Below are 56,022 nucleotides of genomic sequence, written 5' to 3'. Positions count from 1 at the left end.
GTATGTTCGCCAAGGTTCCAAAGCGTGGCGGCCTTCGCAAGCTGCAGGTTGGTGTCGGTCGGGTACAGCGCGAGCAGGGCCTCGGTCTGCTCCAGGCCACGCGGTTCATCGGCGTCGTAGTAGGCGAGCATGCGCTGCGCGTTGATCGCCAGCCTGTGGCCGCCCGCTCGCCCGCTCAGGGTGTTCGCCTCCGCCAGCGCAGCATCGCGGTCGTGCCGGGCGAGTGCGGCCGCCATGCGGTAATACAGATCCCACAGGTCGACATCGGGCAGTGCGATGCCGTCCAGCAGTGTTGCCTTGGCCGACGGCACCATCACCATGGCGCGCGGCCCGTAGGCGCGCTGAACGTCGATCAGCGAAACCACCTCAAATTCAGCATGGGTGGGCTGGAAGGGGTCGCGGATCAGCAGCGAGTTGCGCAGCAGGTCGTAGCCGATGACCGCCTGCAGATGGCCGCTGCCGGTGAAGGTGGTGGTCAGCGTGAAGGGGATGCCGGCGTCAATCAGCGCACGGGCGCTGTCCCAATCAAGCGTGAACTCCCGCGCAACGAAGTCGTTGTCCTGTGCCCACTGCCGCTCGGCCAGGTGGCTTGTGCCGTCGTAGCAGATCGCCTCGGCCACTTCCAGGTGGTCGGCTTCGCGCCCCCAGTAGCGCGCAAGCGCCGTCAGCGTTGCCGGCGCGCAGGTCATCCAATGCTGGCGCACGAAGCTCACCGGCAGCTTCACGCGTCGTTGCATCGGGTGCCCATCTGCCGCCGCGATACGATCTGCGATCGGGGGATAGAACTCGCCCTCCGCAGCGCGGCACTCACGCGCCGCGACAGCCCAATCGCTGCGCAGCAGCGCGATGTCCGCCCGCCGCGCCGCCAGCCAGCGGCGATTGAACTTGTCCGCGAGTGGCCGCAGCGATTCGATGCGGTCCAGCACCACCGCCGCCTCTTCGTCGCGGCCGTGTTCCTCGAGCAACATGAACAGGTGAGCCCCGAGATCAGCGCAAGTCTTTGCTGCAAACGCATCGCGCAACAGCGCGATCGCCGCGTCGGCGTCGCCCCGCAGCGCAAGCAGCAAGGCCTTGGGTTGCAGCGCGCTGCGATAGCCGGGGCTCAGCGCCAGCGCATGGTCGGCTGCCGCCATCGCCTCGTCGTAGCGATCCGCCATTTGAAGCGTGTAGGCCCGCTCGGCCCACAGCCAGGCATTGTTCGGGGTGATGGCAATGGCGCGTTCGAAGCAGGCATCGGCCGCTTCAAAGTCACGCAGCGTCGCGAACAGGAACGATTCCAGCCCGAGGAATTCCGCGCGTTCCGCTTCCGGCGCGTCATCGGGCAACTGCAGCCGCGATAAGGCCCCGTGCGATACACCTGATGGCGGAACATCGCCACGCGCGCGCCGGGGTGATCGCGATGCGATCGCCAAACCCGGATCGACAGCGCATCGCCCGGGCGGTCCGCACCGAGGTTTCGCATCAGCCGTGCAAGCACGAGCTGCGCCTCGGGATCCTGCCGGAGTTTCAGCGCATCGAAGTGTTGATAAGCCTGCAGGCATTGGCCGGCATCGAGGAAAGCCTCCACATCGGCAAGCAGGTCGGGGGTCTGGGGCGCGGGAGCGTGGCTGTTCATCATGGCGAGGCATGTTATCGGCCTATTCGCCGGCGGCCGGCTTGAGCACGGCTCAAAGCCCGCAAGATTTCACAAATGCTTGCGCACTCCCCGCAATTGCGTGGCAGGCGGGTAAACTGGCGGCCTTCAATCGAACTTCCGGAAGTCGCCCGAATGGCCCAGTACGTCATGTCGATGCTGCGCGTGAACAAAGTCGTTCCGCCCAAGCGTCAGATCATCAAGGACATCTCCCTTTCCTTCTTCCCCGGCGCGAAGATCGGCCTGCTGGGCCTCAACGGCTCGGGCAAGTCGACCGTGCTGCGCATCATGGCCGGCGTCGACAAGGAATACGACGGCGAGGTGCAGTGGCAGCCGAACATGAGCATCGGCTACCTGCCGCAGGAGCCCGAGCTCGACGCCAACAAGACCGTGCGCCAGGAAGTCGAATCCGCGCTGGGCGAAATCATGGAAGCCAAGACCAAGCTCGAAGAGGTCTACGCCGCCTACGCCGAACCCGATGCCGATTTCGACAAGCTCGCCGAGCTGCAGGCCAAGTACGAGAACATCATCGCCACTTCGGGCGCCGACCTCGACACCCAGCTCGAAATCGCTGCGGACGCGCTGCGCCTGCCGCCGTGGGACGCGAAGATCGGCCCGCTGTCCGGCGGTGAGAAGCGCCGCGTCGCGCTCGCCAAGCTGCTGCTCAGCAAGCCCGACATGCTGCTGCTCGACGAGCCGACCAACCACCTCGACGCCGAATCGGTCGAGTGGCTGGAACAGTTCCTCGTGCGCTTCCCCGGCACCGTGGTGGCCGTCACCCACGACCGCTACTTCCTCGACAACGCCGCCGAGTGGATTCTCGAACTCGACCGCGGCGAGGGCATCCCGTGGAAGGGCAACTACTCCAGCTGGCTCGAGCAGAAGGGCGAGCGCCTGGCCCAGGAAGCCAAGCAGGAAGACGCTCACCGCAAGGCGATGAAGCAGGAACTCGAATGGGTGCGCCAGGGTGCCAAGGCACGCCAGAGCAAGAGCAAGGCGCGTCTCGCCCGTTACGAGGAAATGAGCAGCGTCGAATACCAGCGCCGCAACGAAACGCAGGAAATCTTCATTCCGCCGGGCGAGCGTCTGGGCAACCAGGTCATCGACTTCAACGGCGTCAGCAAGGGCTTCGGCGACCGCCTGCTGATCGACAACCTCTCGTTCAGCGTCCCTCCCGGCGCCATCGTGGGCGTCATCGGCCCGAACGGCGCCGGTAAGTCCACGCTGTTCCGCATGATCATGGGCAAGGAAAAGCCGGACGCGGGCGAAGTCGTGATCGGCCAGACGGTGAAGCTTGCCGCGGTCGACCAGACCCGCGAAGGCTTGGATGGCACCAAGACCGTGTTCGAAGCCATCTCCGGCGGCGCCGACGTGCTCACCGTGGGCCGTTTCGAGATGCCCAGCCGGGCCTACATCGGCCGCTTCAACTTCAAGGGCGGCGACCAGCAGAAGATCGTCGGCAACCTCTCCGGTGGTGAGCGCGGCCGTCTGCACCTGGCGAAGACGCTGATCGCCGGCGCCAACGTGCTGCTGCTCGACGAACCCTCAAACGACCTCGACGTCGAAACCCTGCGCGCGCTCGAAGACGCCCTGCTGGAATTCTCCGGCTGCGCGCTCGTTACCTCGCACGACCGCTGGTTCCTCGACCGCATCGCCACCCACATCCTCGCCGCCGAAGGCGAATCGCAATGGACCTTCTTCGCCGGTAACTACACCGAATACGAAGAAGACAAGAAGAAGCGACTCGGTGAAGAAGGCGCGAAGCCGAAGCGGATTCGGTACAAGCCGATCAGCCGCTGACCGGCAATCCCACAAAAAAGCCCGCAGACAGCGGGCTTTTTTATCGTTTCAGCGCTATCCCATCTGAGCTTCCATCCGCGAGCCACAATCACCGCGAATGGGTCGTAAAGACCGGCTTTTAAAGGCGCATCCGTCTTGCGCCCGGTCGGCGTCGCAGGCAAAGTATCGTTTCACAAATCGTTTCACGCATCGTGACTGACGCCACCAACCTGATCGCCGCGCTTTCGTCCGGCCCGCTCTCTGCCTCGGCGCTTTGCGCGCGCCTGGGTGTCAGCCGGCCGACGCTGTCGCGCGCGGTTGCAGCTGCTGGCGCGCGGGTCATCCGCTACGGCAAGGCTCGCGCAACGGCCTACGCATTGCGGCGCGCCGTGGCGGGGCAGACGCGCTTCCCGATCCACCGCGTCGAAGCGGATGCGCGCGTCTCCGCAGTGGGCTGGCTTGAGCCGGTCGCGCCGTCGGGCTATCTGGTCAGCTTTACCGAATACGGCGAGGCGGAGCACTTCGAGGGCCTGCCGTGGTGGCTGCAGGACATGCGACCACAGGGCTTTCTCGGCCGTGCGTTTGCGCGGCGCGAAGCCGCCTCGCTGCACTTGCCGGCGGAACTGCGCGAATGGGGCGATGACGAGGTGCTGGCCGCGCTGGCGACCGTTGGCGACGACTGGATCGGCAACCTGCTGGTTGGCGATGCAGCGCTCTCGCGCTACCTCGGCACGCCGCAATCGGAAGTGGAGGGAGAATTGGTGCGGGGCGACGAACGCGCAAACCGCTACCCCGCGCTCGCGGCCGCTGCGCTGGCGGGCGAACTGCCCGGTTCCTCGGCCGGCGGCGAGCAGCCCAAGTTCGCCGCCATCGTCGAAGAGGCCGGGCGACGGAAGGCGGTTCTGATCAAGTTCAGCAGCGCCGCCGACAACCCGGTCGCACGCCGATGGGCCAGCCTGCTGGTCGCCGAACGCCTGGCCTTGCAGACGCTCGCTGAATTCGGCTTACCAGCCAGCCACAGCCGCCTGCATCAGTTCGGCGGGCAGACCTTCCTCGAAGTCGAACGCTTCGACCGCGTGCCGGCCACGAACGCCCAACACCCGCGCCTCGGTCGCTGCGGTGTCGTTTCGCTCGCCGCGCTCGACGCCGCCTTCGTTGGCCAGGCCAATCGCCCATGGCCGATCATCACAGCGGCGCTCGCCGCGCAGGGCCGCATCACCGCCGCCGCGCAGCACGATGCCAACCGCCTGTGGGCCTTCGGGCGCCTGATCGGCAACACCGACATGCACGCCGGCAACCTCGCATTCCTGCATCCCGGCAGTCCAGTGCTTGAACTCGCGCCCGCCTACGACATGCTGCCCATGGCGCTGGCCCCGCGCGCCTCAGGCGAAGTACCCGCCACGCTCCCGGCGCCGCTCATCGGCACGCCGCCGGCGCTTGATGCATGGCGGGTGGCCTTGCTGGCAGCTAGCGCCTATTGGGAAAGCGTTGCGACCGATCAGCGTATCGACGAACCTCTCCGCAATGCGGCGCACGCTGCCCTGGCGAGCCTTGAAAGCTTGAAACTGCCACTGGCTTGAGCGGCGCGCCGCGACTTTGGTCGATTGCGCATCGGGCGCCTTGAGCGCCGATACTCCGTACGCTCCAAAATCCGATTGGGGTCGCTTCCGGCTATGTGCTCACAACCTCGCACGGCCGCTGCTTCCTCGACTGCATCGCCACCCATATCCTCGTCGCCGAAGGCGACTCGCAATGGACCTTCTTCAACGGTAACTACGAGGAATACGTAGAAGACAAGAAGAAGCGATTCGGTGAAGAAAGCGCGAACCTTGGATTTCTTTCCGGTAGCGTCAAAATGCAGTGGTTCGTGTCCGAGCCGATGACGGTGTCGCCGTCGCAGTAACCCATTTCGCGCCGCTCGTTGATCGCAGCGTCACGCGTGCTGATGTATCGCTTGCCGCTCAAGACCCCACGCGAATCCTTGCTGTGGTATCGCTTGCGCCGCTGCTTGGGCATGGTCCGCGTGTGCTCGTACAGCGAGTCGTCCCCTTGCTTGTCCTCGTGCCTCACGCGACAGAGGTCTTCTTGGCGCAACACGGCACTGATCTGCTCGAGACTCCATTTCTGCTGCAGGTGCGCCTCGACCTGAGCCCAAAGCCGCGCGCTGTACCAAGACTTAGCGCACACGTCGCCTACGCGCTTGGGGATACTGGAGGGCCTTCTGCGCGCGATAGCTACCATCATTTGTCGTGACGTTGCGTCTGAGTTCTCGGCTGATCGCGCTGCAAGCGCCCCAAGCGACGCGCTATCTCCGCTTGCGTGCAGCCAATCCGCAACAACCCGGTGATGCTGTATCGTTCTTGATGGGTGAACTGGTGGCACCTATTCATCGCTGCATCTTTTTAATGGATGCAGGCAGCATCCCAGTTCGCCCTCCTAATTCAGACCGCGTTGCACTTATTTTTCAAATTCGCGGCCCACGGCAACCTTGTAGTCAAAGAGCCTGGCGGGGAATTTATGACAAACGGAAACTATAATGAGCCAATTGGAAACCGCCAAGGAGATCATGGACGCGACAAAGGATTCGCTTCTTGATCGACTGTCGAACCCCCTCATAAGCAGCTTCGCAATCGCTTGGTCATTGTGGAACTACAAGTTCTTCGTTCTCTTGTTCTCGGAAACCAAGGCAACAGTAACATTCGAGTGGATTGATAGAATTTGCTTTCCCGATGCTGAATCCATAATTTTCAAAGGTTTTCTATTTCCGCTGCTGTCTGCTCTGACGTACATCTACGTACTGCCTTTCCCGACAGAGTACGTATTGAAGTTTGTACTCTATCAAAAGAAGAAACAAAACGATCTGCGCAAAGAGGCCGCCGAGGGCGAACTGCTTACGGAAGCTGAAGTTCGCCGGCACAGACGAGAAATGCTCGATCTTGAGGAGAGATTCAAGCGAGACATTGATACTCTAAATCATGAGAAAACTCGCCTCGAAAAGAGAATTCAGGAAAGCCAGAGAGAGGTGACAACCCTCAAACGAAGGCTCGATGAGCTTGAAGGGCCTGAGTCCGCGTTGCAAGAACGAATTCTGGATCTATTCGCTACAGTCGGGCGCCCATTGCGAGTGGAAGATGTCTACACAAGAGCAGGTGCAAATACCAACGCGGAGGCTCGCCAAGAAATCGAGAGGCTCATCGTTAAAAACAAGCTGATGAGACGTCCTTTACTTCCGGAGAACATATTGATTCCGCTCGGAGATCCTCCGTATGAATGGTCGGCTGAAGCTGAAGCACTAAGTTAGTTTTCTCCAGGCTTCACGCAGTAGATAAATTGGCTGCGTCACGCTCGCCGCAAGTTCTGGATTCCGCTGCGCTCCATCCGAGCTGTGCCTGGCCGCTTCGACTCCGGCTCAGCGGAACACCAACGTTCTGTATCGCCAAAACTACGTTGCAGGTGGATTTTTCGGTATCGCTCGAACGGATCGCGCATCTGATCTGCTGGTGCGAGAATTTGATCCATTGCGCACGGCAGTGGCCGATGTGACGCAGACACGGGTGATCAAAGCGGGCTTCGTGCGCGCTGGGGCGGCACGTGTATCTAACAACTCGCCGCTAGGCATACGTGTGGTAGAGGCGCTTCTTAGCACAAACGATTCGCTAAGAAGATCTCACCCGACATTTCGATTACATCCACTACACGTGCGGCAGACTGGCGGCAATCCTCGATTCGCCGCTTCATCGAACATGGCAGCTGACGCCAAGTTGAGGCATCGACAGACCTTTGCCCGCTGACGGCTTCGGCGAGCGCTTGATGTAGCCTGGATGGAGGTGCGAGCCGGAATCCAGGGCTCTCGTTACACGCACCACGGGACCGGATTCCGCAGCGCTGCATCCGGGCTACGGGGCTGCCACGAGTCCCTGGCACCGCCCGATGCGAGGCCCCGCAAGGCGCCGCTAGCTGTTTACCTCGTAGAGCTGCCCCGAGTCGCCCGCAGAGCGCGGGCACCTCACGCAGGAGCTTCACTGCGGGCGGCACCAGCGCGGTGCAGTGGTGCGGGTGGATCTCTTCGATGCGGCCAAGCTTCACGCGAATGCGGGCGCCAGGGCGCCTCAAAGAATGACGACTGTGCTCACCGGGCACAGTACTGCGGGTGACCTGCTGAACCTGCGGCCCCGATTAGAAGCCGTGGCCGGAACGCGGGGCTTGACGCCGCGCACACCGTTGCATTCGGGCTACCGGGGTGCTTCGCTGCGCTCCTGATCTCCCGGCGCATCGGGTGATTCGTCTTCCTTGAGCTTGATGCCGCGCCGCGCGAGCGATTCGCGCAGCAGGTATTCGATCTGGGCGTTCACGCTGCGCATTTCGGCGCCGGCGAGGCGCGCGAGGGCCTCCCACACGGCGGGGTCGATGCGCAGCGGGAAGGATTTTTTGCCGGGTGAGGCCATGCCTTAGGGGTAGAGCGTGCCGCTGTTGACGACGGGCTTGACCTCTTGCTCGCTGCACAGCACGACGAGCAGGTTGCTGACCATGGCGGCCTTGCGTTCGTCGTCCAGTTCCACCACGCGGCGCTCGGAGAGGGCGTTGAGCGCGAGTTCCACCATGCCGACGGCGCTGTCGACGATCTTGCGACGTGCGGCGATCACCGCTTCGGCCTGCTGGCGGCGCAGCATGGCGTTGGCGATTTCGGGCGCGTAGGCCAGATGCGTGAGGCGCGTTTCTTCGACCAGCAGGCCGACCGGGCCGAGGCGTTCGTTGAGCTTGTGGGCGAGGACTTCGGCGATCAGGTCCGAACCGCCGCGCAGGGTGCGCGCAGCCGGCACGCCTTCGGCCTCGATGCTGTCGTAGGGGTGGCTGCTGGCGATTTCGCGCAGCGCGGCTTCGCTCTGGATGCGGACGAAGGCGTCGTAGTCATCCACGTTGAACAGCGCGCGGGCGGTGTCGTCGACGCGCCAGACGATGGCGGCGGCGATCTCGATCGGGTTGCCGCGTTCGTCGTTCACCTTGAGCTTGTCCGACAGAAAGTTGCGCACGCGCAGCGAGATGCGGCGGCGGGTGAAGAGCGGGATCGTCCAGCGCAAGCCGCTCTTCCGGTCGGTGCCGACGTAGGCGCCGAAGAGCTGCAACGCGGCGCCCTCGTTCGGCTGCAGCATGTAGAGACCACCGAAACACAGGGCGATGACCAACACGCAGAGGCCGACGGTGGTGGGCTGCACCTGCGCCTCGGCCCCCGCGAACTGGGTAATCAGCCAGCCGATGGCAGCAAGGCCGATGAGCACTGCGAGGTAACCGTTGGCCGAGAAGGCGGCGCGTTCAACTTGGGCATCGTTGGTGGCTTGCATGACATCCTCATCGCAAGAAAGTGATATCACTTTGGTATCCAGCATTGCGCTTGTCAAGCTGCGGGATGCGCGCCTCGATGTGGGCAGGGGTCTTCCGTGCGCTTGATCAGCGCCCCGCTACTGCACTTACCGCACCCGGCCGGCGGACGGCGGCCTCGCCGGCCCTGTGCCAAACGGAACGCTGTCACGGTGATTATCGAAACTCGCGAGCTCGATAGGTTGTATCAATCGCAATCATCGCCGCAATTCAATGGTCATCCGATGGGCTGGCATCTACGCTTCAAAGCCAGACCCACTCATCGGCTTACACGGAGACAGCGACCATGAGCAGCGAACAGAAATGCCCCTTCGGCCACGGCTCCCGCACCACGCCCGCCCGCCAATCCAACCGCGACTGGTGGCCGAACCAGTTGAACCTTTCGATCCTGCATCAGCACGCGCCGGCCTCGAACCCGATGGACGCGGGCTTCGACTACGCCAAGGCGTTCAAGTCGATCGACTACGCCGCGCTGAAGGCGGACCTCAAGGCGCTGATGACCGACTCGCAGGACTGGTGGCCGGCGGACTGGGGCCACTACGGCGGCCTGTTCATCCGCATGGCCTGGCACAGCGCCGGCACCTACCGCACGGCAGACGGCCGTGGTGGTGCGGGCACCGGCAACCAGCGCTTCGCGCCGATCAACAGCTGGCCGGACAACGGCAACCTGGACAAGGCGCGTCGGCTGCTGTGGCCGATCAAGCAGAAGTACGGCAACAAGCTCTCGTGGGCGGATCTGATGATCCTGGCCGGCAACGTCGCGCTCGAATCGATGGGCTTCAAGACCTTCGGTTTCGGCGGCGGCCGCGCGGACATCTGGCAGCCGGAAGAGGACATCTACTGGGGCGCGGAGAAGGAATGGCTCGCCACGTCGGACAAGCCGAACAGCCGCTACTCCGGCAACCGCGAACTGGCCAACCCGCTCGCCGCGGTGCAGATGGGCCTGATCTATGTGAACCCGGAAGGGCCGGACGGCAAGCCGGACCCGGTGGCGAGCGGCCGCGATGTGCGCGAGACCTTCGCCCGCATGGCGATGAACGACGAAGAGACGGTGGCGCTGGTCGCCGGCGGCCACACGTTTGGCAAGGCGCACGGCGCGGGTGACCCGGCGCTAGTGGGCCCCGCCCCGGAAGCCGCACCGATCGAAGCGCAGGGCTTTGGCTGGATCAACAAGCTCGGCACTGGCAAGGGTGTGCACACCACCACCAGCGGCATCGAAGGTGCCTGGAAGCCCAACCCCACCACCTGGGACAACGGCTACTTCGACATGCTCTTCGGCTACGAGTGGGAACTGACGAAGAGCCCGGCCGGCGCGCACCAGTGGGTGGCGAAGAACGTGAAGCCGGAGCACATGATTCCGGATGCGCACGACCCGGCCAAGAAGCATCCGCCGATGATGACCACGGCCGACCTGTCGCTGCGCTTCGACCCGATCTACGAGAAGATCTCGCGCCGCTTCCACCAAGACCCGGCCGCGTTCGCCGACGCCTTCGCCCGCGCCTGGTTCAAGCTGACCCACCGCGACATGGGGCCGAAGGGCCGTTACCTCGGGCCGGAAGTGCCGAGTGAGGACCTGATCTGGCAAGACCCGATTCCGGCCGTGGATCACCCGCTGGTCGACGCCGCGGACGTGGCAGCGCTGAAGGCGAAGATCCTCGCCTCGGGCCTGACGACGGCCGAGCTGGTCTACACCGCCTGGTCGTCGGCGGCGAGCTTCCGTGGCTCGGACAAGCGCGGCGGCGCCAACGGTGCGCGTATCCGCCTTGCCCCGCAGAAGGACTGGGAAGCGAACCAGCCGGCGCAGCTGGCGAAGGTGCTCGGTGTGCTCGAAGGCATCCAGCGTGACTTCAACGCGGCAGCGAGCGGTGGCAAACGAGTCTCGCTCGCCGACCTGATCGTGCTGGCCGGTTCCGCCGCGGTGGAAGTCGCCGCCAGGGCCGCCGGCCATGCGATTGAAGTGCCCTTCGCACCGGGCCGCATGGATGCCACCGAAGCGCAGACCGACGCCGCATCGTTCGAACCGCTGGAGCCGCAGGCCGATGGCTTCCGCAACTACCAGAAGGCGCAGTACCGCGTTCCGGCCGAGGAACTGCTGGTCGACAAGGCGCAACTGCTGACGCTCTCTGCTCCCGAGATGACGGTGCTCGTCGGCGGCCTGCGGGTGCTCGGCGCGAACTACGGCGGCGCGAAGGACGGCGTGTTCACGCAGCGCCCCGGCCAGCTCAGCAACGACTTCTTCACCCACCTGCTCGATATGGGCACGGTGTGGCATCCGATGGATGAGAACGCCCAGCGCTTCGAAGGCCGCGACCGCCGCACCGGCGCCGTGAAGTGGACCGGCACCCGGGTGGATCTGGTGTTCGGCTCCAACTCGCAGCTGCGCGCGCTGGCCGAGGTGTATGCGCAGAGCGATGCGGGCGAGAAGTTCGTGCGCGACTTCGTCGCCGCGTGGGTGAAGGTGATGAACCTGGATCGGTTTGATCTGAAGTGAGTGCTCTGGCGCGCAGGCTGCGCCACGTCGCCAGAAGAACGCCCACAGAAAGGTGGGCGTTTTGCATTCACGCGCCGCAGGGCGTTTGGTGCGCACGCAGCAAAAACGATCGCGCTGCTGACATGCGCCGCGGCTACTACACTGATCGAACAGGCGTACTCGTCCATCCACCGCAGTTGTCGCATCCGAGGGGGCAGGCAAATGAAGGTCAGGGCAGCCGTTGCATATCAGGCGGGCGCACCGCTGGTGATCGAGGAAGTGGATCTGGAGGGGCCGCGTGCGGGCGAAGTGCTGGTGGAGGTGAAGGCCACCGGGATCTGCCATACGGATGCATACACCCTTTCCGGCGCGGACCCGGAGGGGCTGTTCCCGACGATCCTCGGGCATGAAGGCGCGGGCGTGGTGGTAGATGTGGGGCCGGGCGTGCGACACCTGAAGAAGGGCGATCACGTGATTCCGCTCTACACGCCGGAATGTCGCGAATGTGAGTATTGCCTCAACCCGAAGACCAACCTCTGCCAGGCGATCCGTTCCACCCAGGGCCGCGGACTGATGCCGGACGGCACCAGCCGCTTCTCGATCGGCGGCAAGCCGCTCTACCACTACATGGGTTGTTCGACCTTCGCCAACTACACGGTGCTGCCCGAGATCGCGCTGGCGAAGATCCGCGAGGACGCGCCTTTCGACAAGGTTTGCTACATCGGCTGCGGCGTCACCACGGGCATTGGTGCAGTGATCTTCACGGCCAAGGTGGAGCCGGGCGCCAAGGTTGTGGTGTTCGGGCTGGGCGGTATCGGACTCAACGTGATTCAGGGTGCGCGCATGGCGGGCGCCGGCATGATCGTCGGGGTGGACATCAACCCGGCGCGGCGCGCGCTCGCCGAACAGTTCGGCATGACGCACTTCGTCAATCCGGGTGAGGTCGATGGCGACCTTGTTGCCTATCTCGTCTCGCTTACCGGTGGTGGCGCGGACTACAGCTTCGAGTGCATCGGCAACACCAAGGTGATGCGCCAGGCGCTGGAGTGTTGCCACAAGGGCTGGGGCACCAGCGTGATCATCGGCGTCGCCGGCGCGGGGGAGGAGATCAGCACCCGCCCCTTCCAGCTGGTGACGGGCCGCAACTGGCGCGGCAGCGCCTTCGGTGGCGCGCGCGGGCGCACTGATGTGCCACGCATCGTGGACTGGTACATGGAAGGTCGGGTGCAGATCGATCCGCTGATCACGCACATCCTGCCGCTGGAGCGCATCAACGAAGGCTTCGACCTGATGCACCGCGGCGAATCAATTCGCAGCGTGGTGGTCTATTGATGGCGCCCGAGTTGCTGTCTTCGCACCGCTGTTTTGGTGGCACGCAGGCGTTCTACCGCCACGAATCGCGCGAGACCTCGGGCGCGATGCGCTTCTCGGTGTTCACGCCGCCACAGGCCGCGCACGGCAAGGTGCCGGTGCTCTTCTACCTCGCCGGGCTCACCTGCACGGAAGAGACTTTCGCGATCAAGGCCGGTGCGCAGCGCGTCGCAGCGGAGTTGGGCCTGATGCTCGTCGCGCCGGACACCAGCCCGCGCGACACCGGTATCGCGGGCGCGACCGGCGATTGGGAGTTCGGCGAAGGTGCGGGCTTCTATCTCGATGCGACCGAAGCGCCGTGGCGCGAGCGCTTCCGCATGGAGAGCTATGTGGTGCACGAGTTGCCCGCGCTGATTGGCGAACACTTCCCGGCCGAGCTCTCACGTTGCGGCCTCTTCGGCCATTCGATGGGCGGACACGGCGCGCTGGTACTGGCGCTGCGCAACCCGGGCCGCTATCGCTCGCTCTCGGCCTTCGCGCCGATCGGCGCGCCCAGCCAGTGCCCGTGGGGCGAGAAAGCCTTCAGCCGCTACCTGGGAGACGAGCGCGAGCAATGGCTGGCACACGATGCCAGCGCGCTGCTGGCGCACCGCCGTTTTCCGGGGCGCATCCTGATCGATCAGGGAACCGACGACAAATTCATTCACGAACAGCTTCGCCCCGAAACGCTGGAGCATGCCGCCATCGCTCACGGGCAGGCGTTGGAGCTGCGGCGCCACGCCGGCTACGACCATGGTTACTACTTCATCGCAAGCCTGATGGAAGATCACCTGCGCCATCACGCGGAGAACCTGGTCTGAATGTTTCGGGGCGTCTCGCGACCGAACCCGCGCGGCAAGGGCGGCACGGCCGGTGGCCCCTACGCACGCGCAGCCTGGCGCCCTGCCGCCCTTCGACTCCGACGCCGGATGCCGCTTCACGTTCTGCCGGCTGCGGCGCTTCGCCGTTGACGGTGTACGGGCAGCTCCGCCCGCCAGCCCGCGCATAATGCGCGGGCCTTCCCGATACTGCCGACATCGTGCCCCCACATTTGCCGACTCCGTTCCTGCCCTGGTTGAAATCCGCGCTCGGCGCCCTGTGGCAACGCCTGCGCCACCCAAGCCGCCGCGATGTGCTGATCGCGCTCGCGATTCCGCCCGCGCTGCTGCTCGCGTGGGTGCTGGTGCTGATTCCCTTCACACCGGGCATCTCGGATATCCGCAAGGCGCGCGAGGAAGCACCGACGCAGGTGCTGTCGGCCGATGGCAAGCCGCTCGCCGAGTTCAAGCGCGGCAACCGCGACTGGGTGCCGCTGGATGCGATTTCGCCGCGCGTGATCGACGCGCTGATCGCGACCGAGGACAAGCGCTTCTACGACCACCACGGCATCGACTTCCGCCGCCTGATCGGCGCGACGCTGGCCACGCTGCAAGGCGATACGCAGGGGGGCTCCACGATCACGCAACAGCTTGCGCGCAACCTGTTCCCTGAAGAGATCGGACGCCGTCAGAACATCACGCGCAAGCTCAAGGAAGCGATCACGGCGCTGAAGATCGAGGCGCTGTATTCAAAGCAGCAGATCCTCGAGACCTACCTCAACACGGTGCCCTTCCTCTACAACGCCTACGGCATCGACATGGCGGCGCGCACCTACTTCGGCAAGCCGGCGCGCGAGCTGGATATATCCGAGAGCGCGACGCTGATCGGCATGCTGAAGGGCACCAGCTACTACAACCCGGTGCTGAACCCGGACCGTGCGCGCGAGCGGCGCAACGTAGTGCTGGCCTTGATGGCCAAGCAGGACAAGCTCTCCGCCCAACGTTTCGAAGCACTCGCGAAACGGCCGCTAAAGCTGGACTTCGAACGGCAGTCGGCCGAACCCGGCGACGCCCCCCACTTCACCGTGCAGTTGAAGCGTTGGTTGATCGACTGGGCCGACCAGCACGACTACAACATCTACACCGATGGGTTGGTTGTGCGCACCACCATCGATTCGCGCCTGCAGGGCTTTGCGGCGCGCGCAGTGGAGCAACGCACGCGCGCCCTGCAGGGTATCGCCAACGGCGCATGGGGCGGCCAGTGGCGCGCCGGCAATCGCACCGTTGAAGCGCTGGTGCGCGACAGCACGGCCTTTGCCGAAGCCACCGCGGCCGGCGAATCGGCAGACGAGGCGCTCAAGCGCCTGCTGCGTGACACCGACTTCATGCGGCAGCTACGCGACGAGAAAACGCGCATCGAAGCGGGCTTCCTTGCGATCGATCCGCGCAGCGGCGCGGTCCTCGCGTGGGTCGGTAGTCGCGATTTCGCGGTCGACGCCTACGACCATGTGCGGCAGGCGCGCCGCCAACCCGGCTCCACCTTCAAGCCCTTCGTCTACGGTGCCGCCTTCGAGCATGGCGCAAAGCCGGATGACACCTTCGTCGACGCCCCGGTGCAGATACCGCTGCCGGGCGGCGAGGTGTGGGAACCGGACGACGCCGAACCGCCCACCGGCGAGCCGATGACGCTGGCCACGGCGCTCGCGCTATCGCGCAACCGCATCACCGCCCAGGTGATGCAGCAGGTCGGCCCCGCGCGCGTCGCCAAGCTCGCGCGCGCGATGGGCGTGCGCGAGAGCAAGCTCGACGAGGTGCCCTCGCTGGCGCTCGGTACCAGCCCGGTGACGCTGTACGAAATGGTCAGCGCTTATGCCACCATCGCGAACGCCGGCCATTACCTCGCGCCGGCAATGGTGCTGCGCATCGAGAACCGCAAGGGCGAAGTGCTGGAAGAGTTCCGCCCGGCGGACCCCGAGCGCGCGATTTCCGCAGAGGCTGAAGACACCCTGCTCGACGCGATGCGCGGCGTCGTGCAGCGCGGCACCGGCAGCGCGATCCGCGGCCGCTTCGGCGTGCGCGGTGACCTCGCCGGCAAAACCGGCACCACGCAGGACAACACCGACGGCTGGTTCATCCTGATGCACCCGCAGCTGGTGGCGGGCGCCTGGGTCGGCTTCAACGACGCGCGCATCACGCTGCGCAGCAACTACTGGGGCCAGGGCGCACACAGCGCGCTGCCGATGGTCGGCGACTTCTTCTCGCGCGCGCAGAACGCCCGCCTGATCGACACCAACGCGCGCTTCGTGCGCGCTCAGGACGCCACCCTCAGCGGCCGCCTGCACGCGTGGTATCAATCGCTGTTCGGCGAGGCCCCCGAAACAGAGGCCTCCGCACCGCGGCCGCGCCCGCCGGAACCACCGGCCGCGCAAAGCGAGCCCCCTGCGAGCGACGCATCAGCCCCTGCCGCCGAGGCGCCAATGGCTGAAGTGCCGCCGGCGGTCGAACCCGCCACCAGTGCCAGTGCGCCGGTGCCGCCGACAGCCGCGTCGGCGCCCGTGGCGCCTGCCGAGACCTTGCCCGCAGCCCCGCAATCGATGCCCGCAAACTAAGCGGCATCGGCGTTCAGCGCGCTAGGTTTCCCGCAACAAGGGCGCGAAGCGTTCGCCGAGGAAATCGACGAAGGCCTGCGTGCGCGCCGGCAGGTGTTCGCGTGCCGGATAGACCGCGTAGACCGGAAAGCCCGGCGCGGGCGGGAAGTTGGGCAGCAAGGGCGTCAGCAGGCCGGCGGCAACTGGCGCACGAACCAGCGCCTGGTCGATCAGCAGCACGCCCATGCCGCCGATCGCGGCGCTCACCAGGGCCGAGGCATCGTTGATCACCAGCGGGCCTTGCACCGCATAGCGCTGCACTTCGCCGCCGACCACGAAGCCCCAGTTGTCGAGCCGGTGTTTGCCGTTGCTGTAGAAGAGGCAGGCGTGGCCGGCGAGGTCTTCCGGGCGTGTCGGCGTACCGCGGCGCGCCAGATAATCCGGGCTGGCGACCAGCGCCCACGCGAGCTCGCCGAGCCGCCGCGCGACGAGCGAAGAATCCGGCAGATGGCCGATGCGGATCGCGACATCGACACGCTCGGCAACCAGATCGACGAAGCGGTCTTCGAGGCCCAACTCCAGCTCCAGTTCCGGGTAGCGGCGGTGGAACTCGGGCAGCAGCGGCACCAGCAACTCGCGCCCGGCAGTGGCCGAGCAGCTGACGCGCAGCTTGCCGCGCACCTGCTGCGCGTGCTCGGCGCTGAGGTCTTCGATTGCCTCGAGGGCGGTTTCGACGCGCTGCGCTTCGCGCAGGATCTCGTCGCCCAGTTCGGTCAGTTCCAGCTTGCGCGTGGTGCGCTGGATCAGTCGGCCGCCGATCTGCGCCTCGAAGGCGGCGACCTGCTTGCTCACGGCCGATCGGCTCAAGCCCAAGGCCTGTGCCGCGCTTGAGAAACTGCCGCTGCGCGCCACGCGGGCAAACAGCAGGAGGCCGGGGATGCGTTCAAAGGGAATGGGCATTGCGATCCATGCAGGCGCAGGTGGTGGGCGCTTTTGTTTCCATGAAGGAAACAATCTAGTGCGTCGCGACCCGCTTATCAAGCGCCGGGGCTGAGCCTATGCTGGCACCACATCGAACCCCATTTGCAAGGAAACGACCATGAACAGCACCCACCTCGCCGCCGTGATCCACAACTACGGCGATGCCGACGTGATTTCGCTCGAACAACGCCCGGTGCCGCAGCCGGGGCCGGACGATGTGCTGGTCCGCATCCACGCCGCAAGCGTGAACCCGGTGGACTGGAAGATCCGCAAGGGCTACCTGAAGGACATGTTGCCGCACCAACTGCCGCTGACGCTGGGCTGGGACTTCGCCGGCGAGATTGTTGCCGTGGGTACGCAAGTCAGCGGCTGGCAGATCGGCGATGCGGTCTTCGCGCGCCCCGACATCGTCCGCGATGGCAGCTACGCCGAGTACATCGCGGTGCGCGCATCCGAAATCGCCCGCAAGCCGGCATCGCTGAACTGGCAGGAAGCCGCTGCCGTGCCGCTGGTCGCGCTCACCGCCTGGCAGTCGCTGTTCGAGATGGCGCAGCTGCAAGCCGGCGAGCGGGTGCTGATCCACGCCGGCGCCGGCGGCGTGGGCAACTTCGCGATCCAGCTCGCCAAAGTGCGTGGTGCGCATGTGATTACCACCACCTCCACCGCCAACGTCGAGCTGGTGAAGTCGCTCGGTGCCGACGAGGTGATCGACTACACCAAGCAGGATTTCAGCACCCTGCGCGACCTCGACGTGGTGTTTGACACCCTCGGTGGCGAGATCCAGCTGAAGTCGCTCGCCACGCTGCGCAAGGGCGGCCGCATTGTCACGATCGCCAGCCCGGTGGATGCCGCGCTCGCCGCGCAGCACGGTGTCACCCCGTTCTTCTGCTTCGTGCAGCCGAACGGCGCACAGCTGGCGGAGATCGGCCAGCTCGCCGACGCCGGCAAGCTGCGCGTGGTGATCGACAGCATGTTCCCGCTGAGCGAAATCCGCGCCGCGCACACCCGCAGCGAAACCGGCCGCGCACGCGGCAAGATCGTGATCCAGGTCAGCTGAGTAATTCAGCGCGCCACAGCCCACCACCCGACCGGGTGCGTGGGCTTTTTTTGTTTTGGCGGCGCGCAACGGCAAAGCCTCCCGCTGCCCCCAGCGTGGCTGACTTCCTGTGCTCAAACACCGTCGCCGCGACCTCGCCACTGTGGCGAAGTTCCACCGTCGCGTTTTTTCGCTTGATCTATGTCAAGGATTCAAACGCCCTGCGAGGGGGTATCAACGCGTACGGGGCCAAACAAGCACATTGCCCCTGATCACCCTGCCCCAACATTACTCAGGAAGGCACCAAAATGACCCCTCGTCGGATCGCCCTTGCGGGCTTGATCCTTGGCCTCTGCACCTTCTTCTCGGTCGGTGCGCACGCGGCCGACATGAAGATCAAGAAATCGGCCACGGACATCGCCATCGGCAAGGAATGCGTGTCGTGCCATGCGGACGACAACCCGGGCCTGGTCGGCGAATGGAAGAAGAGCGCCCACGCCAAGCACAACGTCGACTGCTACGACTGCCACAAGGCCACCGAAGGTGCGCCAGGTGCCTACAAGCACCGCGAGTACAAGGGCAAACCGAACTTCATCACCACCGTGGTGAGCCCCAAGGTCTGCGCGACCTGCCACGAGAAGGAAGTCGAGCAGCAACAACCTTCGCACCATGCGTCGGGCGGCCAGATCCTCGCCTCGCTGGACAACATCATGGGTGAAGTGATCGGCGGCCCGGCCGCGGTCACCGCCGGCTGCCTGCAATGCCACGGCAGCAAGGTCGCGCTGGACGCGAACAACCGCCCGACGGCGCAGACTTGGCCGAACACCGGCATCGGCCGCATCAACCCGGATGGTTCGCTGGGCTCCTGCTCGGCCTGCCACAGCCGCCACCGCTTCTCGGCGGCGCAGGCGCGCGAGCCGGATACCTGCGGCAAGTGCCACCTCGGCCCGGATCATCCGCAGAAGGAGATCTACGAGGAATCCAAGCACGGCATCGCCTTTGCCGCGCACAAGGAGGAGATGAACCTCAAGTCCAAGAAGTGGGTGGTCGGCAAGGACTACACCGCTGCGCCGACTTGCGCGACCTGCCACATGAGCGCGACCGAGCGTCAGGAAGTGACCCACGACGTTGGCGAGCGCATCTCCTGGACGCTGCGCCCTGCCGTGTCGGTGAAACTCAACATGGTCCGCACCGACGACAAGAAGGCCTATGACCTGCCGGCGAGCATCGCGCTGCCGAAGGTGGGCGACACCTACAAGGGTGCCAAGGTCGTCGAAGTCGTGACCTGGGAGAAGCGCCGCAAAAACATGCAGGACGTTTGCACGGCGTGCCATACGAAGCGCCAGATCGAAGGCCACTACAAGCAGTTCGACGATGTGGTCGATCTGTACAACGACAAGTTCGCCAAGCCGATCGCCGCAATGATGGGCGAACTGACCGCGAAGGGCTACCTGACCGCCGCGCCGTTCGACGAGAAGATCGAATGGACCTGGTGGGAGATCTGGCACCACGAAGGACGTCGTGCCCGCCACGGCGCCGCGATGATGGGGCCGGACTACACCTGGTGGAACGGCATCTACGAAGTCGCGCAGCACACCTACTTCAAGTGGATTCCGGAAATGCGTGAAGCGGTGCGCAAGAAGGACGGCAACGAAGCCTTCGCCGACGCGCTGCTGCAAAAGTACTTCAAGCCGATCGAGGGCCACGACTGGTATTTCAACGGCATCAGCAAGGACGCCATCGACAAGGTGCGCCAGGGCTATGAAGACCGCTACGGCAAGGGGGCGCTGAAGTGAGGCTGCGCAGCGTCCTCGCGGCGCTGCTCGTTGCCACCGCCAGCGTCATGGCGGTGGCGGCGGAGCCGGTGACCAACTCGGCCGCAACGCTGATCGCCCGCGCCGACAAATACTGGACTGAAGGCAAGCTCGACAAGGCGGGCGAGAGCTTCGCCGCCGCCGTCGCTGCAGAACCGAAGTCCAGCACGGCCCTGCTGCGCCTTGCGGGCTTCCAGCTCTCGCAGCTCGACGTCAGCAAGAGCGTCGCCACCTACCGGCAGGTCATCACGCTCGATCCGAAGAACAGCAAAGCCTGGATCGGCATGGGTCTGGCGTATCTGCACAGTGGTGACAGCGAACTGGCCCGCGCCGCCTTCGACGAAGCAATCCGCGTTGACCCGGCACGCAAGGAGAGCCTCAAACCACTGCTGGCGAAGCTCGACGAACGCAAGCAGTAATCCGTTGCAATGGCACACGAGCCCTGGGCTCCGGCTACGCCGGCCCCAGGGTTTTTTATCGTCACAAGCAGCGCAACCGTCCGGACTCCCGGCCCCGGAACTTTCACTCGACCGGCCCGCTCTGAACGCGCAACAGCACTTGCACAGGAGGGCAGCGCGATGAAGGCAGTCTTGTGGTCGATCACCGTCGTTCTTGCTTTGTTCTGGAGCGGCGCCATTGCGCTCGCGCACAGCCTTGCAAGCTGGGCCGCCACCGCAGCCGGCACGGCCGATGCGCAAACGCTGGCTGCCATACTGCGCGACTGGCCGCTGCCGGCATGGCTCGCCTGGGCAGACCCGGCCATGCTCGAATCGCTGCGGATGGCCCTGTCCGCCATCGGCGCTGGCCTGGTGCTGGGGCAGCCCTGGGTCGCCACTGCGATGGCCTGGATCGGGCCGGCCCTGTGGCTCGTCTGGGCGCTCGGTCTCGCCCTGCTGGTCGTACTGGCCAGCATCGCCCACCTGCTGATCCATCGCCTCGCGCCGCGGCCCGGCCTCGCGCATGCCGGCGCTGGCGCAGCAAACCACTGAGCTGCGCCGCCGCATCGCCAGGGCCTCACGCCACCGCCCCGGTGATCCCGGCCAGCAATAGCGGGGCCGACCGGGCCCAGCAGCCGAAATCTGCCACGACAAGGCTGGCATCAAGGCCGCCTCTGTGGCAGGCTGTACGGGCTTGCAAACGTTGTCACATTCATCGTCGCGGCGCCTGCCGAGTGAGGTTCCATGACATCTACTCTCGATTCCCACGCCCTGGTCGGTAGCCACGCACGACGGCTCAATCGCGTGATCGACCATGTCGAAACCCATCTGGCCGATGATCTTCGGCTTGATCACCTTGCGCGCCTGGCCGCCTTTTCGCCGTTTCACCTGCATCGCGTATTCCGTGCATGGACCGGCGAAACCCTGCGCGATTTCGTGCGCCGCCGCCGCCTGGAAACCGCCGGCATCCGGCTGCGCTACGACCCGGCGCTGACGGTCCGCGAAGTGGCGCAGGCGTGCGGCTTCGCATCCGCCGAAACCTTCGCACGCGCCTTCCGCCAGCACTTTGGCGTTACACCCAGCGCCTGGCGCCAAGGCAGTCTGCAGCACGCTGCGGACACACCAAGCGGTGACCCGGGAAGGCTCACGCTGGGCAAGGTCACGCTGCAACACTTGCCGCCGCGCGAAGTGCTGTACTGGCGCGTGCAGGGCGACTACGCCAAGGTGGTGGCGCCGCTGTGGGCGCGCTTCCAGCCTTGGGCACACGCGCTCGGCCTCGGCGATCAGCCGATGCTTGGCATGGGGCTGGACGACCCGGCGATCGCGCCGCCGCAGCACTGCCGTTACGACGCCTGCGTGGTGCTGCCCCCCGGCTGGCAGGAAAGCGCCCAACTGCGCCCCTCGCGCAAGCGGGTCGAAGGCGGCTGGCACGCCTGCGTCCGCTTCGAAGGCCCGCGCACCGACATCGGCCTCGCCTGGTCGTGGCTGATCGACCAGTGGCTGCCGCAAAGCGGCTTCATCGCCGCCAGCGGGCCCTTCTTCGAAGCCTATACCGCCAGCCAGCCGGGCACCGGCAGCGACAGCCTCGTCGCCGAGCTCTGCATGCCGGTGCTGCCGCTCGGGCGCTGATCGCAAAACTAAGTCGGCGCACCGCCGCGGCGCGCCCCTCCCGTGGCGGCCAAGGCGGGCCGCCCGGGCGCAAAAAGCGCAAGCCGTGCAAGGTGCCGCGCAAGCCGGGGCAGGGGCAAAGCGAACGCGCGCCGATACAGTCCACCGCATCCATATAACGATACGGAGACACCCGATGCGCTTTGCTGCTTTTGCCCCCCTCGCCCTGCTCGTGCTCGCCGCCTGCGGCGGCACCCAGTCGGTCGCCCCCAGCCCCGCCGCCAAGGCCCCCACGGTGCCGGCGCCGGGTCGCGCGGAAGCCGGCGTCACCGCCGACTGCGCCGCATGGGCCAGCGCCATCGTCGGCCCCTACAAGTACGAGAACAACGTCTGGGGCATCGACAAGGCACGCACCTTCACCCCCGAGCAATGCCTGCTCCGCCGCACCAAGGATGGCCAGACCGAAATCGGCTGGACCTGGAGCTGGCCCGGCCAAGACCCGACCGTGTTCGCCTACCCGCAGATCATGTTCGGCTGGAAACCCTGGTCCGGTGGCAAGCCCTCCGACCCGCGCTTCCCGCTCAAGATCACGGCGATGCAAAGCCTGAGCATGGACTACGAAGTCGAAACGCAAGCCACCGGCAGCTACAACCTCGCGCCGGAAATCTGGCTCACCAGCAGCGGTAGCTGGAGCGAGCAGCCCAACCCCAAACTGATCACCACCGAGATCATGTTCTGGATGGACTACCAGCAAGGCGCCATCCCCGCCGGCCAGATAGTCGACCAGCCGGTGCTCGGCGGTGTGCGTTACGACCTCTTCCGCGCCGACAACATCGGCGACCGCGGCGACGGCCGCGGCTGGACGCTCTACTCCTTCCGCAGCCCCACGCGGCAACTGAAGGGCCAGATCCCGATTGACGCGCTGCTGCGCTACATGGTCGGCAAAGGCCTGGTGAATCCTGAGGAATACATTGCCAGCGTCGAATTCGGCAATGAAGTTGTGGGCGGGTCCGGCACGACCTGGGTGAAGAAGTTTGCGGTGAACGTGGCGCCGTAATCAGGCGCACTGTGCGGCTGCGGGGTTGCGCAGCCGCGCTGGTCGCTGAATCAGAAGTGACCGAGGGCTGGTAGGCCGTTTTGGCTTAGCCCGCCTTTTTGCTGATTCACCGCATTCACGTTCATTGGCTTTGACGTTAGCCGGGTAGTGCAACGTGAAGCCTCGGACTTCTATTCACGGCCAGCCAAAATTGACACGAACGTTGGCCGGGTTCCCGCACCCGGCGGGCGTGTTACTTCTTTTGCTTCGCCAAAAGAAGTAACCAAGAAAAGGCGACCCGGCGCTCGCGGTCAGGCACTCCGTGCCTGACTCCCCTGCGTTGCTCGCACGACCGGGGGCCTGCGGAACTCGCCCTCGCTGCGCTCGGAGCTCAAACAGTCCTCGGCCTTCTTCCCGGTCGCGCTCCGCTACTCGGCGCTCCCGACGGGACCCAAAGCCAGAACCCTCCACGACCTTACGCCTGTATGCCGCTCATAGCTTGGATGGAGCGCCGCGAAATCAGGGGCGGGCACTGAACGACAGCAAGGGCGAGTTGCGCAGCCACCCGATGCTTTGAGTAGCAGACAGCGTTGAAGCTGGAGTACTTTCTTTGTTCGCATAAAGAAAGTACTCCAGCTGTCGGGCCGCGGTCCGGCTGGACCGGGAAAGTCAGGGCATTTCTCAACTCAAACTCTACGCCTTGGCAACCTGACGCTGCCTCCGTAGCTCGCGAAGCACCACTCAGTCAGCTGTCAAATCGGATAGGTGCACACTTCACGGCTGCCCGTACCCAAAAGATCCGGTGGACAATACAATTATGAACCGCTAGGAGGGAGGAAAGAGTGACCACGTCGTCCGAAGATCTAATGAAAATAGTCGACGTTGCCAATCTAGTCGAAGAATTAGAGGGTCTCGATCTAGTATCCGGGGGGCTCATATTTCGTGGCCAACACCCACGCGGAAACTTAATTCCTAGCATTGCACGAAGGCGAGAACAAACCGACACAGCTCAACTGGAGAAAAACCTCATCTACCAGCTTAGGCTTGCCGGTGCCACGTTGATCCCAGATGGAAATACCACGGATCTCGATCTACTTGTTACTGCTCAACACTTCGGCCTTAGAACACGTCTTCTAGACTGGACGACTAATCCGTTAGCTGCCCTTTGGTTCGCATGCGCTGGATTACCCGAATTTTCTCGACAAAGACATCTATTCGAAGTCGCCATTTAGCCACCGGGCGACACGTGTCTTTCAGCCTCGTCTAAACAATCCAAGGATTAGCGCCCAGAGTGGGTGGTTCACGCTACACCCGTTTTCTGAAAAGACTAACTGCTTTGTACCGCTGGAAAAAAACAGGGGCATGAAGAGTTTGATATTTGAATACGTCATCCCTGAAACGTATAGAAAACGAATCCTCGTGCAGCTAGACAGGCTGGGGGTTAGTGAACGAACCTTGTTTCCGGACCTTCAAGGACTTTGCCGCTACCTTAATTGGCGCCACGTCGACATTGGCACAGCGGGCTACGTGAGAAACTCATAGGGCAGCATTAACGTAGTCCAAATACCACGGCAAACCACCCCCGAACCGTCCGGCCCTTGTGGAATACAGCGGCACGAGCACCTTTGCCACCGTATCCGAGAAATAGCTACTCCTTCGCCTTGAACCGCGTGAAGATCCGCGTCTGCACGCGGCGGATCTCCTGCGGTACTGCGTCGGGCGGAGTCATGCGGCTGGCAGCTTCAGCCGAGAGGAAGACCGACGGGTTCTCGGCAACGTCCTTCTTCACATAGGGCAGCGATGCGCGGTTGGGGTTAGCGTAGAAGACCTTGTTGGTAAGCGCGGCATGCACTTCGGGCCGCAGGATGTAGTTGATGAACAGGTGCGCGTTATTCGGGTGCGGTGCGTCGGCCGGGATCGCCATCGAATCGAAGAACAGCGTGGCGCCGTGGGTCGGCACGAGGGCTTCGATTTCTTCGCCGTTCTTCGCGGCGATCGCGCGAGCACGGGCGATGTTGATGTCGCCGGAGTAGCCCATCACCGCGCACAGCCCGCCGGCAGCCAGATCGTTGATGTAGCCGGGGGATGAAAAGCGCGTGACGTAGGGCCGCACCTTGCGCAGCCCTTCAGCGGCGGCAGGATAGTCGCCTGCGTTGCGGCTGTAGCCGGACTTGCCGGCGTAGAGCATGGTCACCGGCAGCACTTCGCTGGCGGAATCGAGAAAGCTGACGCCGCATTGCTTCAGGCGGCTGGTGTACTGCGGATCGAACAGCAGCGCCCAGGGGTTCTCCGGCATCGGCAGATCGCCCAGCGCATGCTTCACGCGCCCGACGTTGATGCCCACCGTGACATAGCCCCACAGCCAGTCGACGAGGTACAGGTTGCCGGGGTCGACCTTGGCGAGCTGCGCCAGCAGCGCGGGGTCGAGGTTCTTCCAGTTCGGCAGCTTCGAGCGATCGAGCTTCTGGAACAGCCCGGCCTCGATCTGCTGCTTGGCGAAGTGGGCGCTGGGCACCACGATGTCGTAGCCGGTGCGGCCGGCAACGAGCTTAGCGTGCAGGATCTCGTTGCTGTCGTAGTTGTCGTAGCGGACCTTGATGCCGGTCTCGCGCTGGAAGTTGGCGATCGTGTCGTCCGCGATGTAGTCGGACCAGTTGTAGATGTTGAGGATCTTCTCTTCCGGCTTGGCGGCCACCAGGCACATCAGCGGTACAGCCAACAACAGTGCGGTGCCGAAGCGCCCAAGGCTCAGCTTCAACATGCGCGACTCCTTCCCGGACTGAGCACTCCGCGTCTGTTTCAGACCACGGCACTGCGGCGACGTTCCTCCGCAGCGCGGCATCGGGAGTCAGCATGGCTTGCACTCGGGTGCGGCATGGATCCGGCGCGCGATGAGCACCTAAACGCACGGGCGACCTCATGGACGACCGCTGGCCACGTGAGCCTAGCGCCGGGCCTCAACCCGCCCTGCAATACGGTAGCCCGCCGACGTATCGCTGTATACGGTTGGCACCCTCGAAATGCGCGCCGCCGAAGAGAATCAGGCAGCCACGCGCGCCAGGATGAGTGGCGGTGTTGCCACCGGTGATCTGCGCGAAGTTCGCCCCGACCGCCTGATTTCGGCGTTGCATCGCCGCATCCGACGCCCGCCCAATGTTGCCATCGCGCCCGTCAACACAATGCACCGGTATCTGGGCAGCGATCGCAGCGTTGATGACATCCGACAGCGTGATCGCACAGTGATGAAGCGCGACGATGTAAACCTGACCATTCGTTGCAACCGCATTGTCCACCATGGGTTGATAGGCGACGGAATACAGCTCGACCATCAGTCGGCGCACAAGCCGAGTGCGGAACAACTCAAGCGCAAAAGCGCGCGCGGTCGGATCGTCGTGCGACTCGCCGAGCCCGAGCGCGCCGACATAAAGCGCACGAGCGGCAGCGTTACGTTCGTCGATAGTGAGTGGCATGGCGTTTTCCTTCACGGTAAGCGTCGCTTGCGCATGAGCTTGCCTGTAAGTTTTGCGCTGTCATGACATGCGGTGAAGTGAATATTCACATCTGAGCCCAGACACAATGGCAGGCGAAATGCGTTCGGCATAGCATGCGTATTTCACCGACGGAGACGACCATGACCCTCGCTGTTCAAGCCCTTGCACCACTGCCGGCAGTGCCCGGCGTCGGCCTGACATGCCATGTAGCGACCTGGTTCTGGGCGGCACAGGAAGCGCAGGCACTCGGCTTGTGCCCAGTGAAACCGGCGCTGACGACACTGGGCAACATCGGCGCCATGGCAGCGCAGCCCGAGATCCTGGCCCTCACGCGCTCCGGTAATTGGAACTTCGGCATTACACCCACAACGCCAACGGCCGGGTGCGTGCTGCTGTGGCCATTAGGGGGGACACACTCGGCGGTGGTAACGGCCGCGAATGCGATCACCGGCTACAACCAAGTGGTGCAGTTTCCAGCGTTCATCGGCAACGTTGGCCACACTACCGGCGCGCCCGCGCAGCTCGCCGCGAACCAGCGCGTCTGCGTGGTGATATCAGAAGCAACGATCGTCGCGCGCGCGGCAGCGCTGGATTTGTGACCGGCGCGACCAAGGCGCTGCTTGCGGCAGTAGCTGAGATCGCGCCAGAAGCGGGGCCCTGAACGCCCGTGGTTACGCGCCGCCGGATCACTCCGCCGGCGAGATCTTTTCCTTCAGGCGCTCCAGCGCAATCGCGTCACCGCGCACGCTGAAGTGCGCGCCGTCTTCGTCGGCGCGTTCTTCGAGTACCTGGCAGTTCTCGTAGATGTCCTTGCGCAGTTGCTGCGCGGACCAGGGCAGGAAGAGTTCGGCCTCGACCAGATCGCGCTGGAAGAACTCGACGATGGTCTGGTGCATGCGCGCAACGTCTTCCGGGCGGCGGGCGCTCATCACGACGCAGCCACGATATTGCGCGCGCAGCGCGGCTTCGCATTCGGCTTGTGCCGCGGCATCGCCAACGTGGTCGATCTTGTTGAACACGCGGATGCGCGGCAGCTCGTCGGCGCCGATTTCCTTCAGCACCTCGTCGGTCACCATGAGCTGGCGCTCGAAGCCGGGGTCGCTGGCATCGATCACATGCAACAGCAGCGCAGCGTCAAGCGCTTCGTCGAGCGTCGATTTGAACGACGCGACGAGGCCGTGCGGCAGGTTCTTGATGAAGCCGACCGTATCGCTGACGAGGATGCGCGGCACGCTCTCGGGGTACAGCGCGCGCACGGTGGTATCGAGGGTCGCGAACAGTTTGTTGGCGACGAGTACTTCGCTGCCGGTCAGCGCGCGCATCAGCGTGGACTTGCCGGCGTTGGTGTAGCCGACCAGCGCAACGCTGGGCAGGCTCTGGCGCCCTTGCCGGCGGGCGCGCTGGGTTTCGCGCGCGGCGTTCATCGCAATGATTTCGAGCTGCAGTTCGGCGATGCGGTCGCGGATCTTGCGGCGATCCAGTTCAGTGTGTGATTCACCGGCGCCACGGCCGCCCACGCCGCTGCGCTGACGCCCCTGCGGGCCGGCGAGCTTGGCGGCTTCGCGCAGGCGCGGCGCCATGTAGCCGAGCCGCGCGATTTCGACCTGCGCCTTGGCGGCCGGCGAACGTGCGTTGCGGTGGAAGATCTCGAGGATGACCATGGTGCGGTCCATCACCTCGCAGCCCACCTCCAGTTCGAGGTTGCGCGCCTGCGAAGGCGAGATCTCGTGATCGACCAGCACGACTTCGATATCGCCACCTTCCGGGTCCACCGACAGCGGCGTGCCGTCCATCTCGTCGAAACCGGCTTCGCCGGTCACGTAGGCGTGGATCTCCTGCCGCTTGCCGATGCCCAGATAGCCGGTCTGGTCGAAGCCCGCCCGCTTCTGCGTGAAGGTGCGCACCACGGCGAGCCCCAGCGTCTTCGCGAGTTCGCGCAACTCGGTGAGCGAGGCTTCGAATTCGACGTCGCTGACGTTGGGCAGTTGTACGGCCGCGACAACGGCGCGCACGGGCTTATCTTTGACTTCGCTTTGCATTCGGGGCGGGCAGCTTCAGGTGAGGCAAAGGTAGATAGTACCTGTCGCGCCGCCGCTTTCCCGTACTAGGCGTTGCAGGGGCACCACGCCCCCGCGATGCAAGGCCGGCCGCCGAGCGCCGACCGTGCAGCGGACCACCTTACTTGGCGAGCTCTTCGCTGACGCAGCCGGTGCTGTTGCACTCGCGTTCGCGCTCCTTCAGGAAGGCGAGGCGCGACTGTGTCAGCTCGATCGCGCAGTCGAGGTTCACGTAGTAACCATTGCGCTTCTCTTCGCTGCATTCGGCGTCGCGCTTGGCGATCCACGCAAGCTGGCCCTGCTTGAGCGCGTCCCTCTGACCGGCGTTGAGCTTCTGGCGCAGGCTGCTATAGGTGGTGTTCAGATCCTTGTCGGTCTGCGAAAACAGGTTGCCGGCGCAATACACCTGATCGAAGGCGTTGCGGGGCTTACCGCAGCCGGCCGCGAAGGCGGGCGCAACGGTAGTGCAGAGGGCGAGGCTGACGAGGGTGCGTTTCATTCGGGTCTCCGTACATGGGTGCCGCCGAACGGGCGGCTCAAGGTTGCAGGCAACGGGCAATGCCATCGGCAATGGCGCGCGCGAGTCGCTCGCGCGTTGCTGCCTTGCCAAGGCGAACTTCTTCTTGCGGATTGGCAATGACACCGGCTTCGACCAGCACAGCCGGCATCGTCGCGGTTTTCAACACGATCAGATCATCGAAACGATGCACACCGCGCAAGGTATCGAGGATGGGGCGGTTCTCGCCGGCGATTGGTGTGGCGTGGTACAGCGAGGGCACTTCGCCAGCACCACGCAATTGCTCGCCGATGTGCTGCGCACATTGCAGACTGGCCGGGTAAGCGGGATTCTTCTCCGACACAAACAGCGCGTAGCCACTGAACTCGCCGCGGCGGCCGGCATCGATCCACGCCTGCTGGATCGAATCGTGGTGGATCGACACGAAAAGATCGGCGCCCGCCGCTTGCTCGGTGCGTTGCCGCAGTTCGAGTTCGCGCCCGTCGCCGCCAACGCGGATCACGACGTAACCGCGCATTGCGAGCAAATCCGCCACCGCGCGGCCGAGTGCGCGATTGAAGCTGTATTCCTCGCCACCCGCCGGCCCGCGCGCACCGAAGTGCTTGGGCGTGTGGCCGACATCCACCGCTACGGTGGCGGCACGAGCCGGCAAGGGCAGGCACAGCAGGTTCAATGTGACCAGGATTGGTGCGAGCGTGTGGCGGGGCAATCTCATTCGACGGATGTGTCCGGCGGCGCGCAAATGCGGAAGCGCAGGTTTTACGCGAAATGCCGCAAGCATCGCCAGCGGATTCCGCCGCTGCGGCGCAACTGCCTCACGCTGAACCCGCAGCTGCGTGGCGCGTTGTCGCATTCAACGCACGGCGCGAACGCGCGCACGGCCGTACGGCCGCGCCTGCAGGATCGACAATGCACCGTCGGCCGACAGTGCCCATTCAATGTCCTGCTCCTGCCCTTTGAACAGTGTGCGGATCGCCGCACCGGCATGTGCGATGCGCAGCGCCGTGGCGGTATCGAGGATGCCCACGCCGGCTTCGTCCGCCGCCAGGGCCTGCTCATGCACGCCACCGGCCGCAGCGAGGTGCAGCGCACTCGCTTCATCGGCGTCAGTCAGGCGCTGCACGGCGCCGCTGCGGGTATCCACCATCACCTGCTCGGCCACACGGCGCCCCTCCACCACCTTGATACCGACGCCCCGTTTGGCGGCGATGAAGCTGGCGTTGCGATGGGCGGCATCGAAGGGGTCACGCGTGATCATCACGCCGGCGGCCCGCGGGTCGACCGCGCGCTGCACCAGCACCGCCATCGCCACCGCCTGAAACGGCAGTGCCGCGGCACGCCGCGCCTCATACGCTTCGGCGTTGAATACCGAGGCCCACACCGTCTTCACCGCGATGGCGAGCGCATCGGCTTGCGTGACGTTGGGCACCGTGGTGTAGAGCCCGGCACCGCTGAAGCCGGGCAGGTCTTCCGAGTTCGACGAGCTGCGCACGAACACGCCACCACCACCGAGCTGCTGCCAGTGCGCGAGCCAATCGGCGATACGATCCGGCGCGAGCGGTAGCTGAACCAGCTCTGCCTGCAAGGCGCTAAGCGCCTGATGCCGCGCGGCCGGATCGCGCTCGAAGCCCGGCACCGCGAACGCACGCGCCACCGCAGCTCGAACATCATCGCGCTGCATGAAAGCGGCATAGTCGGCAAACGGAATGCAAAAACCGTCCGGCACTGTCACGCCCGGCAGGCGGGCAGCGCGCAGCTCGCCGAGATTGGCCGCCTTGGCACCGCAATGGCGGCGGTCGGCACGGCGCAGTGCGGCGAGCGGCTGCAGGGCGGTGCGCGTGAGATCAGGTTGAGGAAGACGATGAAGCGCTTTCGGCAAGCTCATGCTTTGCGGTGCGGCGGCTTCCCAGCCGTAGCCGTCGCGCCGCACTTGCAGCCTCACCCATTGCCCATCGAGCGGGCCGAACACGGCAAGCGCGTCGCGCACCCACGCATTCGGAATGCCCCAGCCTTTGGCGAGCAGATTCACATGCGAGATCGCGGTGGAGGGGCGCGTCGTAACGACACCCGCAACCGGCGGCAGGCTGATCGGTACCTCATCGAGCACCGCAATGTCCCGCGGGCCCAGATCGGCGACGACACCGCCCGCAGGCACGACGCGGATACGCCCGATGGCGACGCCGACGTTGAGCGGCAGGAAGGCCTGCTCGCGAATCAGCGCTTCCTGCGTCACATAGGGCAGTTGCGCGTCGCGCGCGGCCTGCTCATGCGCCAGCGCGTTGGCCTTGAACAACAGTGGCGCAAAGAACGCCGGCCGCAGTGCCGCGTCGGCTTCGCGCAGCAGTGCCGCGTTGAGGCGGTCACCTTCCCAGCACTCGAAGGTCCACTGCGCGCTGGCGGCCTGCCACGCCACCGTGCCGAAGATGAAGCGACGCTCAGGCGAGCGATAGTTCGACGCGAGCGCGGCGCGATCTAGCGCCAGCTTGAGCGGACCGTCACGCAGGAAATCCTGGTGCAGCGCAAAGCGGCGCGTGTTGATGAAGTAGAGCGAACCGTGCTGTGCGCGATCGATGACGAACAACAGATGTGGCTGCGCGAGCGGTGTGCCCACGTCGTAGATCCGCGAGAGCCGGTCGAATTCGGCACGGCTGTTCAAGGCACGGCGGTAGGTCTCGGGCGCAGCGGGCCGCGCGTCGGTCTCGCCGTGCGGGCGGTAGGCAGACGGCTTGCTGGCAAGTTGCGCGCTCGCACCGTTCGCTACGGCAAGCAGCACGCTCAAGGCAAACCATCGGATCAGTGAGCACATCGGCGGGGTTTCGGTGATTCGGGCCGCCGATTCTACGGACGGACATTGCGAGTAGCTGTGCGAAGCTCGGCAGTGCGACGGCGGCATCGGCCAGACGGGGCCGGAGTGCAGCGCAGGCGACGTCGATCAGTACTGAACCGCGACGGAGGCGATTGTGTAGCGGCGCTCGCTGGTCGGGTTGAAGAAGTTGATACCGAGGGTCGCACCGCGTTTGAGCGTCCATTGCAGTAGCGCGCCGCGCTGCACATCGCGCCCCTCATCCACGGTGCGGGTGCGCTGCGTCACCAACGCGAGCCGCAGCGGCGGAATCGGCCGCCAGCCGATCTCGTTCCACGCGGTGAGGTAGTTGCGGTGGTGGTTGTGGTGGTCGATGTAGTACTCCGACTCGGTGTAGAAATCGAAGTCCTTCCACGACACGCTGGCCTCCAGCCCCGGCGCCACGCCTGAGTTGTCGCCATACACGGCGCCGAGAATCGGCGTAATCGAGAACGACACGGCGTCGCCGCCCGAGAAGGTGTAGCCGACAAAGAACGAGCCGGTGTGGATCGCCTCGTAGTTGTAGCGCGTCTCAAGGTGTAGCGCGCCGCGATCCAGCGTGAGCACCGGCGTGAGGAAGTCGGCCTCGCTGCGCATCGCGTAGTACGACAAGGACAGCCCCAGTGCCGTCTCTGCTGTATCGGCTGTATCGCCCGCTTCGTCTTCCTTGGTTGTGGCCGGGTCCGCAGGCTTGGCGGTAGCCGCAGCACCCGCTGCCGGGGGCACAAGATCCGGCGAAGCCGGCGCCTCAACGACCTCCGCTTCGTCTTCGTCCTCATCCTCCTCGTCGTCGTCATGCGACGCGGCATGCGTAGGGCCGATGTGAGCAAAGAGGGTCAGAAGGGCGGCAAAGGCCGCGTAGCGGGGAGCCACCGGATACCTTTTTGTTTCGCGCCAACGCAAAGGAGGCAGGACCACGGCCGGCCCGCTGCAGACTGCAGCGAGCCGGCTAAGCGGCGATCTCAGTGATGGTGGCCGTGCTCGCCGTGCACATGCTGATGTTCAATCTCTTCGGCCGTGGCGGCGCGCACATCCACCACCTTCAGCGTGAAGCGCAGTGCCTTGCCGGCGAGCGGGTGGTTGCCGTCGAGCAGCACGATCGGGCCCTTGATCTTGGTGACGAAGAAGTACTGCGGCTGGCCATCGGCGCCAGCGCGCTGCAACTGCCCGCCGACTTTCACGCCCGCGGGAAACTCGCTCCTCGGAATCGAGGTGACGAGCGACTCGTCGCGCTCACCAAAGGTATCCGCCGCGGGCAGTTCCACCGTGGTCTGAAAGCCGGGCTCCTGCCCTTCGAGCAGCGCTTCAAGCTTCGGGAAGATGTTCTCGTAACCGCCGTGCAGGTAAGCCATCGGCGCCTTGCCTTCGTCGTACACGAAACCTTTGGTGTCGGTCACCTTGAGGCGGAGCGTAACGGCAGTGTTCTTTTCGATTTTCATGGGTGCGAGCTGAAACAGGCGGTGAGTGAAATCCGGCATTTTCCTCCTAAGCGGCGACGGACGGAAATCAGCGGCGTCCTGAACCGGAGAATCGTTTGCTGCGCGGCAGCATAAAGTGACCAATCCGGCGGGCGGGGTGACAAGAATCGTCAGCCCGACGTCATAAAGTCGATCGTGCCGCACCTGCTTGATACCGAGCGCTCTGCGGAAAGCGAGCACCGGCGCGGCGCCCACCTGCTTGCCGCAAAAGATCATGCGACTGGCATGACGACTGCTTGATGGTTGGCGCCCCCGAAACGAAACACGCGCCGCCGACGCCCCGACCATGCCGAACCCGAACACCTTCCCCATCGCTCGCCTTGCCGCGAGTGCTTTGCCACTGATGAAGCTGTTTGCCGCGGTGTCCGCACTGTTGTTGCTCAATGGCTGCGCTGCGCTCGCAGTGAGCCTGGCCGGTGCGGGTGCGGGCGCCGGCCTCGCGCATCAGATGAACGGCACAGCGTCGCGCACCTTCAGTGAGCCGTTCAGCAAGGTCGATGCCGCGGTGCGTATCGCGTCCAAGCGCATGTATCTGCAGGTGGACGAGGTCGCCAGCATGGACGGCGGCCAGGTCACCAAGGCGCGCGTGAGCAACCTGAGCGTATCGGTCGAGCTGGAACCGCTATCGCCCAACCTGACGCGGGTGAACGTGGTGGCGCGCAAGGATCTGCTGCGCGTGGACGCCGCTACGGCTCAAGAGATCGTGGCGCAGATCGAACGCTCGCTTGGCGCGGTCGAACTGGCCGACGCCAACGACGCCGCAAACGCCGCACGTGGCGGGAAGATCGATAACGCCAAGTACCTGCGTGACGAACCGGTCAACACCCGCAAGAACGGCACCGCAAGCAAGAAGAAGACGCCGATCTGAAGTACCGCCGCACACCGATCAGGCGAGGCCGTACATCGCCGGGTACGGCGGCGCATTGCGCTTGGTGAGCAACATGTGGATCCAGTTGGGCCGCGGCGCTTGCAGCGCCGTCGTTGCTGCGCGGGACCAGAACGCGAGCCTGGTCAGCACCTTCTTCGGCAGATCGCGCGGCGGGGGCGGTGCAAGCCGTGCGCCACAGTGAATACAGGGCTCTTCCTGCTTGTAGGTGCCGTACGGATTGCCTGCCAGATCCATCAACAGACACGACAGCGCGTTGGTCGAATCCGTGGTCTGCCCGACATAGCTCGTTGCCGTGACGGTGCATTGATCGAATAGCGCCGCGAGGCGGTGCTCGTCGAAGCTATTCACATGCCCCCACGGCGGATTCTTTCCGCCGCAGGCCTGGCAGGTCGTTCGGCCGACGCGGATATCCTGGCGATAGGGCACACCGATCAGGATCTTGTCGGCGCTCACGCGCTGTAGCTCAGCGCAGACCTCGCCCAGCAGATGCGGCGGAATGTGCTCAAGCACCTCGGCACACAACACGAAGTCGATCGATTCGCTCGCGAACTGCAGCGCCGCCGCGTCGCCTTGCAAGCACTCGATACGTGGGTGATCAATGCGGGGCCGCTGCAGATCGAGCGCGACAACCTTGTCGAAACGCTGTGCGAGCAGGTGAGAGAAATGGCCATCACGCGCGCCGATATCGAGCGCAAGCTCACCGCGCCCCGGAATCAGGTCGAGCAGGTCTTGCGTGCGGCGGCGCTCGGCGGGCGACGCACGATAGGCCGATAGATCGAGAACACCGGATTGATGCGGCATGGCCCCTCCGACTGACGACACGGGAATGCCGATCCGACTCCCGCACGACGGCGCGCCAGCCCCCGGCGCACATGGCCCGGCGCGCGAGGCGCGAGCAAGCGGTGTTCATGCTGCTTCGTCTTCCGGTGACATGACAAGCAGCGCAAATTCGCCGTTTTTGAGGAAACCGGAATTCTCGTTCGTCATGTCTGCACAGGCTCGGTGCAAGACGGTGTCGCCCAAACACGACGATCTCCCGCAGCGCGTTCAGGCATGCCGTTTTGCGTGTGCACGCCCGGCCCACTCGCGGACACGGGAATTGATAAAAAAGTACGGCGGCCATTGCGAAAGAAATCACGGCGCGAGGCTTGCCGCGTTGCATCGATACAACCCGCCGCCCGCCTGCGCCTGATTGCCGCCCAGACAAGCAACGAAACGCGCGCTGGCGACTGAGACGAAGCTATGCTTCATCCACACCGAATCGAGGGTGCGGACACGTGGGACTCACTGCTATCCAGGCCTTGCGGGCCGTTGTCAGCAACCAGAGCGGTGCCGCGCGCGACTGGCACATCGACGACCTGCGCCAGCACGAACTGCGCTACCTCGCCGACCTCGCACTGATCGAGTCTCTCGCGCCGAAGGGCCCCGTGCTGGAAGTGGGCGCGGCGCCGTGTCACATGAGCGCACTGCTGAAGCTCTCAGGTATTGGTGCGGTGGGCGTCGACATCCAGCCCCAGCGCGTTGGCGACTTCATCCGCGCGTTCGATCTGGATGTTCGGCGCTGCGATATCGAGCGTGAAGCGCTGCCCTTTGCCGACGCGCAGTTCTCTGTCGTGCTGCTCTGTGAAACCTTCGAACACCTGCGCATCGATCCGGCCTTCGTGCTGAGCGAGATTCACCGCGTGCTCGCGCCCGGTGCTGCGCTGCTGCTCACGACGCCCAATCTCTACGCCTTGCCGAACCTCGCGCGCCTGGCGCTCGGCCGCAGCATCGCCGACCCCACCCATGAGTTCGGCAAGCTGCGCATGCTGGGCCACATGGGGCATGTGCGTGAATACTCGGCCAGGGAAGTCGGCGATTTCCTGCGGGCAAGCGGCTTTGTGGTCGAGTCCGTCACCTATCGCTATCACGCCAACAAGCGAGGCCGACGGGCCACATTGCTCCGCTTGGCCTACCGGCTCACTCCGCGGCGCTTCCGGCGCGAGATCGTGATCGTCGCGCGCAAGCAGGGTGACGGGCCGCGCCTGCGCCCGCTCGATCCGCCCGCTGCGGACTAGAGCCCGATGGAAGCCGGCTTGAAGGACTGATCACCCTGCGGCACGAACTCCATGCCGGTAAAACCGGCTGCTTCGATGGCCGCCTTGACGTCGCGATGGACGACCAGCTGCACCGGCATCTCGGCAAGCGGGAACAAGCGGTTACCGCCGATGCAGGTTTCGTCGAGTGTCAGGTAATCCCAGATCAGGATGCGATTGCTGCCGTCACCGAAATCCTCGAACTCCGACTTGTCAGGATCGACGCATGCAATCTTTCCGATCACGTTGACCGCGCGGAAGTCCTCTCGCACCTCGCCAGTCACCGCGTTGACGACGCGACAAGGATAGGCGTCGATGTTGCTGACGCCCATGTCGAGCAGCAAGGTGACAAGGCGCTCGGAAAACACCCGCCCCGCGCCGGTCATCAGCAGGCTATCGGTCAGACGGCCCTGCGATTCCGCGTTGAGCGTCACGTCGATCGGCGTGGCCGGCGTTGCGATGCGATCACCGGTAATCATCGAAATCCCCAACGCATTCGGCCAGCCGCCGTAAATCATCGCGTCACCCGGCATGCGCCGGTTCTGCCACAGGTAGTAGTTCATGTCGCGCGGCCTTCGCTTCGTTTCACCTTCGAATGGCGGTGGCAATATCGCCATCTCAAGCCGACAATGACAAACGAAATCTGTACGGCCAGCAACAGCAAAGCAGGCCCCGGTGAGCCGGCTTGCTGAGGACATGGAGGACTTGCCGATGCCTGAACTTGCCGAGCCGGTCGCGATTGGCATACTCGCGCTCACTGACGGACCGAAAGACCCCTGCTGGTTCTGTTCCGAGCGCCCGACCTGGAACCTCCAAAACAATGAGACGGCGGACCCCGATACCAGCGATTCCGAAGCGGAGGATGGGGTACCGGAGAACGACGAAACCAACTGTTCCAGCGCACTTGGCGTGAACCTTGGCAGCCCACCGCAATGGAAGATCGACTGCCCTGACACGGGCAAGAAGACCACCGTCGTGCCCGGCGCACACCATTGCATCCCCGGTGGCGCCTCACTCGCCAAGGCCTCCGCATTGCACGACCTCATGCGCAAGGGAGGTCCCTTCAATCTGGCGAGCGACATTGGCTACGACGTCAACGCGCGGGAAAACGGCGTCTGGCTGCCCGCCAACTACGGCGTGCGTAGCCAGAACGACCACTACACCAAGAACTGGAGCAGCTTTTCGCCCACCTTCAAACAGCAGTATGCGGAACGTGCGATGGCGAAGGCCTCGGGTGCGCAGTTCCACGACGCCCACCCGAAGTACAGCAAGAACGTGCTGAAAACACTTGAGGCACTCGCCGAGAAGCTGGGTGAGCCGGTCGACAAATGCCCAGTGTGCAAGAAGAAGTATGAAAATGGCGTGACGCCACCGTTTGGGCTGGTTGGCCGCCTGAACCAGATCTCCTCTCATCATCGCCGTTTGATCACGGCGAGCAGTGCAGGCGATGCGAAGAAGTACGCAACTAACGGCTATTACACCTCGTCCCGCGTGAAGACCATGCTGGGTATCGTCGACTAAGGCATCAAGACAATGTTCTACATCCTCGACTGCGATGAGCCGCTGTCGCCGAATGGCGAGGCGCTGATGGAGATCCACAACACGTTTCGCGTCGGCGGCATCCGGCTGTGGAAGTCTGGCGCGCGGCATACGAAGCCGGTGCCTGAGCCGATCGAGATTCCGTTCGACACGTTCCGCGGCTACAGCGGCCCGCCCGTCGAATTGCTCGATCTGGGCATCCCGGTGATGTCGGCGCGGCTCGCGCAGGCGCTCATCGATGCCGGCGTCTCGAACATCGACTTCTACGATGCCACGCTGGTCCACAACGCCACCGGGGCGCGTTACCCCTACAAGGCCTACAACATCATCGGGCTGGTCGCCGCTGCGGATCTGGGCAAGAGCGAGTGGTTCAGCGATGACGGCACGCCGGTGATCAACGTCTCTTTCACCAAGCTGGCGCTCGACGAAGCCGCATGCGGCGAACAACGGCTGTTCCGCCTGGCGGAGAACGTGAATGCGATCGTGGTCAGCGGCGAGCTCCGCGACTACCTGCTCGCGCAAGGCTTCACAACCCTGAGCTTCAAGAAGCCGGAGGACTGGGTGCAGCTTTGAAGCGGCGCCGCACCGTTGCCGCTAGGGGCGCGAGAACTCGAAACGCTGGCCGCGATAGCTCAACACGGCGCCGCGCGGCTTGATCCGCTCGACGCGAATGTCAGCATTGAAGGACTCGCCTTCGTGCAGGAGCTGACCGTTGATCATCAGCATGCGGCTTGATGCCGTGTCCGAATACACCGTGCCCTCGAAGCGCATCGGTGGCAACGCGCGGCGAATGTCCTCCGGCAGTTCGGCAAGCCCCGGTAGCACCCCTTCTTCCGGCGCCGTGCTGGCCGGCGCAGCCGGCGATGCGGGGGTGGGCGCCACCGCGACTGCAACAGGGGCGGGGCGCACCGACGGCGCCTCACGCTGCGGCGGGCGTGCCGGCGCCTCGTGAGGCGCCGGCTGCATGGATGCTTGCGACGGTGTCGGGGGCGGCGGGGGGGCGACATGGGGCGGGGGGGCCGGGACGCGCGGCATCGACTGTGGCGCTGGAACGCTTGGCGTCACAGCAGCCGCCACGGGCGGGGTCGATCGCGCCGGCGGCGCGACGCTTCGCATCAACAGCGCGCCGAGCAAACCGGCAAGCAGCACCACACCGGCGCCGCCGGCCATCCAGATCCAGCGTGCCGGTGCGGGTTCAGGCGCATACGGTGGGACACCAGCGATCGGCGGATCGAGTGGCGTTGGCAGGCGGCCCTGCGTGCGTTCGCTTTCAGCGCGGCGGAGTGCGTCAAGAATGTAGGACATGATCGTTCAGCGCAGCGAATCCAGGCGAGGTTCATCAACCCCGCTCACGCGGTTGAGGTGCATCAGCGTCAGCGGGCCGGGCTTGCCATCGGGCTTCAATCCGTTCGCGAGCTGGAAAGCCGCAATCGCTTCGCGCGGGGTTTGATCTGCGGCGTGCTCGGCCGCTTGCGGCAGCGCCGCCAGCCGTGCCGCGATCGTGGCAATGCCGGCGTCCGCGTCGGCGCCGCGGGCATTGGGTCGATAGTCGGGCGGCACCCGCCACAGCGTCGCGAACTCGCCGCGCCACACCGCCACCAGCGACGCCAGGCTGACGGTGAGCGGCTCCCCGCCCGGCGCGCACAGGACAACACTGTCGCGACCAAACCCGAGCAGCAGCCACCGCACCGCCTGCCCATGATCGTTGTAGAGCGTGAGGATGCCCGGGCGCGCAAGCTGACGGATCAGCGCAAGGTTGCTGCCCGCATCACGGAAGCACGCAACACCTTGCCTTGCGGCCGCCACGCAGGGCTCGACCACAGGCAGATCGAGGCCCCATGCGGCGCCAAGCGCCTGCCAGGCCACCGCTTCATCGGCAGCTGGCGTTTCAGCGGCCGGCGCCAGCGCATCCGGATTCAACCACTGCGGCTGAGGCACCGGCGCGGGCTTGGCAGCGGCGACGACCGGCGCCGGCGGCGGCGCGGGTCGCACTGGCGCCTTGGCGACGACGGTAGGCTGTGGCCATGGCCAGACCTGCCACACGGCGAAACCTGCCACACCCAGGCTCGCCAAGCCCGCGGCCAGCACTACCGGGGCGCGCCTGCGCGGCGTAACGGGTCGCAACACATCGAAGACTTCACCTGCCGCCTTGTCGACGATGCGCGCGCCGATTCGGTTGCTGCCTTCGGCGTAGGCACCCAGCAGTGCGCGATCACACAGCAGGTTGATGCGGCGCGCCACGCCGCGCGAGTGCAAGCTCACGCGGGCGAGGGCTGCGCGGTCGAAGGGCAAGGCACCACGCAACCCGGCAACCTGAAGGCGGTGCTGCACATAGCGACCCACATCGTCCGGCGACAAGGCTTGCAGGTGATATCGCGCAATCACGCGCTGCGCGAGTTGCTCCAGACCCGGCGCCGCCAGCATCGTTCGCAATTCGGGCTGGCCGACCAGCATGATCTGCAGCAGCTTGCGCTCGCTGGTTTCAAGGTTGGTCAGCAGGCGCAGTTGCTCCAGCACCGCGGCCGACAGGTTCTGCGCCTCGTCGATTACCAGCACGTTGATCTGCCCCTGCGCATGGCTGCGCAGCAGATGCTCGTTGAGTGCGTCGACATGCGCTTTCAGCGTGCCCCCGCGTTGCCCCGGCGCGATGCCGAACTCCTCGCACACCGTTTCTAGCAACTCGTCGGTGGAAAGACGCGGGTTGAAGATGTAGGCGACGTTGCAGTGCGGCGGCACCTGTTCGAGCATGCAGCGGCACAGGGTGGTCTTGCCGGCGCCGATCTCGCCGGTCAGCAGCACGAAGCCACCGCCGCCGTCGAGACCGTACAACAGGTGGGCAAGCGCATCGCGATGGCGCTCGCTCATGAACAGATAACGGGGATCCGGCGCGATCGAGAAGGGCGCGCTGTCGAGTCCGAAATGGCGCGCGTAGAGCGGCACCGCGGTGCCCGGCTGGGCGGCTGCCGACGCCGCCGCGCCGGCGGGGGCGATACGACTCAGACCCACCGTGGCCCCCCAACCCATGGCCTGCCCGCGTTGCACCTCAAGAATTGGCCCGTGGCAAACCCCGCATGCATGTGCTCAACCCCACCCGATCTCGTGCTGTCCGATAGCCCGCAAGTGTAGCGCGCACACCGCTCAAGCTCAGCGCTCACTGCCGCCCCGTCGCCCGCCGGCAAGTTGCGATGCGCTGCCTATACTGCAGTTAGCACCGCCAGTCGCGGCATTGGTGCGCTTCTCGCGCCACACCGGCATTGGCAGTGCAAAGACCAGGAGCACGCCATGAGTCAGAAGATCAGGAAGAGCAATAAGGAGCCGAAGAAACAGGCTCAGCTGAGCGCGAAGGAAAAGCGCGCTGTGAAGCACGACAAGCAGGCCCACAAGGGCGCACCGGCGCCGCTGCTGCCGCCCAAGCCGAATCAGGCATGAAAAAAGGCGCCGCTCGATGCGGCGCCTGTCTTGCCTAGCCTGCGCGACGCCCGCTCAGGTTTCGAAGCGCGACACCACGACGTTCAGGCGCGAGGCGATCCGTTCGAGTTCCTGCGTTGCCTGCGCCGTTTCGTTCATACCCACGCTGGTCAATTCGACCATGCGCGCCACCTGCTCGACCTGGCCCGCCAGCATCGTGCTGACGTTGCCCTGTTCGCGCGTGGCAACCGCGACGTCCGCCACACGGCTGCTGGCCTGTTCGGCGTCCGACACGATCTGACCGAGCATCGTCGCGGAGCGCTCTGCCGCGTCGACACCCTGCGTCGCCTGCTGCGAAGCGGTGGTCATCACGTCCACCGCGCCGTGCGTTTCGGACTGGATCGCCGCGACCATGCGTTCGATATCCACGGTGGCATGCGCGGTGCGCTCGGCCAGCTTGCGCACTTCGTCCGCCACCACCGCGAAGCCTCGCCCCTGTTCGCCGGCGCGTGCTGCCTCGATGGCGGCGTTGAGCGCCAGCAGGTTGGTCTGCGACGCGATGTCGTTGATCGACGCAGCCACGGTGCCGACCTCGTTGGCACGGCTGCTGAGGCTGCCAATGCGTTGCACCGCCTCAGCCACCGTTTCCGACAGAGCGCGCATCTCCTGCGTGGCCGTTTCAACATCGCCCTGCCCGCGCTGCGCCTTGGCAGCCGCCTCGCGCGCGTGGTGTTCGGTCTCCTGCGCGTTGTCCGATATGTGCGAGATGCTGACGGTGAGTTCTTCCATCGCAGCCGCCATCGATTGCGTCGACTCCGACTGCTCATGCGCCGCCCCGGCGACAGCCTGCGATGTGGCGCTGATCTGCTGCGAAGCGGAACCCAGCCGCTCCGCATCGGCTGTGAGCCCGGCGATGGTCTCGCGCAGGCGTGCGATGAGGCCGCCGAGTTCGCTCAACAGGCTGCCCGGCGCACTGCCCGCGAGCTGGACCCGCAAGTCGCCAGACGCGACGCGGTGCATCGCGGCAACCGCTTCAACCGGCTCGCCACCAATCTGGCGAAGCACCGAGCGGCCGATCACGGTGATCAGCGCAAACACCGCGGCAGACAGCAACAGCACCACACCGAGGTTGGTGCCAAGGTCGGCAAGGAAGGCCGCATCTATGTCGTCCACATACAGCCCAGTACCGACCGCCCAGTTCCACTCCGGCACGCCTAGCACATAAGAAATCTTGCGCAGCGGCTCAGTGCCGCCCGCACGCGGGAAGTAGTAGTCGAGGAAACCGCCCTGCCCTTGCCCCTGCCGAACGATCAACTCGACAAGGCGGTTACCACGCTTGTCCACCTCGTCGATTCGAGGTGTGCCCTCCCACTCCGGGCGCGGCGGCAAAAGCACGCATTTGCCGTCGAACGCATAAATGAAGAAGTACTCTTTCTCGCGGAAGCGCACGCCACGCAGCGCCTCCTTGGCCTGTGCCTGGGCGGCCTCACGATCAAGCTTGCCGTCCTTTTCGAGCTTGGCGTAGTAGGCAAGCTGGGCGCGAGCGGTCTCTACCGCCGCGCTGATCAGTTCCTTGCGGTGTTCAATGCCGGCCGAGCGCTGCGCGTAAGCACCCCACACGCCCACGGCAAGCATCCCTACCAGGGATGCAACACCGATCGCGATCATCTTGGTCTTGAGTTTTGCACCCGACAACATCGCCAGCCTCCTCGTTGTAAGCCGCTCCAGCCCAAGGGTTAACGGCCCCGGCCCGGCAAACCTGAGTGGCGGCGTACGCCAGGCGCATTGGCGACCCGCAATGAAAAGGCACCCGAAGGTGCCTTGATGCGGCAAGGATGCGAACGCTACTTCGCGCTCTGCCAGGAAGCGCCTTTGCCATCGCTGGTGAGCTTGCACTCGACCTTCACGCCCGACACTTCCGCCACCGTGCCGGCTGCGGCAAAGCTGCCGGTGTCGCCGTTGAAGCATTGCGGTGCAGGTTTCGGTGCCTCGGCAGGTTTCGCGGCGGCCACCTTCGTGGGGGCGGGCGTCGGTTCGGGCGTAGTGGCACAGGCGGCCAGGGCAAGGCTCAGCAGGATCGCGGCGGTGATACGCATGTGAAGCTCCGGTTGAAAGCAGAAGTCGAACAATCGGCCATGCTGCCGTAACGATGTTTCGACTTTGCGAAACCCGCGCGACTCAAGCTGCGACCCCGGCAGGACGTTAACCCGCACATGTTTCCCTTGCGGCTGCGAACACGATGACACCCCGCCAGCGTCGCCTCCTCCGGATCCGCAATGCCGCAGTTGCCGTACTTGCAGTGCTGGGCGCAAGCGGCGCGCATGCCGAGCCGGTTCGCTGGGTCAGCGAACCCTATCCGCCGTTCAGCTATGTGTCGCCGGAAGGCCCGCGCGGGCTTGCGATCGAACTGGTCCGCGCCGCTCACCGTGAAGCCGGCATTGCCGAGCCTGAGTTCGTGTTCCTGCCGTGGGCGCGTGTGCTCGCCGAGTTGGCAACGCAACGCCCGGTCTGCGTCACCGCCATGGCGCGCACGCCGGCACGCGAGCGCAGCTACCGCTGGATCGGCCCATTCGTCGCTTCGCTGATGGGCGTTGCAACCCGGCGCGACACCGAGCTCGGCAGCAACGCCGCAACGGCACTGGCAGGGCGCGACGTGGTGGCGATTCGCGGCGATGTGGCGGGCGACGCGGCCACTCGCTACGGCGCGGAGCCCGCGCGGCTCTCGCTCGCCGACGGGCCGGAGAGCGCGCTGCGCATGCTCAACGCCGGTCGCGTCGAAGCCTGGGTGCACGGCCAGGCGGTGATCCGCTGGACGATCGCCAGCATGAAACTGCGGCAGGAAGACTATGCAGTGCAGTTCCCGCTGCGCATGGGCGACAGCTACTTCGCCTGCAGCAAGGCGGTGCCCGATGCGTACCTCGCCGCAATCCAGCGCGCGCTCGACTCACTGCGCCGCAGCAAACCGGGCACCGCGAGCCGCTACGACAGCATCGTCAATCCCTATCTGGATGGCTCGATCGGGTCCTGAGGCCCGATGCCGCCGCTCACTGGCAGTGCAGCCGGCCGCCGTTCAGCGTGCAGGCCTGCCCGGCCGGGCTCAGGTAGTTGCCGTTGGCGGACTTGCCATAGCGGTTGCCGCCCTTGTCCCAGCAAGCCGAGTTGTCACAGCGCGCCACCGGCCGCCAAGCGGCATCCTGAATCGCGGCTTCGCGTTGCCGTTCGGCCTCGCGTAGCGCTTCGCGGTTCTTCTCGTTCTCGATCCGCTCGCGCTCCTGCGCCGAAGCGCTCACGCTGTGGGTATCAATCGCCGCTGCACGGCCTTCTTCGCGATCACGCTCCAGCGAGCGGTTCTGCGCATCGATGCCGCGCTCGACGCGGGCCCAGTCCTCGCGCGTGTAGTGCGTGTCTTCACGCGAGCAGGCGCGTGCTCGCCGCACCTCGTCGCGGATGAAAGCACGCGCCTTGTCGTCGAGCGTGATGCTGGTGGCGCGGTTTTCCAGATTCGAGATGTCGCGCTCGGACGGGCAGAACTTCTCCGGCGCCGAGGCGGCCGCCAGCGCCGAGTTCGCGCGAGGGGTGGAACCGGCGTCACTTGAAACACCGCCGATGCCCGCGGAAGCGGGTGAGGCATTCACCGCTTGCTGGCGCACGCTGCCGGCCGCGCAAGGCGTGCCCGAATAACTGACCTTGCCCTGCGCGTCGGCGCACTTGTACACCTCGGCAAAGGCAGGTGTTGCACACAATAGCCAGCACGCGCAGGCGGCCAGGCTGCCGCGGAGGAATCGGGAGGGAAGTTGCATGGCGAAGGGCAAGGGCCCGTCCTTTCGATAGGCGTGTGCAGGGCGATCCGGATGTGCTGACGCAACGCAGCGGCGCAAAGCACCACAGTGCAGGCACGCGTCGTGCCGCACACCGCCCGCAACCACAGCGTTCTGTGGCACCTCTAACGCGTCAGCCCTGCGGCGCGATGACACCTGCGGCGCGTTCGATCACACCACTGGCGCGTACGGACGTGGCGACGCGCAGCAGCGGGTGCCATAGTGAATGGCCTCGACAACAACGGGAGACGACACAATGAAGGGAATGCAGATCGCACGCCGCTGGCTGCTGGCGCTCACCGCGCTCGGCATCGCAAGCGCCGCCGGTGCGGCCACGCTGAGCGGCAGTGCCAGTTACCGCGAACGCATGGCGCTGCCGCCTGGGGCGGTGTTCGAGGCAACGCTCGAAGACGTCTCGCGCGCCGACGCGCCCGCCACCGTGATCGGCCGTGCCCGCCTCGAACCGGCCGGCAACCCGCCTTTCCTGTTCACGATCGAGTACGACGACGCCAAGCTGCAGGCTGGCCACCGTTACAACCTGCGCGCCACGGTGAAGAACGACGGCCAACTGCTGTTCACCACCGACCGCAGCTACCCGGTGCTGCAGGGCAAGGGCGATGCGCCGGCGCAAATGCTGCTGCGCCGCACCGGCGATGGCGCGGCAGCGAGCGGCACCGCACTGGGCAGCCTGCCCGCCTCCTTCGAAGGCACCCTGCCCTGCGCCGATTGCGCCGGCACCCGCTGGCACCTCGACCTGCTGTCAGATCACAGCTATCGCCTGCGGATTGCCTACGACGGCCAAGCCGATGCGCGCCCCTTCGACGAAATCGGTACCTGGACGCTGTCGCAACCGCCGACAATCCTGCGCCTGACGACCGGACAGAGCGAACCGCAGGCCTTTGCGCTAAAGGCCGATGGCGCGCTGACCAAGCTCGACCGCAAGGGCAAACCGATTGCTTCGACACTCAACTACAGCCTCAAACGTCTGCCCACCTACGCACCGATCGAACCCAAACTCACGCTGAGCGGGCTCTATCGCTACATGGCCGATGCCGCAACGATCCAGCTCTGCACCACCGGCCAGACGCTGCCGGTCGCCAGCGAGGGTGACAATGCCGCCCTCCAACGTGCCTACGGCGACGCACGCAACGCCCCTGGCGCGCCGCTGCTCGTGAGCTTCGAAGGCCGCATCGCTGAGCGCCCACCAATGGAGGGCAGCGGCACACGGGCGACGGTGGTTGTAGATCAGTTCCACCAAGTGATGCCCGGCGCTGGCTGCGAAACGGCGCCCAAGACCGCCCCGGCGGCTGCCGCCGCTACCTTGCAGGAGACCTACTGGAAGCTGACGCAGCTCGGCAACACGGCGGTCACCGCCAGCGAACGCCAGCGCGAAGCGCACCTCATCCTGCACAAGGACAACACGCGCCTGTCGGGCTCCGGCGGCTGCAATCGCCTGCTCGGCGGCTACACGCTTGAAGGCGATCGACTCAGCTTCGGCAACATCGGCAGCACCATGATGGCCTGCGTCGATGGCATGGAGCAGGAGCAGCGCTTCCTCGCCGCGCTCAAGGGCGTAACACGTTGGCGCATCGTCGGTCAGCAGCTCACGCTGCTCGATGCGGGCGGTGCTGCGGTCGCGCGTTTCGAGGCCGTCGCACTGCGCTGACCCCGCAGTAACGATTGCTCGCAAAGTCCCGCGCGCCCGGCAGCGCGGGCGCCCACCCCATCCGCGGTAGACTGGCGCGATGTCCGTTGTCTCCCGTCCGCGCCGGCAAGGCCCGCTGCGCGTAGCCCTTGTCGTCTCGCTCGTCGTGCACGCGGTCGTGCTGTTCGCACCGGTGCGCGGCCCGAAACCGGCCGCACCGCCGAGCCGGCTGACAACGCGGCTCGCACCACGCGTAGCCAAGGCACCGGAACCCGCGCCGGAGCCCACGCCGCAGGTCGCGCCGCAAGCGAGGTCGACCGCGCCGCGCCGCAACGTGATCACGCGCAAGCAGGATGCCGCGCCGGCTGCCGCCACGGTGCCGAAGTTCACGCAGGCCGAGCGCGACGAGATGAACGGTTTCCTGCAGTCGCTGGAAAACGAGGCGCGCGCGCAACCCAGCCTCGCGCAACGTTCGCTCGCCATGGCACGCCAGATCGGCCGCGAGACCGCCGCGGAATCCGACGACAGCGCGGTGTCGCTCGAACGCATCGCGAACAGCCCGCCGGTGAATCCGTTCAGCCTGGAGATGTACCTCGACGCGCTGGTCACCAAACTCAACCGCAGCGTCGCGCATGTGAAGGATGAGCGCCGCCAGGTCGGCTACCGCAAGGCCGCGGTACAACTGCGCCTGAACCCGGACGGCACGGTGCGCAGCTTCGAGATCCTCAACGCCGGCGATCAGTTCGACCAGATCAACTTCATCAAGGCGCTGGTCGAGCGCGCCGCGCCGTATTCGCCCTTCCCGCCCGACATCGTGCAGTCCGCCAAGTCGATGGCAATCCTGATCTGCATCATCCCCAGCCGCAGCGCCGGCGGCTTCGGTTTCACCCGCAACAGCGGCGGGGGTGGCTGCTGATCCGCTTTCAGCGCGGTGCCGCGCCAGCGGTAAGGCGATCCACCATCGCACGCAGCGTGGCAATCTGCACGCCATCGCGTTCGGCGTAGTTCGCGCCGCTGTAGCCCCACCAGTCCCAGCAGCCGTTCGGGTTCAGGAAGGGCACCGACACCGCTTGCGGATACAGCACCACGATGCGGTTCGCGTCCGCCCAGCGGTTGTAGCCCGCGTGTTCGACGAAGGTGGTGCCGAAGTACACGCCGCCACCGGGCAGCGGCTTCAGCGGCACATAGCTCTGGCCCTGCCGGCAGCCGTGCAGCGCAACATGCAGGCGGCACGCGGCGCCCTTCGCGCAATCAGCCGGCACATACACCCAGGCGCTGCTGTCGAGCCCACTGCGCCAGCGTGCCGCGCCAGATGGCAGATAGGCGCGCTGGTCGAACTTCGTCAACGTGCCGCGCGGCTTCTTGCGCGCCGGTTTCAAGGGCCCGTAGATCCAGCTCAGGATCGCATCGGCCGCATCAACGCCGCAGCGGTTGATGTAGGGCTCCTGCGAGAGCTCACACGCGCCGCCGTAGTCCGGCGTCGGCATCGCATGCCCGGCAGCCGGCAGCTCGCGCGCAGCGAGGTTCTCCGCCGGTACGCCGAGCGCGCTGTAGTAGCGCGCCAGTTGCGCGACAACCGGCGCCGGCACCGTACGGTCCTGCCCGCCGGCGAAGCGGATCACACGGTGACGCGCGAGCGCCGCCGGGTCGTCGATGCGCCCCTCGGCCGCGAAGCGCCGCGTCGCCGCGACCAGGTCCGGCACGCGCGTGCTGTCTTGCGATACCGCGCACAGCGTGTGGCTCGGATCCAGCGTGCAGGAACAGGCGGTGGTCGCGGTGATGCTGCTGCCCTGCGCACACCAGTACGGCCCCGCGGCAACAACACCGGCACCCTTGACGATGCCGGCGTGCGCCACTTCGAACTGCACCGCCATGAAGCCACCCGAAGAAATGCCCGACACCGAGGTCTCGCGGATATCGATGTTCAGCGCTGGCAGGCGCGGCAGGCCGGCTTCGGCTGCGCACAGCGCGGGGGCGAAGGCGATCAGCCAGAGCATGCCGGCGTACCAGCGCGGGAGAGTGCTCGATCTCATGTTCAAACTCCGCGAACGATGACGACGTGCTGCAGTGCAATATCCAGCGTAGTCGGCCGTTTACCAAACGCAAGCGTCACCGGAGATCGGCTGGAAGCCGAACAAATTTGCGCTTGCACAAACGCGACGTCGCGATCGTGGTGGCGGCCAACGCCGCGCCTTCTGCGGCGCAAAGGCCGAATTCGATTACCCTTGCCGCTTTGAAAGGTTTGCCATGACCCCGATCCACGATACCGACGTCGAGCTGCTGCTCGCCGTGGCCCTCGCGTCGAAGCGCGGCCCAGCCGAGCTCGACGCACTGATCCTCGCACTGGCGATTCACGACAAGCGCCTGCCGGCGCGCGTGAAGCTGCACGACGCGTTCGCGCGGCTCTCCGCCAACGGACTGCTGCTGGAAGAATCCGGCGGCTTCACGCTCACCGAAGCGGCGCAGGAAGTGCTGGCGCTGGGGCGCAAGAATTACGAGCACGACGAGCGCGCGTTCCGCGTCAAGGAACGCCTCGCCGCATACGAGCCGGCGCGCGGCGCGCATCCTGTGATCCAGCTCGCGGCCGAGCGCCTCGCCACCGCGATCGCCGCGTACGAAGCCACGCTGCCGCCGCTGACCAAGACTGAAAAGGCCGCCCTCAAGCGCGAGCAGACCGCCGCACCGCGCCGCCCGACGCCGCTGCGCAAGCGGCGCTGAGTCGCGGCAATTCAGGTGTGGCGCAGCCGCTTGCGTACGCTGCGCACGCCCGCCCACACCGTGAGCGCCACCACCGGTATCGCGGCGCCGGTGACGATGTCCGGGTTCAGATGCAGTCCAATCGCCTTGAGGGCTTTCGCGGCATAGCCGGTGAGGCCCACCGCGTAGTAGGTCAGCACCGCGACCGAAAGGCCTTCGACCGTTTCCTGCAGCCTTAGCTGCAGTGCGGCGCGGCGATCCATGCTGGCGAGCAGCGCGCGGTTCTGCTCTTCGTGCTGCACTTCCACACGCGTGCGCAGCAGCGCGCTGGCGCGCTGGATGCGCGCGGTGATGCGGTCCTGTCGGCCGACCACGGTTTCGCAGGTTTCCATGGCCGGCGCGAGGCGCCGCTCCATGAATTCGCGGAAGGGCTGCAGCCCCGCGATACGGCGCTCACGCAGTTCGCCGATGCGGCGTTCCACCAGCTGGTAGTAGGCGCGCGCCGCGGAGAAGCGATACTGACTCTGGGCGACGAGATTCTCCACGGCGGTGGCGAGCGCGGTGAGCTTTGCCAGCAACTGGGCGTCGTCGCCACGCGGCGCGCCCATCGACTCGGTGATCGCACGCAGCTGCAGGCTCAGCTCGTCCAGCGTTCGCATCTGCTGCTTGGCCGCCGGCAGTGCGAGCAGCGCAAGCATGCGGTAGGTCTCGATCTCGAACAGGCGCTGCAACATGCGGCCCTTCTGGAACGGCCCCATGCCGCGATCCATCAGCACGAAGCGCGAGCAGCCGCCGCCGATGCGCGGATCGGCATGCAGGCGCAGGTCGGTGTAGGCGACGCCGTTGCCGTCACCGATCTCGGCGCCGATCAGATCGTGGCCGCCAAACCAGCGCGCGGAGGCGGCATCGGCGCTCAGCGTCGGCGCATCGCCAGCGGGCAGCAAGAGGGCATGCAGCGCCACCAGCACGCTCCCGGGCAGGGCCAGCAGCCATTCGAGCGGAACACGATCCAGCGCGGTTTCGGCAAAGCTCGCATCCCCCGCACCGGGCAGGATGAAGGTGTAGCGCACGAACTCGGTGTGCAGCGACCAGCGGATCGTCAGCGTCGGGCCGACGCCGGTGTAGTACGGCTTTTCCATCTCCGGCGGCGGGCAGCCCATGCTGCGGGTGAGCCGGATCAGCGCCTCCCACTGGCCGATGCCGTCGCGCTCGAACAGCAGCGTCAGCGAGCTGAGGCGGGCGGGGGCTTCGATCGCGGCTGGCGGGCGGGCGTGCGCTTCGTCGTTGAGCACCTGGCGCATCGGATGGGCGTTCAGCATCTCGGACATGGCGGTCGGCAAGGCTCCGAAGGTTGGCGGCGATCCACCATACTCTGCCGTATGGTCGATCGACTGCAAGCCGAACGAAGCGGCTGTTGCGCCCACCGCCTCAGGGAAAACCAGAAAGCGCGGCACGCCCGAACACGCTGGCCGGCGAACGCACGGGTATCATCCGGAATCCCAGATGACCTTCGCTCCGCGGCGGGAAACTCCATGCTTCGACTGCAACGCCTGCACGCCTGCCTGCCTGCGCTATTTGCCGCAACGACCCTGCTGTTGCTCACGCCGGGCGCTCAGGCGAACGACCATGGCGGCGGCGAGAAGGCAGCCGGCCCGGCGCCGATGATGTTCGTCGTGAATGTGGGCAAGACAGGCCACGGCGGCACCGTGCTGCAGACGCAGATCGTGCTCGAAGGCGCCAACCCCACCGCGACACAGGCGATCGAGGCCTACAAACCCGAGCTGCAGCACCAGATCATCCAGATCATTTCAGCCGAAACGCCGGAGCGGCTGCGCAGCGCCGAAGGCAAGGCAGCGCTGGGCGAGAAGATCCTCGAAGCGTCGAACAAGATCCTTGGCACGAGCCGCAAGAACGGCGTGAAGGAAGTGTTCTTCACGCACTTCATCCTGCAGCAGCCCTGACGCGGGCCGCGTTTCAAGCAGCGCTGCCGTCGAGCGCAGAGGCCGCCATCACGCGGTTCTTGCCGCGTCGCTTGGCGGCATACATCGCGTCGTCCGCGCGCTGCAGCAGCTTCATCGGCTGCGTGGTGTCCTGCGGCGCCAGCGCGTAACCGATGCTTGCACTGACACGGTCGGCGAGCGCCTGCCGCGTCGTGATGTTGCGGATCGCGTCGAGCAGATGCTGTGCAAGCGCTGCGGCACCGGCGGCATCGCGCACGCTGGCGAGCACGAGGAATTCGTCGCCGCCGAAACGGCCGACCGCATCCTCTGCACGCACCGCGTTCTGCAAGGCGGTGCCGACGCGGACCAGCAGCACGTCCCCCTCGCCGTGGCCGAACTCGTCATTCACCGATTTGAAGCCATCGAGGTCGACGAAGAACAGCGCGACCGGGTCGATGCCCGGCTCGGCGAGCGCGCTTTCGATACGGCTCATCATCGTGCGCCGGCTCAGCACGTCGGTCAGCGCATCGCGTTCGACGCTGCGCCGCAGCTGCTCCTGCGCGACGGTGAGGTCGTGCACATCGATCGTCACGGTGTAGAGCCCGCGCACGCTGCCGTCTTCGTCGCAATCCGGCACGAAGCTCGTGCGCAGCCAGCGCGGGCCATGCGTGAGCCCTTCGACGAGGCGCGAGTAATGCACCGTGTCGCCCGACAGCGCACGTTCGATATGCGGCCGGTGTTCCTGCCACACCGCATCACCGCGCACTGCGGCGAGGTGGTGGTCGATCAGCGCCTCGGGCGGCTTGCCGCAGGCCTCGCGGTAGGCCTTGTTGGCGAAGCGGATCACGCCATCGCGGTCGAGGTAGATCAGCGGGTTGGGGATGTTCTCGGTGAAGCGGTCCAGTCGCACCCGCGCGGCGATCAAGGCCTCGCGCGCGACAACGTCTTCATGGATGTCGGTGGCGATCGTGAAGACGGAAGTCACCACCCCGTTCTCCACATCCGGGAAGACCTGGATGCGCGCCCAGCGCGGCGTGTGCGGCGCATGCGTCAGCAGGCGTTCGTAGCTGGCGATCTCGCCGGCGGCAAAGGCACGCTCGAAGGCCGGCCGCGCAGCGTTCCAGGCGACCTCGCCGAACAGCTCGGCCAGCGTATGGCCCAGCAGCACCTCGCGCGGGCGGCCCGCCCATTGCACATAGGGGGTGTTGCAGAACACCAGCCGACCGGATACGTCCCAACGCCCGATCGGCAGCGCGACCACCTCGGCGAGGCGTTCGATGTGCGGGGTATGGACGGGCTGCGAGTTCATGCCGGCGATTGTAGGGGCGGTGATGCTCAACGCGCAGCCCTTGCCACGACAGTCATGGCTTGGCCAGAGCGCGGCGGCATCACGCCACCCCTGGCGTGTCCTCGCCGCCCCATGGGCGCACGCCGGTCGCCTCCAGCAACACCAGATAGGTCCGCAGATCGAATTCCAGCTGGTGATAGGCCGGCTCCATGTAGCTACAGAGCTGGTAGAAGGCCTTGTCGTGGTCGCGCTCCTTCAGGTGCGCGAGTTCGTGCACCACGATCATGCGCAGGAACTCCGGCGGTGCTTCGCGAAACACGCCGGCGACGCGGATCTCGCGCTTGGCCTTCAGCTTCTGGCCCTGCACCCGCGAGATCGCGGTGTGGGTGCCCAGCGCATGCTGGATCACATGCAGGCGGTTGTCGTAGGCAACCTTGCTCAGCGGCTCTGCACTGCGTAGGTAACGCGCCTTGAGTTCGCCGACGTAGTCGTACAGCGCGCGATCGGTGCGCACATCGTGGCGCTGCGGGTATCTCGCGAGCAGGCGCTCGGCGAGCGTGCCATCGGCGATCATCGCGCGCACTGGCGCGGTCAGTCGCTCGGCGTAGCCGCTCAGGTAACGGAAGGGGGAACGGGGCTGCATCGCGCGATGCTAGCCGATGTGCTTCATCGCCTCGCGGCGGCTCAGCGGCGACAAGGCCGCCCCCATTTGCGCAACGAAGCCGCGCACGGCCGCGGCGTCGTGCCGCGCATAGTCGCGCAGTGCCCAGCCGATCGCCTTGCGAATGAAGAACTCCGGTTCCGGTGCGAGCCGGCGTGCGTAGTCGAACAGCCGCCCGACATCGGTGTCGGCACGCCAGCCGAGCTGGTGCAGCATCGCAATACGGCGCAGCCAGAAGTCCGCATGCACCAGCGCGGCATCCATCACAGTCTGCGCGGCTGCGGTGTCGCGGCGCGCAGCACGCAGCACATCGCCGACCACGCCGGCGAGCCCGTCCACACTGTCCCACCACGCCTTGTCGCGAGCCAGAACGAGCAGCGCCGGCACATGCTCTAGGCGCAGTTGCCGGTGGTGGCGCGCTAGCAGATCGACCGCGACATACTGGTATTCGCGCTCCGGGCGCTGCCACAGCGCCGCCGCGGTATCGAGCAGCCAGGCGGACTCGGGCGTGCCGAGCGCGCGGATCAGTGGCATCGTCGCAGCACGGCGCGGCGGCGTCTGCACCCCGAGAAAAGCGAAGCGGCCCTTCATGTAAGCCTGCATCGGGGCGCGACGTTCGTCCGAGCCCAGCGGGGCCAGCGCGGCTTCAACCGCCGCGCAGAAATTCTGTTGCTTCATGGGTGACGCATTCGTGTCGCGCATTCGTGTCGATTAGCGCGTTTTACACCAGCCTCGCAGACCGCGCGAGCACACGGTGCGCGCGTTTGCCGAAGGCTGGTCTACACTGACGATTACGGGTTTTTGATGACTTCCGCATGATTGGAACTTCAATCCATCCGCCACGCCCTGCGTGGTGCCGCCCCGCCAACGCGCACTGGCGACAGCGATGACCGTCATCGCTGTCATCAACCGCAAAGGCGGATCAGGCAAATCGACGCTCGCCACGCATGTCGCGGGCTATCTGGCGTCGCTCGGTCACAGCGTCATGTTGGGCGACGTCGATCGGCAGCAGTCCTCCCGTTACTGGCTCGGCCTGCGCGCCGCCGAGCGCACACCAATCCGCGGCTGGACGATCGACGAACGCAACTTCGCGCGGCCGCCAGCGGGCACCCAGCATGTAGTGCTCGATACGCCCGGCGGCTTCCAGGGCATCGGCCTGATGAAGGTCGCGCTGTATGCCGACGCGGTGCTGCTGCCAGCCACCAGCTCGGTGTTCGACCGTGTTGCGGCCGAGGAATGCCTCGCCGAACTGCGCACCCTGCCGCGCATCGCGGCCGGCAAGTGCCGCATCGCGTGCGTCGGCATGCGCATCGATTCCCGCACCCGCAACGCCGAAGCCCTTGCGAACTGGGCGACAGAACAGGACATCGACTACCTCGGCACGATCCGCGCCACGCAGGCTTACTGCCGTTTCCTCGAACAAGGGCTGTCGCTGTTCGACTTCACACCCGAGCGGGTGGCGGCGTATCGGCCGGACTGGGCCGGCGTCACCACCTGGATCGACGAGGTGCTGGCCTTCGAAGCGCCTGCGCCGCGCATGATCCGCCCGGTCGACGCCCATCCGCACGAGGCTGGCGACCCCGGCGTCCCCGGCTTCCTGCGCCGCACAGTGGGCATTGGTGGCCCCTCGAAGCCCTGACGCCGCCGCTGCGGGCGGCAACGCTACACTCCGATACACATGGTCGATTGAACGGCCATCGCCGCACCCCATCTAACCCCGAGTCAGGGGCGCGTGGAGACCTTCGCACCTCCGGCGCCCCTTCACAACGCTTCGGGCACACCATGCGCACCTTCCTGCTGATCGCGACCGCGCTGCTCGGTCTGCTGCACTACTACATCGGCAGCCGCCTGCTGCCTGCACTTGGCTTGAGCGATACCGCCGCGGCGCTCGCCTGGGCGGTGTTGGCGCTGTCGGTGCTGCTGATCCCGGCCAGCCTGATCGCGCGGCACATCACCCGCCCGCCCCTCGCCGATCGGCTGACGTGGGCAGGTTCGATCGCGATGGGGCTGTTTTCGTCGGTGCTGGTGCTCACGACCTCGCGCGACCTCGCGCAGATGCTCGCAGCAAGCCATCTGCCGCCGGCTTTCGACACACTTAGCGCGCAGGGCGTGGTCGTGCTCGCAGCCGCGGTCACGCTGGCGGGCTTCATCAACGCGCGGCGCACCGCCAGCGTGGTGACGGTGGACGTGCCGCTCACCAACCTGCCCGAGGCCCTGCAGGGCTTCACGATTGCGCAGATCAGCGACATCCACGTCGGCCCGACGATCAAGCGCGGCTACCTCGACCGCATCGTCGATCGCGTCAACACCTTGCAGCCCGATCTGATCGCGGTCACCGGCGACCTCGTCGACGGCAGCGTGCGTGACCTCGCACCGCACACCGAACCGCTCAAGCGGCTCGCCGCGCGCTACGGCGCCTACTTCGTCACCGGCAACCACGAGTACTACTCCAACGCCCATGCGTGGATCGCGGAAGTCGAGCGCCTCGGCGTAAAGGTGCTGATGAACGAGCATGTGGTGCTGGACCACGGCGGCGCACGGCTGGTGGTCGCCGGTGTCACCGACTACACCGCGCACCAGTTCGATCCGCGCCATCGCAGTGACCCGCTCGCCGCACTGGCCGGCGCCCCAGCCGACGCAGCAGCCAAAGTGCTGCTCGCACACCAGCCGCGCAGCGCTGAAGCCGCGGCCGACGCAGGCTTCGACCTGCAGCTCTCGGGCCACACGCATGGCGGCCAGTTCTTCCCGTGG

Annotated in this window: 52 protein-coding genes and 1 pseudogene (1 of these 53 only partly in view); 29 read left to right on the top strand and 24 right to left on the bottom strand. The window is 65.7% G+C overall.

Annotated features, from left to right (window positions below):
• A protein-coding gene (locus ACE3P0_RS10560) for a tetratricopeptide repeat protein (protein ID WP_374402574.1) crosses the window boundary here: on the bottom strand, window positions 1–1,325 show its beginning. The gene continues 3,313 nt to the left of window position 1, outside the view; 1,325 of the gene's 4,638 nt are visible here — the first part of the coding sequence; the start codon lies at window positions 1,323–1,325; its stop codon lies beyond the left edge, outside the window.
• 35 nt (window positions 1,326–1,360) lie between these two features.
• Between ACE3P0_RS10560 and ACE3P0_RS10555 the strand changes: the two genes are divergently transcribed.
• From ACE3P0_RS10555 to ACE3P0_RS10535, 5 genes and pseudogenes are all read left to right on the top strand, one after another.
• Window positions 1,361–1,660, top strand: coding sequence for a hypothetical protein (locus ACE3P0_RS10555; protein WP_374402573.1), 300 nt, complete (start codon window positions 1,361–1,363; stop codon window positions 1,658–1,660).
• A gap of 108 nt (window positions 1,661–1,768) precedes the next feature.
• Window positions 1,769–3,433 (top strand): energy-dependent translational throttle protein EttA, encoded by a 1,665-nt coding sequence (gene ettA, locus ACE3P0_RS10550; RefSeq protein WP_374402572.1) that lies wholly within the window; start codon window positions 1,769–1,771, stop codon window positions 3,431–3,433.
• Window positions 3,434–3,624: 191 nt separating this feature from the next.
• A complete protein-coding gene (gene yjjJ, locus ACE3P0_RS10545; RefSeq protein WP_374402571.1) occupies window positions 3,625–4,992 on the top strand; it encodes a type II toxin-antitoxin system HipA family toxin YjjJ in 1,368 nt (455 codons plus the stop codon).
• 89 nt (window positions 4,993–5,081) lie between these two features.
• Window positions 5,082–5,315, top strand: a pseudogene (locus tag ACE3P0_RS10540) (hypothetical protein); the annotation flags it as partial.
• Window positions 5,316–5,948: 633 nt separating this feature from the next.
• Window positions 5,949–6,713 (top strand): hypothetical protein, encoded by a 765-nt coding sequence (locus tag ACE3P0_RS10535; protein ID WP_374402570.1) that lies wholly within the window; start codon window positions 5,949–5,951, stop codon window positions 6,711–6,713.
• 931 nt (window positions 6,714–7,644) lie between these two features.
• Here ACE3P0_RS10535 and ACE3P0_RS10530 read toward each other — a convergent pair.
• Window positions 7,645–7,857: a hypothetical protein gene (locus ACE3P0_RS10530; RefSeq protein WP_374402569.1), complete on the bottom strand. Its 213-nt coding sequence runs from the start codon at window positions 7,855–7,857 to the stop codon at window positions 7,645–7,647.
• Window positions 7,858–7,860: 3 nt separating this feature from the next.
• On the bottom strand, window positions 7,861–8,751 hold the full coding sequence (locus ACE3P0_RS10525) for an SPFH domain-containing protein (RefSeq protein ID WP_374402568.1): 891 nt from the start codon (window positions 8,749–8,751) through the stop codon (window positions 7,861–7,863).
• Between the two features lie 323 nt (window positions 8,752–9,074).
• Between ACE3P0_RS10525 and katG the strand changes: the two genes are divergently transcribed.
• The 4 genes from katG to ACE3P0_RS10505 all read left to right on the top strand — a co-directional run bounded on the left by katG (window position 9,075) and on the right by ACE3P0_RS10505 (window position 16,035).
• The gene (gene katG, locus ACE3P0_RS10520) at window positions 9,075–11,279 is read left to right on the top strand and encodes a catalase/peroxidase HPI (RefSeq protein WP_374402567.1); all 2,205 of its coding nucleotides are present in this window, start codon (window positions 9,075–9,077) and stop codon (window positions 11,277–11,279) included.
• A 201-nt stretch (window positions 11,280–11,480) separates the two neighbouring features.
• A complete protein-coding gene (locus ACE3P0_RS10515) occupies window positions 11,481–12,590 on the top strand; it encodes an S-(hydroxymethyl)glutathione dehydrogenase/class III alcohol dehydrogenase (protein WP_374402566.1) in 1,110 nt (369 codons plus the stop codon).
• A complete protein-coding gene (fghA, locus tag ACE3P0_RS10510; protein WP_374402565.1) occupies window positions 12,590–13,429 on the top strand; it encodes an S-formylglutathione hydrolase in 840 nt (279 codons plus the stop codon). The genes ACE3P0_RS10515 and fghA overlap by 1 nt, the downstream gene beginning before the upstream one ends.
• Window positions 13,430–13,647: 218 nt before the next feature.
• Window positions 13,648–16,035 (top strand): penicillin-binding protein 1A, encoded by a 2,388-nt coding sequence (locus ACE3P0_RS10505; RefSeq protein WP_374402563.1) that lies wholly within the window; start codon window positions 13,648–13,650, stop codon window positions 16,033–16,035.
• A 21-nt stretch (window positions 16,036–16,056) separates the two neighbouring features.
• Here the strand turns inward: ACE3P0_RS10505 and ACE3P0_RS10500 are convergent, their stop codons facing one another.
• Window positions 16,057–16,974, bottom strand: a complete 918-nt coding sequence (locus ACE3P0_RS10500; RefSeq protein ID WP_374402562.1) for a LysR family transcriptional regulator — start codon at window positions 16,972–16,974, stop codon at window positions 16,057–16,059.
• 139 nt (window positions 16,975–17,113) lie between these two features.
• Here ACE3P0_RS10500 and ACE3P0_RS10495 point away from each other — a divergent pair, with 139 nt between their 5' ends.
• From ACE3P0_RS10495 to ACE3P0_RS10465, 7 genes are all read left to right on the top strand, one after another.
• Window positions 17,114–18,052, top strand: a complete 939-nt coding sequence (locus ACE3P0_RS10495) for an NADP-dependent oxidoreductase (protein ID WP_374402561.1) — start codon at window positions 17,114–17,116, stop codon at window positions 18,050–18,052.
• A 287-nt stretch (window positions 18,053–18,339) separates the two neighbouring features.
• Complete coding sequence (locus tag ACE3P0_RS10490; RefSeq protein WP_374402560.1) at window positions 18,340–19,827, top strand: multiheme c-type cytochrome; 1,488 nt, start codon at window positions 18,340–18,342, stop codon at window positions 19,825–19,827.
• The gene (locus tag ACE3P0_RS10485) at window positions 19,824–20,264 is read left to right on the top strand and encodes a tetratricopeptide repeat protein (protein ID WP_374402559.1); all 441 of its coding nucleotides are present in this window, start codon (window positions 19,824–19,826) and stop codon (window positions 20,262–20,264) included. Before ACE3P0_RS10490 ends, ACE3P0_RS10485 begins: the two co-directional genes overlap by 4 nt.
• Before the next feature lie 159 nt (window positions 20,265–20,423).
• A complete protein-coding gene (locus ACE3P0_RS10480) occupies window positions 20,424–20,834 on the top strand; it encodes a hypothetical protein (protein ID WP_374402558.1) in 411 nt (136 codons plus the stop codon).
• Between the two features lie 192 nt (window positions 20,835–21,026).
• Window positions 21,027–21,911 (top strand): GyrI-like domain-containing protein, encoded by an 885-nt coding sequence (locus tag ACE3P0_RS10475; RefSeq protein WP_374402557.1) that lies wholly within the window; start codon window positions 21,027–21,029, stop codon window positions 21,909–21,911.
• Window positions 21,912–22,086: 175 nt separating this feature from the next.
• A complete protein-coding gene (locus ACE3P0_RS10470; RefSeq protein WP_374402555.1) occupies window positions 22,087–22,947 on the top strand; it encodes a hypothetical protein in 861 nt (286 codons plus the stop codon).
• An 845-nt stretch (window positions 22,948–23,792) separates the two neighbouring features.
• A complete protein-coding gene (locus tag ACE3P0_RS10465; RefSeq protein ID WP_374402554.1) occupies window positions 23,793–24,158 on the top strand; it encodes an FRG domain-containing protein in 366 nt (121 codons plus the stop codon).
• 416 nt (window positions 24,159–24,574) lie between these two features.
• Here the strand turns inward: ACE3P0_RS10465 and ACE3P0_RS10460 are convergent, their stop codons facing one another.
• The gene (locus tag ACE3P0_RS10460; RefSeq protein ID WP_374402553.1) at window positions 24,575–25,687 is read right to left on the bottom strand and encodes a polyamine ABC transporter substrate-binding protein; all 1,113 of its coding nucleotides are present in this window, start codon (window positions 25,685–25,687) and stop codon (window positions 24,575–24,577) included.
• 196 nt (window positions 25,688–25,883) lie between these two features.
• A complete protein-coding gene (locus tag ACE3P0_RS10455) occupies window positions 25,884–26,411 on the bottom strand; it encodes a hypothetical protein (RefSeq protein WP_374402552.1) in 528 nt (175 codons plus the stop codon).
• Window positions 26,412–26,557: 146 nt separating this feature from the next.
• Between ACE3P0_RS10455 and ACE3P0_RS10450 the strand changes: the two genes are divergently transcribed.
• Window positions 26,558–27,016: a hypothetical protein gene (locus ACE3P0_RS10450; protein ID WP_374402551.1), complete on the top strand. Its 459-nt coding sequence runs from the start codon at window positions 26,558–26,560 to the stop codon at window positions 27,014–27,016.
• Between the two features lie 87 nt (window positions 27,017–27,103).
• Here the strand turns inward: ACE3P0_RS10450 and hflX are convergent, their stop codons facing one another.
• The 6 genes from hflX to ACE3P0_RS10420 form a co-directional block, all read right to left on the bottom strand.
• A complete protein-coding gene (gene hflX / locus ACE3P0_RS10445; RefSeq protein WP_374402550.1) occupies window positions 27,104–28,456 on the bottom strand; it encodes a GTPase HflX in 1,353 nt (450 codons plus the stop codon).
• A 139-nt stretch (window positions 28,457–28,595) separates the two neighbouring features.
• A complete protein-coding gene (locus ACE3P0_RS10440; RefSeq protein ID WP_374402549.1) occupies window positions 28,596–28,973 on the bottom strand; it encodes a lysozyme inhibitor LprI family protein in 378 nt (125 codons plus the stop codon).
• A gap of 37 nt (window positions 28,974–29,010) precedes the next feature.
• Window positions 29,011–29,706, bottom strand: coding sequence for an N-acetylmuramoyl-L-alanine amidase (locus tag ACE3P0_RS10435; RefSeq protein WP_374402548.1), 696 nt, complete (start codon window positions 29,704–29,706; stop codon window positions 29,011–29,013).
• A gap of 138 nt (window positions 29,707–29,844) precedes the next feature.
• Window positions 29,845–31,797, bottom strand: a complete 1,953-nt coding sequence (locus ACE3P0_RS10430; protein WP_374402547.1) for a PEP/pyruvate-binding domain-containing protein — start codon at window positions 31,795–31,797, stop codon at window positions 29,845–29,847.
• 126 nt (window positions 31,798–31,923) lie between these two features.
• Window positions 31,924–32,706, bottom strand: coding sequence for a hypothetical protein (locus tag ACE3P0_RS10425; RefSeq protein WP_374402546.1), 783 nt, complete (start codon window positions 32,704–32,706; stop codon window positions 31,924–31,926).
• An 89-nt stretch (window positions 32,707–32,795) separates the two neighbouring features.
• Window positions 32,796–33,614, bottom strand: a complete 819-nt coding sequence (locus tag ACE3P0_RS10420) for a peptidylprolyl isomerase (protein ID WP_374402545.1) — start codon at window positions 33,612–33,614, stop codon at window positions 32,796–32,798.
• Here ACE3P0_RS10420 and ACE3P0_RS10415 point away from each other — a divergent pair.
• Window positions 33,598–34,179, top strand: coding sequence for a DUF3568 family protein (locus tag ACE3P0_RS10415; RefSeq protein WP_374402544.1), 582 nt, complete (start codon window positions 33,598–33,600; stop codon window positions 34,177–34,179). The genes ACE3P0_RS10420 and ACE3P0_RS10415 overlap by 17 nt on opposite strands.
• Before the next feature lie 18 nt (window positions 34,180–34,197).
• Here ACE3P0_RS10415 and ACE3P0_RS10410 read toward each other — a convergent pair whose 3' ends face one another.
• The gene (locus ACE3P0_RS10410) at window positions 34,198–35,001 is read right to left on the bottom strand and encodes a class I SAM-dependent methyltransferase (RefSeq protein WP_374402543.1); all 804 of its coding nucleotides are present in this window, start codon (window positions 34,999–35,001) and stop codon (window positions 34,198–34,200) included.
• 476 nt (window positions 35,002–35,477) lie between these two features.
• On the opposite strand from ACE3P0_RS10410, the gene ACE3P0_RS10405 reads away from it, so the two are divergent.
• The gene (locus tag ACE3P0_RS10405; protein WP_374402542.1) at window positions 35,478–36,257 is read left to right on the top strand and encodes a class I SAM-dependent methyltransferase; all 780 of its coding nucleotides are present in this window, start codon (window positions 35,478–35,480) and stop codon (window positions 36,255–36,257) included.
• Here ACE3P0_RS10405 and ACE3P0_RS10400 read toward each other — a convergent pair.
• Window positions 36,254–36,838 carry an imm11 family protein gene (locus ACE3P0_RS10400; protein WP_374402541.1) on the bottom strand — a complete coding sequence of 195 codons (585 nt, stop codon included), beginning with the start codon at window positions 36,836–36,838 and terminating at the stop codon, window positions 36,254–36,256. The genes ACE3P0_RS10405 and ACE3P0_RS10400 overlap by 4 nt on opposite strands.
• 112 nt (window positions 36,839–36,950) lie before the next feature.
• Here ACE3P0_RS10400 and ACE3P0_RS10395 point away from each other — a divergent pair, with 112 nt between their 5' ends.
• Window positions 36,951–37,796 carry an AHH domain-containing protein gene (locus tag ACE3P0_RS10395; RefSeq protein ID WP_374402539.1) on the top strand — a complete coding sequence of 282 codons (846 nt, stop codon included), beginning with the start codon at window positions 36,951–36,953 and terminating at the stop codon, window positions 37,794–37,796.
• A gap of 12 nt (window positions 37,797–37,808) precedes the next feature.
• Entirely contained in the window at window positions 37,809–38,387 is a 579-nt protein-coding gene (locus ACE3P0_RS10390; RefSeq protein WP_374402538.1) for an imm11 family protein, read from the top strand.
• A gap of 21 nt (window positions 38,388–38,408) precedes the next feature.
• Here ACE3P0_RS10390 and ACE3P0_RS10385 read toward each other — a convergent pair whose 3' ends face one another.
• A complete protein-coding gene (locus tag ACE3P0_RS10385; RefSeq protein ID WP_374402537.1) occupies window positions 38,409–39,119 on the bottom strand; it encodes a general secretion pathway protein GspB in 711 nt (236 codons plus the stop codon).
• Between the two features lie 6 nt (window positions 39,120–39,125).
• Window positions 39,126–40,838 (bottom strand): AAA family ATPase, encoded by a 1,713-nt coding sequence (locus ACE3P0_RS10380; protein WP_374402536.1) that lies wholly within the window; start codon window positions 40,836–40,838, stop codon window positions 39,126–39,128.
• 258 nt (window positions 40,839–41,096) lie between these two features.
• Between ACE3P0_RS10380 and ACE3P0_RS10375 the strand changes: the two genes are divergently transcribed.
• Window positions 41,097–41,243 (top strand): hypothetical protein, encoded by a 147-nt coding sequence (locus tag ACE3P0_RS10375; protein ID WP_374402534.1) that lies wholly within the window; start codon window positions 41,097–41,099, stop codon window positions 41,241–41,243.
• Between the two features lie 54 nt (window positions 41,244–41,297).
• Here the strand turns inward: ACE3P0_RS10375 and ACE3P0_RS10370 are convergent, their stop codons facing one another.
• Window positions 41,298–42,920 (bottom strand): methyl-accepting chemotaxis protein, encoded by a 1,623-nt coding sequence (locus ACE3P0_RS10370; RefSeq protein ID WP_374402533.1) that lies wholly within the window; start codon window positions 42,918–42,920, stop codon window positions 41,298–41,300.
• Between the two features lie 146 nt (window positions 42,921–43,066).
• On the bottom strand, window positions 43,067–43,318 hold the full coding sequence (locus tag ACE3P0_RS10365; protein ID WP_374402531.1) for a hypothetical protein: 252 nt from the start codon (window positions 43,316–43,318) through the stop codon (window positions 43,067–43,069).
• Between the two features lie 143 nt (window positions 43,319–43,461).
• Between ACE3P0_RS10365 and ACE3P0_RS10360 the strand changes: the two genes are divergently transcribed.
• On the top strand, window positions 43,462–44,250 hold the full coding sequence (locus ACE3P0_RS10360; protein ID WP_374402530.1) for a substrate-binding periplasmic protein: 789 nt from the start codon (window positions 43,462–43,464) through the stop codon (window positions 44,248–44,250).
• 16 nt (window positions 44,251–44,266) lie between these two features.
• On the opposite strand, the gene ACE3P0_RS10355 is transcribed toward ACE3P0_RS10360, so the two are convergent.
• Window positions 44,267–45,022, bottom strand: coding sequence for a DUF4124 domain-containing protein (locus ACE3P0_RS10355; protein WP_374402528.1), 756 nt, complete (start codon window positions 45,020–45,022; stop codon window positions 44,267–44,269).
• Between the two features lie 274 nt (window positions 45,023–45,296).
• Here ACE3P0_RS10355 and ACE3P0_RS10350 point away from each other — a divergent pair, with 274 nt between their 5' ends.
• Both ACE3P0_RS10350 and ACE3P0_RS10345 read left to right on the top strand, forming a co-directional pair.
• Window positions 45,297–46,706, top strand: coding sequence for an META domain-containing protein (locus ACE3P0_RS10350; RefSeq protein WP_374402527.1), 1,410 nt, complete (start codon window positions 45,297–45,299; stop codon window positions 46,704–46,706).
• A gap of 79 nt (window positions 46,707–46,785) precedes the next feature.
• Entirely contained in the window at window positions 46,786–47,601 is an 816-nt protein-coding gene (locus ACE3P0_RS10345) for a hypothetical protein (RefSeq protein WP_374402526.1), read from the top strand.
• Window positions 47,602–47,608: 7 nt separating this feature from the next.
• Here the strand turns inward: ACE3P0_RS10345 and ACE3P0_RS10340 are convergent, their stop codons facing one another.
• Entirely contained in the window at window positions 47,609–48,718 is a 1,110-nt protein-coding gene (locus tag ACE3P0_RS10340; protein ID WP_374402525.1) for a poly(3-hydroxybutyrate) depolymerase, read from the bottom strand.
• A 214-nt stretch (window positions 48,719–48,932) separates the two neighbouring features.
• On the opposite strand from ACE3P0_RS10340, the gene ACE3P0_RS10335 reads away from it, so the two are divergent.
• On the top strand, window positions 48,933–49,403 hold the full coding sequence (locus ACE3P0_RS10335) for a hypothetical protein (protein ID WP_374402524.1): 471 nt from the start codon (window positions 48,933–48,935) through the stop codon (window positions 49,401–49,403).
• 11 nt (window positions 49,404–49,414) lie between these two features.
• On the opposite strand, the gene ACE3P0_RS10330 is transcribed toward ACE3P0_RS10335, so the two are convergent.
• Complete coding sequence (locus ACE3P0_RS10330) at window positions 49,415–50,710, bottom strand: DUF3422 family protein (RefSeq protein ID WP_374402523.1); 1,296 nt, start codon at window positions 50,708–50,710, stop codon at window positions 49,415–49,417.
• A gap of 204 nt (window positions 50,711–50,914) precedes the next feature.
• Between ACE3P0_RS10330 and fliL the strand changes: the two genes are divergently transcribed.
• A complete protein-coding gene (gene fliL, locus ACE3P0_RS10325; RefSeq protein ID WP_374402522.1) occupies window positions 50,915–51,343 on the top strand; it encodes a flagellar basal body-associated protein FliL in 429 nt (142 codons plus the stop codon).
• Between the two features lie 13 nt (window positions 51,344–51,356).
• On the opposite strand, the gene ACE3P0_RS10320 is transcribed toward fliL, so the two are convergent.
• The 3 genes from ACE3P0_RS10320 to ACE3P0_RS10310 form a co-directional block, all read right to left on the bottom strand.
• On the bottom strand, window positions 51,357–52,631 hold the full coding sequence (locus tag ACE3P0_RS10320; protein ID WP_374402521.1) for a diguanylate cyclase: 1,275 nt from the start codon (window positions 52,629–52,631) through the stop codon (window positions 51,357–51,359).
• A 79-nt stretch (window positions 52,632–52,710) separates the two neighbouring features.
• Window positions 52,711–53,253 carry a YgjP-like metallopeptidase domain-containing protein gene (locus ACE3P0_RS10315; RefSeq protein WP_374402519.1) on the bottom strand — a complete coding sequence of 181 codons (543 nt, stop codon included), beginning with the start codon at window positions 53,251–53,253 and terminating at the stop codon, window positions 52,711–52,713.
• A 9-nt stretch (window positions 53,254–53,262) separates the two neighbouring features.
• The gene (locus ACE3P0_RS10310) at window positions 53,263–53,949 is read right to left on the bottom strand and encodes a DNA alkylation repair protein (protein WP_374402517.1); all 687 of its coding nucleotides are present in this window, start codon (window positions 53,947–53,949) and stop codon (window positions 53,263–53,265) included.
• A gap of 208 nt (window positions 53,950–54,157) precedes the next feature.
• On the opposite strand from ACE3P0_RS10310, the gene ACE3P0_RS10305 reads away from it, so the two are divergent.
• The gene (locus ACE3P0_RS10305) at window positions 54,158–54,910 is read left to right on the top strand and encodes an AAA family ATPase (RefSeq protein ID WP_374402515.1); all 753 of its coding nucleotides are present in this window, start codon (window positions 54,158–54,160) and stop codon (window positions 54,908–54,910) included.
• Window positions 54,911–55,053: 143 nt separating this feature from the next.
• Window positions 55,054–56,022, top strand: a 969-nt coding sequence (locus ACE3P0_RS10300; RefSeq protein WP_374402513.1) for a metallophosphoesterase, incomplete at its 3' end; no start/stop codon positions are given.

Origin of the sequence: Niveibacterium sp., from assembly GCF_041909475.1 — a bacterium.
GTDB lineage: Bacteria > Pseudomonadota > Gammaproteobacteria > Burkholderiales > Rhodocyclaceae > Niveibacterium.
This window is presented reverse-complemented; position numbering and strand designations above follow the sequence as displayed.

Excerpts from the sequence above, each read along its gene's own strand:
- ACE3P0_RS10450 (WP_374402551.1), top strand. The coding sequence starts at position 26,558 with ATGACCCTCGCTGTTCAAGCCCTTGCACCACTGCCGGCAGTGCCCGGC.
- ACE3P0_RS10305 (WP_374402515.1), top strand. The coding sequence starts at position 54,158 with ATGACCGTCATCGCTGTCATCAACCGCAAAGGCGGATCAGGCAAATCG.
- ACE3P0_RS10555 (WP_374402573.1), top strand. The coding sequence starts at position 1,361 with ATGGCGGAACATCGCCACGCGCGCGCCGGGGTGATCGCGATGCGATCG.
- ACE3P0_RS10345 (WP_374402526.1), top strand. The coding sequence starts at position 46,786 with ATGTCCGTTGTCTCCCGTCCGCGCCGGCAAGGCCCGCTGCGCGTAGCC.
- ACE3P0_RS10310 (WP_374402517.1), bottom strand. The coding sequence starts at position 53,949 with ATGAAGCAACAGAATTTCTGCGCGGCGGTTGAAGCCGCGCTGGCCCCG.
- ACE3P0_RS10350 (WP_374402527.1), top strand. The coding sequence starts at position 45,297 with ATGAAGGGAATGCAGATCGCACGCCGCTGGCTGCTGGCGCTCACCGCG.
- ACE3P0_RS10370 (WP_374402533.1), bottom strand. The coding sequence starts at position 42,920 with ATGTTGTCGGGTGCAAAACTCAAGACCAAGATGATCGCGATCGGTGTT.
- ACE3P0_RS10375 (WP_374402534.1), top strand. The coding sequence starts at position 41,097 with ATGAGTCAGAAGATCAGGAAGAGCAATAAGGAGCCGAAGAAACAGGCT.
- ACE3P0_RS10360 (WP_374402530.1), top strand. The coding sequence starts at position 43,462 with ATGACACCCCGCCAGCGTCGCCTCCTCCGGATCCGCAATGCCGCAGTT.
- ACE3P0_RS10340 (WP_374402525.1), bottom strand. The coding sequence starts at position 48,718 with ATGAGATCGAGCACTCTCCCGCGCTGGTACGCCGGCATGCTCTGGCTG.
- hflX (WP_374402550.1), bottom strand. The coding sequence starts at position 28,456 with ATGCAAAGCGAAGTCAAAGATAAGCCCGTGCGCGCCGTTGTCGCGGCC.
- ACE3P0_RS10460 (WP_374402553.1), bottom strand. The coding sequence starts at position 25,687 with ATGTTGAAGCTGAGCCTTGGGCGCTTCGGCACCGCACTGTTGTTGGCT.
- ACE3P0_RS10415 (WP_374402544.1), top strand. The coding sequence starts at position 33,598 with ATGCCGAACCCGAACACCTTCCCCATCGCTCGCCTTGCCGCGAGTGCT.
- ACE3P0_RS10495 (WP_374402561.1), top strand. The coding sequence starts at position 17,114 with ATGAACAGCACCCACCTCGCCGCCGTGATCCACAACTACGGCGATGCC.
- ACE3P0_RS10390 (WP_374402538.1), top strand. The coding sequence starts at position 37,809 with ATGTTCTACATCCTCGACTGCGATGAGCCGCTGTCGCCGAATGGCGAG.
- ACE3P0_RS10335 (WP_374402524.1), top strand. The coding sequence starts at position 48,933 with ATGACCCCGATCCACGATACCGACGTCGAGCTGCTGCTCGCCGTGGCC.
- katG (WP_374402567.1), top strand. The coding sequence starts at position 9,075 with ATGAGCAGCGAACAGAAATGCCCCTTCGGCCACGGCTCCCGCACCACG.
- ACE3P0_RS10465 (WP_374402554.1), top strand. The coding sequence starts at position 23,793 with ATGAAAATAGTCGACGTTGCCAATCTAGTCGAAGAATTAGAGGGTCTC.
- ACE3P0_RS10480 (WP_374402558.1), top strand. The coding sequence starts at position 20,424 with ATGAAGGCAGTCTTGTGGTCGATCACCGTCGTTCTTGCTTTGTTCTGG.
- fghA (WP_374402565.1), top strand. The coding sequence starts at position 12,590 with ATGGCGCCCGAGTTGCTGTCTTCGCACCGCTGTTTTGGTGGCACGCAG.
- ACE3P0_RS10525 (WP_374402568.1), bottom strand. The coding sequence starts at position 8,751 with ATGCAAGCCACCAACGATGCCCAAGTTGAACGCGCCGCCTTCTCGGCC.
- ACE3P0_RS10410 (WP_374402543.1), bottom strand. The coding sequence starts at position 35,001 with ATGCCGCATCAATCCGGTGTTCTCGATCTATCGGCCTATCGTGCGTCG.
- ACE3P0_RS10320 (WP_374402521.1), bottom strand. The coding sequence starts at position 52,631 with ATGAACTCGCAGCCCGTCCATACCCCGCACATCGAACGCCTCGCCGAG.
- ACE3P0_RS10315 (WP_374402519.1), bottom strand. The coding sequence starts at position 53,253 with ATGCAGCCCCGTTCCCCCTTCCGTTACCTGAGCGGCTACGCCGAGCGA.
- ACE3P0_RS10430 (WP_374402547.1), bottom strand. The coding sequence starts at position 31,797 with ATGTGCTCACTGATCCGATGGTTTGCCTTGAGCGTGCTGCTTGCCGTA.
- ACE3P0_RS10500 (WP_374402562.1), bottom strand. The coding sequence starts at position 16,974 with ATGCCCATTCCCTTTGAACGCATCCCCGGCCTCCTGCTGTTTGCCCGC.
- ACE3P0_RS10330 (WP_374402523.1), bottom strand. The coding sequence starts at position 50,710 with ATGTCCGAGATGCTGAACGCCCATCCGATGCGCCAGGTGCTCAACGAC.
- ACE3P0_RS10530 (WP_374402569.1), bottom strand. The coding sequence starts at position 7,857 with ATGGCCTCACCCGGCAAAAAATCCTTCCCGCTGCGCATCGACCCCGCC.
- ACE3P0_RS10435 (WP_374402548.1), bottom strand. The coding sequence starts at position 29,706 with ATGAGATTGCCCCGCCACACGCTCGCACCAATCCTGGTCACATTGAAC.
- ettA (WP_374402572.1), top strand. The coding sequence starts at position 1,769 with ATGGCCCAGTACGTCATGTCGATGCTGCGCGTGAACAAAGTCGTTCCG.
- ACE3P0_RS10440 (WP_374402549.1), bottom strand. The coding sequence starts at position 28,973 with ATGAAACGCACCCTCGTCAGCCTCGCCCTCTGCACTACCGTTGCGCCC.
- ACE3P0_RS10475 (WP_374402557.1), top strand. The coding sequence starts at position 21,027 with ATGACATCTACTCTCGATTCCCACGCCCTGGTCGGTAGCCACGCACGA.
- ACE3P0_RS10490 (WP_374402560.1), top strand. The coding sequence starts at position 18,340 with ATGACCCCTCGTCGGATCGCCCTTGCGGGCTTGATCCTTGGCCTCTGC.
- ACE3P0_RS10470 (WP_374402555.1), top strand. The coding sequence starts at position 22,087 with ATGCGCTTTGCTGCTTTTGCCCCCCTCGCCCTGCTCGTGCTCGCCGCC.
- ACE3P0_RS10400 (WP_374402541.1), bottom strand. The coding sequence starts at position 36,838 with ATGAACTACTACCTGTGGCAGAACCGGCGCATGCCGGGTGACGCGATG.
- ACE3P0_RS10355 (WP_374402528.1), bottom strand. The coding sequence starts at position 45,022 with ATGCAACTTCCCTCCCGATTCCTCCGCGGCAGCCTGGCCGCCTGCGCG.
- ACE3P0_RS10515 (WP_374402566.1), top strand. The coding sequence starts at position 11,481 with ATGAAGGTCAGGGCAGCCGTTGCATATCAGGCGGGCGCACCGCTGGTG.
- ACE3P0_RS10365 (WP_374402531.1), bottom strand. The coding sequence starts at position 43,318 with ATGCGTATCACCGCCGCGATCCTGCTGAGCCTTGCCCTGGCCGCCTGT.
- ACE3P0_RS10380 (WP_374402536.1), bottom strand. The coding sequence starts at position 40,838 with ATGGGTTGGGGGGCCACGGTGGGTCTGAGTCGTATCGCCCCCGCCGGC.
- ACE3P0_RS10385 (WP_374402537.1), bottom strand. The coding sequence starts at position 39,119 with ATGTCCTACATTCTTGACGCACTCCGCCGCGCTGAAAGCGAACGCACG.
- ACE3P0_RS10535 (WP_374402570.1), top strand. The coding sequence starts at position 5,949 with ATGAGCCAATTGGAAACCGCCAAGGAGATCATGGACGCGACAAAGGAT.
- fliL (WP_374402522.1), top strand. The coding sequence starts at position 50,915 with ATGCTTCGACTGCAACGCCTGCACGCCTGCCTGCCTGCGCTATTTGCC.